This is a genomic window from Myxococcus sp. CA040A (assembly GCF_013336725.1).
Classification (GTDB): domain Bacteria; phylum Myxococcota; class Myxococcia; order Myxococcales; family Myxococcaceae; genus Myxococcus; species Myxococcus llanfairpwllgwyngyllgogerychwyrndrobwllllantysiliogogogochensis.
Genome location: NZ_JABUMR010000003.1, coordinates 402123 through 459020, shown reverse-complemented (window position 1 = coordinate 459020; position 56898 = coordinate 402123). Strand labels below are relative to the sequence as shown.

Annotated in this window: 50 protein-coding genes (1 of these 50 cut by a window edge); 27 read left to right on the top strand and 23 right to left on the bottom strand. The window is 69.7% G+C overall.

From position 1 onward, the window contains the following. The 4 genes from HUA75_RS14170 to HUA75_RS14155 all read right to left on the bottom strand — a co-directional run. Positions 1-45: the 5' portion of a cytochrome-c peroxidase gene (locus HUA75_RS14170; protein ID WP_141641363.1), read on the bottom strand. It extends 1269 nt beyond the left edge of the window; the window shows 45 of its 1314 coding nt (coding positions 1-45); the start codon lies at positions 43-45; the stop codon falls past the left edge of the window. Positions 46-239: 194 nt separating this feature from the next. Next, a complete protein-coding gene (locus tag HUA75_RS14165; RefSeq protein WP_371746109.1) occupies positions 240-1607 on the bottom strand; it encodes a phosphatidylglycerol lysyltransferase domain-containing protein in 1368 nt (455 codons plus the stop codon). A gap of 5 nt (positions 1608-1612) precedes the next feature. Then, entirely contained in the window at positions 1613-3487 is a 1875-nt protein-coding gene (locus HUA75_RS14160; protein ID WP_174486701.1) for a chloride channel protein, read from the bottom strand. Next, a complete protein-coding gene (locus HUA75_RS14155; protein ID WP_141649177.1) occupies positions 3474-3989 on the bottom strand; it encodes a MarR family winged helix-turn-helix transcriptional regulator in 516 nt (171 codons plus the stop codon). The genes HUA75_RS14160 and HUA75_RS14155 overlap by 14 nt, the downstream gene beginning before the upstream one ends. Before the next feature lie 286 nt (positions 3990-4275). Here HUA75_RS14155 and HUA75_RS14150 point away from each other — a divergent pair, with 286 nt between their 5' ends. From HUA75_RS14150 to HUA75_RS14140, 3 genes are all read left to right on the top strand, one after another. Continuing rightward, positions 4276-5007, top strand: a complete 732-nt coding sequence (locus HUA75_RS14150) for a hypothetical protein (RefSeq protein ID WP_217446071.1) — start codon at positions 4276-4278, stop codon at positions 5005-5007. Continuing rightward, entirely contained in the window at positions 5004-5591 is a 588-nt protein-coding gene (locus HUA75_RS14145) for a hypothetical protein (RefSeq protein ID WP_246137867.1), read from the top strand. Before HUA75_RS14150 ends, HUA75_RS14145 begins: the two co-directional genes overlap by 4 nt. 222 nt (positions 5592-5813) lie before the next feature. After that, a complete protein-coding gene (locus HUA75_RS14140) occupies positions 5814-7730 on the top strand; it encodes a DNRLRE domain-containing protein (RefSeq protein WP_174486700.1) in 1917 nt (638 codons plus the stop codon). A 28-nt stretch (positions 7731-7758) separates the two neighbouring features. Here HUA75_RS14140 and mtgA read toward each other — a convergent pair whose 3' ends face one another. The 3 genes from mtgA to HUA75_RS14125 form a co-directional block, all read right to left on the bottom strand. Beyond that, positions 7759-8700 (bottom strand): monofunctional biosynthetic peptidoglycan transglycosylase, encoded by a 942-nt coding sequence (gene mtgA, locus HUA75_RS14135; protein ID WP_174486699.1) that lies wholly within the window; start codon positions 8698-8700, stop codon positions 7759-7761. A gap of 69 nt (positions 8701-8769) precedes the next feature. Beyond that, the gene (locus HUA75_RS14130; protein ID WP_174460800.1) at positions 8770-9432 is read right to left on the bottom strand and encodes an NlpC/P60 family protein; all 663 of its coding nucleotides are present in this window, start codon (positions 9430-9432) and stop codon (positions 8770-8772) included. Between the two features lie 163 nt (positions 9433-9595). After that, the gene (locus HUA75_RS14125; protein ID WP_174486698.1) at positions 9596-11665 is read right to left on the bottom strand and encodes an MASE1 domain-containing protein; all 2070 of its coding nucleotides are present in this window, start codon (positions 11663-11665) and stop codon (positions 9596-9598) included. A gap of 143 nt (positions 11666-11808) precedes the next feature. Here HUA75_RS14125 and HUA75_RS14120 point away from each other — a divergent pair, with 143 nt between their 5' ends. From HUA75_RS14120 to HUA75_RS14110, 3 genes are all read left to right on the top strand, one after another. Further along, positions 11809-12348: a hypothetical protein gene (locus HUA75_RS14120; protein ID WP_141642132.1), complete on the top strand. Its 540-nt coding sequence runs from the start codon at positions 11809-11811 to the stop codon at positions 12346-12348. Positions 12349-12451: 103 nt separating this feature from the next. Next, on the top strand, positions 12452-15004 hold the full coding sequence (locus HUA75_RS14115) for a M1 family metallopeptidase (protein WP_174486697.1): 2553 nt from the start codon (positions 12452-12454) through the stop codon (positions 15002-15004). A 24-nt stretch (positions 15005-15028) separates the two neighbouring features. Further along, positions 15029-16387, top strand: coding sequence for a phosphoenolpyruvate kinase (locus HUA75_RS14110; protein WP_174486696.1), 1359 nt, complete (start codon positions 15029-15031; stop codon positions 16385-16387). Between the two features lie 32 nt (positions 16388-16419). Here HUA75_RS14110 and HUA75_RS14105 read toward each other — a convergent pair whose 3' ends face one another. Further along, on the bottom strand, positions 16420-17535 hold the full coding sequence (locus tag HUA75_RS14105) for a zinc ribbon domain-containing protein (protein WP_174486695.1): 1116 nt from the start codon (positions 17533-17535) through the stop codon (positions 16420-16422). Between the two features lie 59 nt (positions 17536-17594). Next, positions 17595-18224, bottom strand: a complete 630-nt coding sequence (locus tag HUA75_RS14100; protein ID WP_141642135.1) for a hypothetical protein — start codon at positions 18222-18224, stop codon at positions 17595-17597. A 448-nt stretch (positions 18225-18672) separates the two neighbouring features. Between HUA75_RS14100 and HUA75_RS14095 the strand changes: the two genes are divergently transcribed. Genes HUA75_RS14095 through HUA75_RS14085 form a run of 3 tightly spaced genes read left to right on the top strand, consistent with a single transcriptional unit; the run spans position 18673 to position 22948 of the window. Continuing rightward, positions 18673-20355, top strand: a complete 1683-nt coding sequence (locus tag HUA75_RS14095; RefSeq protein WP_217446070.1) for a toxin-antitoxin system YwqK family antitoxin — start codon at positions 18673-18675, stop codon at positions 20353-20355. Then, positions 20352-21659, top strand: a complete 1308-nt coding sequence (locus HUA75_RS14090; RefSeq protein WP_174486693.1) for a hypothetical protein — start codon at positions 20352-20354, stop codon at positions 21657-21659. The genes HUA75_RS14095 and HUA75_RS14090 overlap by 4 nt, the downstream gene beginning before the upstream one ends. Positions 21660-21661: 2 nt before the next feature. Then, positions 21662-22948 (top strand): pitrilysin family protein, encoded by a 1287-nt coding sequence (locus HUA75_RS14085; protein ID WP_174486692.1) that lies wholly within the window; start codon positions 21662-21664, stop codon positions 22946-22948. 3 nt (positions 22949-22951) lie between these two features. Here HUA75_RS14085 and HUA75_RS14080 read toward each other — a convergent pair whose 3' ends face one another. The 4 genes from HUA75_RS14080 to HUA75_RS14065 form a co-directional block, all read right to left on the bottom strand. Beyond that, entirely contained in the window at positions 22952-24019 is a 1068-nt protein-coding gene (locus HUA75_RS14080; RefSeq protein ID WP_174454026.1) for a DUF2804 domain-containing protein, read from the bottom strand. 95 nt (positions 24020-24114) lie between these two features. After that, a complete protein-coding gene (locus tag HUA75_RS14075) occupies positions 24115-25284 on the bottom strand; it encodes an ABC transporter permease (RefSeq protein ID WP_174486691.1) in 1170 nt (389 codons plus the stop codon). Beyond that, positions 25281-26015: an ATP-binding cassette domain-containing protein gene (locus tag HUA75_RS14070; protein ID WP_174454024.1), complete on the bottom strand. Its 735-nt coding sequence runs from the start codon at positions 26013-26015 to the stop codon at positions 25281-25283. The genes HUA75_RS14075 and HUA75_RS14070 overlap by 4 nt, the downstream gene beginning before the upstream one ends. A gap of 13 nt (positions 26016-26028) precedes the next feature. Continuing rightward, positions 26029-27474 carry an alpha/beta hydrolase gene (locus HUA75_RS14065; protein ID WP_254627567.1) on the bottom strand — a complete coding sequence of 482 codons (1446 nt, stop codon included), beginning with the start codon at positions 27472-27474 and terminating at the stop codon, positions 26029-26031. A gap of 174 nt (positions 27475-27648) precedes the next feature. On the opposite strand from HUA75_RS14065, the gene HUA75_RS14060 reads away from it, so the two are divergent. The 12 genes from HUA75_RS14060 to HUA75_RS14005 all read left to right on the top strand — a co-directional run bounded on the left by HUA75_RS14060 (position 27649) and on the right by HUA75_RS14005 (position 37866). Beyond that, complete coding sequence (locus HUA75_RS14060) at positions 27649-28491, top strand: LEA type 2 family protein (RefSeq protein WP_141642143.1); 843 nt, start codon at positions 27649-27651, stop codon at positions 28489-28491. Between the two features lie 94 nt (positions 28492-28585). Further along, the gene (panD, locus tag HUA75_RS14055; RefSeq protein WP_141642144.1) at positions 28586-28978 is read left to right on the top strand and encodes an aspartate 1-decarboxylase; all 393 of its coding nucleotides are present in this window, start codon (positions 28586-28588) and stop codon (positions 28976-28978) included. Positions 28979-29080: 102 nt separating this feature from the next. Then, complete coding sequence (locus tag HUA75_RS14050; protein WP_141642145.1) at positions 29081-29524, top strand: hypothetical protein; 444 nt, start codon at positions 29081-29083, stop codon at positions 29522-29524. A gap of 38 nt (positions 29525-29562) precedes the next feature. Then, complete coding sequence (locus HUA75_RS14045) at positions 29563-30192, top strand: EcsC family protein (RefSeq protein ID WP_174486689.1); 630 nt, start codon at positions 29563-29565, stop codon at positions 30190-30192. A gap of 188 nt (positions 30193-30380) precedes the next feature. After that, complete coding sequence (locus HUA75_RS14040; RefSeq protein ID WP_141642147.1) at positions 30381-30950, top strand: MarR family winged helix-turn-helix transcriptional regulator; 570 nt, start codon at positions 30381-30383, stop codon at positions 30948-30950. Between the two features lie 69 nt (positions 30951-31019). Continuing rightward, on the top strand, positions 31020-32471 hold the full coding sequence (locus HUA75_RS14035) for a sulfatase-like hydrolase/transferase (RefSeq protein ID WP_174486688.1): 1452 nt from the start codon (positions 31020-31022) through the stop codon (positions 32469-32471). 312 nt (positions 32472-32783) lie between these two features. Beyond that, entirely contained in the window at positions 32784-33440 is a 657-nt protein-coding gene (locus tag HUA75_RS14030; protein ID WP_174486687.1) for a hypothetical protein, read from the top strand. A 51-nt stretch (positions 33441-33491) separates the two neighbouring features. Then, positions 33492-34097 carry a hypothetical protein gene (locus HUA75_RS14025; protein WP_217446069.1) on the top strand — a complete coding sequence of 202 codons (606 nt, stop codon included), beginning with the start codon at positions 33492-33494 and terminating at the stop codon, positions 34095-34097. A 140-nt stretch (positions 34098-34237) separates the two neighbouring features. Further along, positions 34238-34882 carry a hypothetical protein gene (locus HUA75_RS14020; protein ID WP_141642150.1) on the top strand — a complete coding sequence of 215 codons (645 nt, stop codon included), beginning with the start codon at positions 34238-34240 and terminating at the stop codon, positions 34880-34882. A gap of 155 nt (positions 34883-35037) precedes the next feature. Beyond that, positions 35038-35745 (top strand): hypothetical protein, encoded by a 708-nt coding sequence (locus tag HUA75_RS14015; protein ID WP_174464578.1) that lies wholly within the window; start codon positions 35038-35040, stop codon positions 35743-35745. Between the two features lie 120 nt (positions 35746-35865). Beyond that, positions 35866-36858, top strand: a complete 993-nt coding sequence (locus HUA75_RS14010; RefSeq protein ID WP_174486686.1) for an Ig-like domain-containing protein — start codon at positions 35866-35868, stop codon at positions 36856-36858. 39 nt (positions 36859-36897) lie between these two features. Continuing rightward, positions 36898-37866: a WD40 repeat domain-containing protein gene (locus tag HUA75_RS14005; RefSeq protein ID WP_254627566.1), complete on the top strand. Its 969-nt coding sequence runs from the start codon at positions 36898-36900 to the stop codon at positions 37864-37866. Between the two features lie 14 nt (positions 37867-37880). Here the strand turns inward: HUA75_RS14005 and HUA75_RS14000 are convergent, their stop codons facing one another. Then, complete coding sequence (locus HUA75_RS14000) at positions 37881-38468, bottom strand: Crp/Fnr family transcriptional regulator (protein ID WP_141642153.1); 588 nt, start codon at positions 38466-38468, stop codon at positions 37881-37883. Positions 38469-38534: 66 nt separating this feature from the next. Here HUA75_RS14000 and HUA75_RS13995 point away from each other — a divergent pair, with 66 nt between their 5' ends. Beyond that, entirely contained in the window at positions 38535-39782 is a 1248-nt protein-coding gene (locus HUA75_RS13995; RefSeq protein WP_174486685.1) for a sterol desaturase family protein, read from the top strand. A gap of 10 nt (positions 39783-39792) precedes the next feature. On the opposite strand, the gene HUA75_RS13990 is transcribed toward HUA75_RS13995, so the two are convergent. Together HUA75_RS13990 and HUA75_RS13985 are read right to left on the bottom strand one after the other, a co-directional pair. Then, positions 39793-40632: a hypothetical protein gene (locus HUA75_RS13990; RefSeq protein ID WP_174486684.1), complete on the bottom strand. Its 840-nt coding sequence runs from the start codon at positions 40630-40632 to the stop codon at positions 39793-39795. A gap of 163 nt (positions 40633-40795) precedes the next feature. After that, entirely contained in the window at positions 40796-43342 is a 2547-nt protein-coding gene (locus HUA75_RS13985; protein ID WP_174487027.1) for a TonB family protein, read from the bottom strand. A gap of 135 nt (positions 43343-43477) precedes the next feature. On the opposite strand from HUA75_RS13985, the gene HUA75_RS13980 reads away from it, so the two are divergent. Together HUA75_RS13980 and HUA75_RS13975 are read left to right on the top strand one after the other, a co-directional pair. Next, positions 43478-44356, top strand: coding sequence for a hypothetical protein (locus HUA75_RS13980; protein WP_254627565.1), 879 nt, complete (start codon positions 43478-43480; stop codon positions 44354-44356). 66 nt (positions 44357-44422) lie between these two features. Continuing rightward, a complete protein-coding gene (locus tag HUA75_RS13975; protein ID WP_141642156.1) occupies positions 44423-45016 on the top strand; it encodes a DUF2378 family protein in 594 nt (197 codons plus the stop codon). A gap of 103 nt (positions 45017-45119) precedes the next feature. Here HUA75_RS13975 and trxA read toward each other — a convergent pair whose 3' ends face one another. The 6 genes from trxA to HUA75_RS13945 form a co-directional block, all read right to left on the bottom strand. After that, positions 45120-45500 (bottom strand): thioredoxin, encoded by a 381-nt coding sequence (trxA, locus tag HUA75_RS13970; RefSeq protein ID WP_141642157.1) that lies wholly within the window; start codon positions 45498-45500, stop codon positions 45120-45122. Between the two features lie 39 nt (positions 45501-45539). Then, on the bottom strand, positions 45540-45863 hold the full coding sequence (locus tag HUA75_RS13965; protein WP_141642158.1) for an FKBP-type peptidyl-prolyl cis-trans isomerase: 324 nt from the start codon (positions 45861-45863) through the stop codon (positions 45540-45542). Positions 45864-46009: 146 nt separating this feature from the next. Next, entirely contained in the window at positions 46010-47179 is a 1170-nt protein-coding gene (locus HUA75_RS13960) for an outer membrane protein (protein WP_174486683.1), read from the bottom strand. A 146-nt stretch (positions 47180-47325) separates the two neighbouring features. Beyond that, positions 47326-49218, bottom strand: coding sequence for an NAD(+) synthase (gene nadE, locus HUA75_RS13955; RefSeq protein ID WP_174486682.1), 1893 nt, complete (start codon positions 49216-49218; stop codon positions 47326-47328). A 95-nt stretch (positions 49219-49313) separates the two neighbouring features. Beyond that, positions 49314-49973, bottom strand: coding sequence for an LON peptidase substrate-binding domain-containing protein (locus HUA75_RS13950; protein ID WP_141642161.1), 660 nt, complete (start codon positions 49971-49973; stop codon positions 49314-49316). Between the two features lie 143 nt (positions 49974-50116). Continuing rightward, positions 50117-50758 carry a TetR/AcrR family transcriptional regulator gene (locus HUA75_RS13945; protein WP_174476090.1) on the bottom strand — a complete coding sequence of 214 codons (642 nt, stop codon included), beginning with the start codon at positions 50756-50758 and terminating at the stop codon, positions 50117-50119. Between the two features lie 75 nt (positions 50759-50833). On the opposite strand from HUA75_RS13945, the gene HUA75_RS13940 reads away from it, so the two are divergent. Beyond that, a complete protein-coding gene (locus tag HUA75_RS13940) occupies positions 50834-52120 on the top strand; it encodes a serine hydrolase (protein ID WP_174486681.1) in 1287 nt (428 codons plus the stop codon). 19 nt (positions 52121-52139) lie between these two features. Here HUA75_RS13940 and HUA75_RS13935 read toward each other — a convergent pair whose 3' ends face one another. After that, complete coding sequence (locus tag HUA75_RS13935; RefSeq protein WP_141642164.1) at positions 52140-53105, bottom strand: AraC family transcriptional regulator; 966 nt, start codon at positions 53103-53105, stop codon at positions 52140-52142. Positions 53106-53203: 98 nt separating this feature from the next. Here HUA75_RS13935 and HUA75_RS13930 point away from each other — a divergent pair, with 98 nt between their 5' ends. Together HUA75_RS13930 and HUA75_RS13925 are read left to right on the top strand one after the other, a co-directional pair. Then, positions 53204-54187, top strand: coding sequence for an NADPH:quinone oxidoreductase family protein (locus HUA75_RS13930; RefSeq protein WP_174486680.1), 984 nt, complete (start codon positions 53204-53206; stop codon positions 54185-54187). Positions 54188-54316: 129 nt separating this feature from the next. After that, on the top strand, positions 54317-56875 hold the full coding sequence (locus tag HUA75_RS13925) for a discoidin domain-containing protein (RefSeq protein WP_174486679.1): 2559 nt from the start codon (positions 54317-54319) through the stop codon (positions 56873-56875). Positions 56876-56898 lie beyond the last annotated feature (23 nt).

The following is a 56898-nucleotide window of genomic DNA, read 5'->3' as shown; positions in this document are numbered from 1 at the left end:
CAGCAACACGGCGAGCGACAGGGCAACGCCGGACGGCGTTCGCATGGTCACCCCTCCCAACCGACGACGGACGACGCCGCGAGAAAGTCACGGCGCCCGAGGCCGGAACAGCTCTTTCCAGAAAACAGCATTGCCCTCGCCTTGCGGTCCAGGAGACGCGAGGAGGAGTGTCCACCTGTGTAAACCCAGGGGGTCCACGGGACAGGTGAGATGTTGAGTCGTGGAGAAAGCGCGGTGCGTCAGCGCGCGGGCAGGCGGAAGTCGCGCGCGCGGACGAGCAGCCCGGAGGCGGTGGCGGGCGCCAGCACCGCGGCGGTGATGACGAGCCAGTCCACGGGCCCTCGCGCTCGCACCGCGTTGTAGGTGGCGGCCTGCACGAAGGTGAGGCACGCATCCGCGGCGGTGAGGCACACCAGCGCGGTGGCCAGGCCGTCTCGCCACCGGCGCACCAACGAGAAGAGCCCCGCCGCCAGCCCCACGTCGAACAACACCCAGCCCCACTGCACGCGCGCCGAGGGAAACCAGCGAGTGGTGGCGGGCAGCGCCAGGAGCGCCGTCCAGGGAAGCAGCAACACCGCCAGCCCATGCACCAGCAACCGGGGCCGCCGCAGCAACGTCGCCACGCCGAAGCGCACCAGGCTGCCGCGCGCGAAGGCGCGGAGCGCGTCATACACGGCGAAGAAACCACCGCCAGGCTCGGGGTACGCGAGGTGGAGCGGCACCCACGCGTCCGGACGGAACTTCGCCTTGAAGGCTCGCAGGCCCTCGAAGTCGAACAGCGGCTTGCCACACGCACGCGCCAGTCGCAGCCACGGCCGCACCGGGCCCGACAGCGGCGCCAGTCCCAGCGTCACGTAGCGACGGCCCTCGGCGGCGGCCGCGCGCATCGCCGCGTCCACCAGGGCCTCGGCGGTGCCGTTGGGCGACTCGGGGTCTCTCACCAGGTCCTGGAGGAACCAGCCGTCCCGCGCGTACACGGGAGACACGAGCAGGACGCCCACCAGTTCGCCCTTCACCTCCGCCGCGAAGGCACGGCGCTCCCGCGCGAATGCATCCGGACGCAGCTGCACCAGGAAGCCCATGGGCGCCATGCGACGCGACGCCAGCCAGCGCTTCCTCAGTCGATCCAACGCCTGACGCGTGGGGTGCTCGGACTCCTCCAACACCTGCGCGGGGAGCTCCCGCACCACGACGCCATGCGAGCGCGCGCGGCGCAGTTGCTCGCGCAGACTCCGACTGCCGCGCACCACCGACTCCCAACGCGACGGCTCCCACACGGGCTGCTCGCCGATGGAGAGCGACTCCATGGGCACCCACTCCGTGAAGCGCGGCTCCGTGGCGAAGAAACACACGCGCCGGCCCGCCTGTCGCGCCGCGGCCTGGAAGCCCTCCACCGCGCGCGGCAGGGACTCCGGCGCGGTGATGGGCGCGCCCGCCGCCACCCACGCGCCGCCCGTGTCCACGTACGCGACGAAGGCGTCCCCCGCCGGGTCGAACCAGTAACGGAAGCCCGGCATCAGCACCTGGAAGGACGTGGCGTTCCACCCGAACCGGCGCAGCAGCTCCAGTGCCCGCTCGCGCTCCTGTGTTCCCGCCTCGCCGTCCACGTGCTTCAGGCTCCTCGGGCCGGCAACGGCCCACCCAGTCCACGCTCCCTGCGCCGCGAGTTCTCCAGCCGCCGCCGATGCGCGCCCAGCAGGTCGCTCCGGGTGATGATGCCCACGACGCTCGAAGGAGTCTCACGCCGGACCACCGGAAGGCGACCCACGCCTTCCTCCACCATGAGGTCCGCCGCCTCGCGCAGTGAGCTGTCCTCATACGCCACCGACGGAGGACGCCTCACCACGTCCCGCACACACCGCCCCTCGGGCGCTTGCCCGTCCACCAGGTCCCTGCGCGTGACGACGCCCAGCAGGGCGCCCTCCTTCACCACCGGGAAGCCCTGGTGACGGGTGCCCGCCGCGTCCGACAGCAGCCACGCGCGGACCGACTCCAAGGATTGGTCCGCGTCCAGGGTCACCACGGGCTTGAGCCCCACCTCGCGCACCAGCACCTGCCCCAGCGCATCCACGCCGTACTCGGTGAGGACCCGCCCGCCGCGCCGCGCCAGCTTCTCCGTCATGATGGAGTGGCGCATCAACAGCGCCGACACCAGATAGGCCGCCGCGCAGCCGCCCAGCAGGGGCAACAACCCCAGGGGCTGGCGCGTCGTCTCGAAGGCGAACACCACCGACGCCAGCAGCGCACGCGAAGCCCCCGCGAAGATGGCCGCCATGCCCACCAGCGCGGCCACGCGAAGGTCCACGCCCAGCCCGGGCGCAAGCCGCATCGCCAGCAGCCCCAGCCCCGAGCCCAGTCCACCGCCCAGGGTGAACAGCGGCGCCAGCGTTCCGCCGGAGGTGCCGCTGCCCAGCGCCACGGACCAGGACACGAACTTCAGCGCGCAGAACACGAGCATGGCCGTGCCCACGAAGCGCCCGGAGAGGATGTCCTCGATGTTGGTGTAGCCCACGCCGAGCGTGCGCGGAGACCACCAGCCCACCACCCCCACCACGAGCCCTCCGAGCGCCGGCCACCACATCCAGTGCACGGGCAGCTTCTCGAACGCATCCTCGATGGCGTACACGGCGCGGGTGGCCAGCGTGGACGCCAGGCCCACCACCGCGCCCAGCACGATGTAGAACGCCAGCGCCGCGCCACCCGGCAGCGCCAGCTCCGGCATCGCGAAGGCAGGAGCGCTCCCCTCGAAGGCCAGCCGCACACCGGTGGCCGTGGCCGTGGCCAGCGCCACCGGGATGACCGAGCGCGGGCGGTACTCGAACAACAACAACTCCACCGCCAGCAGCACCGCGGAGACAGGCGCGCCGAAGGTCGCCGCCATGCCCGCCGCCGCGCCCGCGGCCAGGAGCGCCTTGCGCTCATCCGCCGTGACGCGCAGCACCTGCCCCAGCAAGGAGCCCAGCGCGCCCCCCGTGGCGATGATGGGCCCCTCAGCGCCGAACGGTCCTCCCGTGCCGATGGCCACCGCCGCCGACAGCGGCTTGAGGAACGTCATCCGAGGCGGAATCCGGCTCTGGTTGTAGAGCACCTGCTCCATCGCCTCGGGGATGCCGTGGCCCCGGATGGCCCGTGAGCCATAACGCGCCATCACCCCGACGATGAGCGAGCCCACCACCGGCACCACGATGACCCACGCGCCCAGCGAGTGATTCACCGGGGAGACCTCCGCGGTGGAGAACCGGCCGAAGAAGGCGATGTTCGTGAAGAGGTGGATGAGCGCGCCCAGCCCCTGGGCCACCAGCCCCGCCGCCACGGCCAGCACCACCGCGAGGGCGCTGATGAAGACCACCCTCCGGTCCACCACGTCCACCGTCGCGGGCGCGCGCATGCCCGCGAGCGTGGGGCCCATGGACGGCGCCACCGGCAGCCTCGCGCGAGCCTCCTCGCCCTGCCCCGCCTCCACTCGACTCGCTTCAGGCCGCTCCATGAGACTTCTCCTTCTTGTTCTTGCGGGGCGTCGTCTTCCTCGTCGCGCGGGCCCGGCCAGGCGCGGGCTCGTCCTCGAAGAAGAGCGGCGCCTCGTTTCCCTCCAGCCCCAGCTCTCTCACCAGGGCGGACAGCCCCTGGGCCAGCCCTTCGCGCGCCCCGGGCTCCAGCCGTCGAAGCCCGGTGATGAGCCGGGCCTGCGCCATCGCGGGTGTCTCGCGCAGCAAGGCGCGCCCCGCGGGTGAGAGCGCCACCTCCACCCGGCGACCGTCTTCCGCCGAGGGACGCCGCGTGGCCAGTCCTCGCTCCAGCAGCCGCGCCACCACCACCGACACGCTGCTCTGGTGCGTGAGCGTCCGCTCGGCCAGGGCGTTGATGGAGCAGGGTCCCGCCTCCGCGAGCTGCTGGAGCACGAAGAGCTGCGCTCCGCTGATGCCCACCAGTCGCTCGGAGGCCCTCGCGGAGACCCTCAGCAGCCGCACGATTCGGCGGATGCCGTCCATCACCTCGCGCACATCTTCGCCGCTGGTTCGATTTATATGGGAGCCCATTGAATTGAGCGGAACGTACGGTCCACGGCTCGCGTCCGCAATGAGAAAGGCGGGTGGACGCGCACCGGCCGACCTGGCTGCCGGAGGGTCGCCTCCTCCCGGACGAGACGAAGCTCCGGGCAGGTCGCGAATGACCGCGTGAAACATCTGTCGACAGTTCACCAACCTGGGCGACGCACGAGTCGACGCGGTGAAGCGACACGCTAGACACGGGGCCCCTTTCACAGGAGCTCCCGGCTTGAGTCCTTCCAGACGTCCCGGCGCACCAGGTGGCGCCAGGTACATCCCGCCCTGCATCCTCGCCGTCCTGCTGCTCTCCACGCCGTCCTCCGCCGAGCCGCCCCCAGGCGTGCGCACCAACACCGCGCGACTGATGGGAACGGACGCGGCCGAGGTCATCGACGCGCCGGTGCTGGGACTCCAGCGCGGCGCGCTGCCGCTCTTCGGGGGGCTGGTGGTGGACACCTCCGTCTTCGCGGACGTGATGCTCGCGCCCAACGTGGGGTTGCGCTGGGCGGTGGCGGCGGGCCCGCACCGCGTGGTGCTGGGCGCGCGCTACACGCACTTCATCGGCGGCTCCGTCTACTCGGACATCGTCGAGTCGGAGACGCCCTCCCTCCAGCGCTTCGAGCCGGAGTTGAGCGGCCCCTCCGTCTACGGCGTCTATGGCCTGGTGCTCGGTCCGCTGCTCGTGCAGGGCGAGGCCCGCTACGCGCGCTACACCTCCGACTATCTCTCCTTCACGGGCGGGGCCGCCCTCAACTTCGCGGGCCCCTGGTCCGTGGTGGGCGAGGCCGGCGTGCGCGTGAAGGGCGGCGCGACCTTCCGTGCCGCCGCGGGCATCCGCTACGGCGGAGAGAATCTCGGCTTCGGGCTCGGCGCCACCTATGTGGACCTGAGCGACCCAGCCGTTCCGGGCGAGGAGCTGCCCGTCCTTCCCGTCCTCGACCTCTCCTGGACCTTCCGATGATGACCCGCGCCCTGCTGGCTTCGTGCTTCCTGTTCCTGTCCGGCTGCTCGGCGGAAATCGCCATCGCGACAGAGCCCTTCGACGTGAGGGTGCCCGTCACCTCCGTCCTCCAACCCGTCTACGCGGAGGTGGCGTTGGACCTGCCCGAGGAGTCGGTGAACACCGAGGACCTGGACCTCGTGGTGGAGCAGGTCGCCGCCACGCTCGAGGTCGTCAATCCGTCCTCGTCGCTGACGCTGCGCACGGCCATGCGCCTGTCCTTCACCGGGCAGGCCACGCCGGAGGACCCGGTCTTCTACACGGACCTGAACCGACCGGCGTACTACGCGCAGGCGGCGGAGGTCCTCCCCTCGCGCAACTTCGCCCCCACCACCCGCACGGCGGTGCGCATCGACAGTCCCGCGCTGAAGGACGCCGTGGGACGCAGGCGCGTCTGGTTCATCGTCAGCAACACCGTGGTGCGCGGGGACCTCGGCACGCCGCAGCTCCCCGTGGAAATCCTCCTCGAGGACATCGTCTTCCAGGCCGTGCTCACCAAGCCCTTCCCGGGACTGGGCGGCGCGCTGGAGGTCGGAGGACTCTAGGAGGAACCCCGAACCACCCCGCGTGGACGTCGACACTTCCCTGAGATGGAAGCGCCCTGCCCTCGCCTCATCCCCTGGGACGAGGCGGGCGTCGTGCCGCGCACCTCGCTCGCCCGGTGAGCGCGGCACCCACGATGCACAGCGAGCCCCCCACGAGCGTTTGGCATGGGGGGATGGATGCACGGAACAAGCTGGAAGCGAGGGTGGCGGGAAGCAGGCGCATTGGCGGTCCTGGCCCTGCTCCCCCACTGCGGAGGCAACACCTCGTCCCTGGACAGGGAGCCGCTGGAGCAACACGGCGACCCCGCCGCGGGAGCAAACACCTTCATCGCCATCGCGGACGCGCAGGTCGACTCCTCGCGGCCGTCGACGAACCTGGGCGCGGAGGAGCAGCTCTGCGTGGACCGGACGCCCATCGAGTACCGGACCTTCCTCCGCTTCCAGGTGAAGGGCCTGCAAGGACGGGTGAAGCGCGCCACCCTGCGCCTGTTCGTCACGAATGGTTCGACGGACGGCCCTGTCGTCCATCGCGTCGACCCTCAATGGAAGGAGGACGTCGTCACCTTCGACCAGCAGCCTTCGCTTTTCGGCCCGGCCCTGTTCACCGCGGGGGCGCTGCGCTCCGGAAGCTGGGCGGAGCTGGACGTGACACGCGCGGTGACGGGCAACGGCGTCGTGAACCTCGGGCTCTACTCGTCGGGTGCCGACGGCGCGGACTTCAGCTCGCGCGAGGACAGCGACCCGGCCCTGCATCCACGCATCGTGGTGGAGATGGAGCCTGTCCCTCCGACGAATCCAGTGCCCGCGCCCGACTGGGTGCTTCAGCGGGGCGGCCCGGGAGACGAGCACGTCCAGGTGATGGCGACCGCGGAGAACGGCCTCGACTTCCTCGTGGCGGGCTCCTTCACCGGCAGCGGTGACTTCGGCGGCGACGTCTTCCAGGGAGAGCGCGGCCTCGTCGTGGCGCGCTATGGCGCGGATGGCGCGCATCGCTGGTCCCACGCCTATGCGGTGGGCGCGAAGGTGGAAGCGACGGGGCTCGCCGTCTCGGCCTCGGGTGAGGCGTGGCTGGTGGGTGCCTATCAAGGCGCTCCAGATTTGGGCACGGGCGCGCTGCCGTTCATCGAGGAATCACCCACGACCTCCGGCTTCTTCCTCCTCAAGCTGTCACCCGAAGGAGAGCCCCTCTGGTCCCGAGGCGTTCGCGCGGAACACCCCGCTCCGTCCTCGGGCCTCACCCGAACAGGGCTGGTTCGCGCGCAGGCGGTGGTCATCGACTCGCAAGGCAGCGTCGTCGTCACCGGCCACTTCCAGGGGGAGATGAGCCTGGGCCGAGGCAGGCTCTATGCGGACCCGGGCAACAGGACGCGAGATGACCACGTGCCCGCGCTCTTCCTCGCGAAGTTCCTCGCGGATGGCGCGAACGCCTGGTCCCTCGCGTTTCCTGGTGGCGACTCGGGCACGCGCGCGGAGGCGCTCGCCACGGATGGCGCGGGCTTCATCTACGTGGGCGGCGACACCGACTCGCAGGTGCTGGGGGCCACCGGGGTCCGAACGCCCTTCCTCGGAAAGCTCTCCGCCAACGGCACGCCCCAGTGGTTCCGCGCGCTCAATGGCGCACGGGGCAGCATCCGCGCGCTCGCGCCATTCGCCCAGGGAGACGTGGCCTTCGTCGGCGACATCAACGGCAGGTTCTCCTTCGGCGGGAAGGACATCGACGCGAGTGAGGACGTGCTGCTCGGCACCCTGCATGCGACGGCCGCGGACGGCTGGGTTCATGTCCTGGGCGGAAGGAGCGCGGGTCAGGCCCATGCCCTGGGAGTGAGCGCGGAGCGTGAGCTCATCGTCGGAGGCTGGACGGGGGACGGGCGGCTCGACCTGGGAGGCGGTGCGCTCGGGAAGGCGTCCATCCCCCAGGGTGACGTCCTCCACTTCGTGGCGCGCTATGACGCCAGGGGTGCGCACCTCGACTCGCGGGCACTGGGCATCACGGGCCCGGGCAACGCGGCGCTCCAGGTGACGTCCGGTGGACAGGCGCGGCTCTGCGTCCCGTTCGATGACGCCCTGTCACCCGATGGAGCGACCTACGCTTCACGAGGCGCGGGAGACCTGCTGTTCCTTCAGCTCACGCCCGAATGAGCCGAGCACGGCACGGAAGGGACGAGCCTCAGGCGTCATCGTCCGCGCCCTCATCCTCTCCACCACTGTCCGCGGCGGGTGTCCGACCCAGCAACCGGTCGATGTCCGCGCGGGCGGTGGTCGCCTCCGCGCCGCTGATTCGCCCCACGGACGAGAGCTGGTCGACAATCCAATGCGAGCGCTTCCACAGCGCCCGAGAGCCCGACGACGGCGAGCGCCTGCGGGGCGCTGGCAGCATCGCGGCGAGGATGGCGCCCTGGGCCACGGAGAGCTGCGCGGCGGACACGCCGAAGTGCTCTCGCGCACCGGCTTCGATGCCGTAGACGCCGTTCCCCCACTCCACGACGTTGAGGTACAGCGCGAGGATGCGCTTCTTCGTGAGCGCTTCCTCCAGGCGATGGGCCAGCACCAGCTCCTTCGCCTTGCGGAACAGGCTCCGGTCCGTGGACAGCCAGAGGTTCTTCGCCAGTTGCTGGGTGATGGTGGACGCGCCGCGACCAAGCTGACGCTTCGCCCAGGCCTCCTCCAGCGCCTTGCGCACCTCCGTCGTGTCCAGTCCCTCGTGTCCGTAGAAGCCCGCGTCCTCGGACACCAGGACCGCGGCTATCGCGTGCTTCGAGATGGACGTCAGCGACACCCACTGATGGCGGCGGCGGACCTTCTTCCCCGCCTCCCGAGCCTCCTCGGCGCGCCGGTCCATCAGGGCCGTCGACTTCGGGTTCTCCCGCACCAGCGGCTCCGCCTCGGGGAGCGTGACGTACTCGTACACCCCGAAGCCCAGCAACAACACCGTCACCCCGAGCAGGGCCTTGAGCCGCCAGGACTTGCGGCCCGGTGTCGGCGCGGGGCGAGCGACGGTGTGCGCCGGAGGAACGACAGCCACCAGCGATTCAGGCCTGGGGCCTTCCGTCACCGCCTCGGTGTGCTCCGAGGGCCCAGGCCCTTCCGGTCGTCCATCGGTGGTCGACATCAGCGCCGTGCATACCGCCTCCGGCCTCCGACGTCACGCCCCCGACGGAGCCACGAGCGCGCGCGGCCTTCAGCGGCGAGCGCGCGACACGGTGACGGGCTCCACCTTCCAGCGCTCATCGACGGAGGCGAAGCCGGCCACCAGCTCACCGGCCAGGTAGCCTCGGTTGCGCTTGTCGCGGCGGCGGAGCCAGTCATTGAGGACGCGGCCCTTCTCGTCCTTCCTCGCCTCGGGGCGCGCCAGGTTGAAGCGGCTGCGCTTCACCCCGCCGCCCGCGCGGTGGACGAACGTCACGGTGCCGTCGGTGCTCACCCGCTCGACGATGCCGATGTGCGTGAGGCCGTCGTTGAGCCGCCCATCCTTGTTGCGGTCGATGGTCTCCCGGAAGAACACCAGGTCCCCGGCGTTCGGCGCCTCGCGCAGCGCGCCCAGGGTGCCCGCCTTCCGGTAGATGGCTTTCACCCCGTTCTCACCAGGCAGGGTCAGCTCCGGCATCAGGCTGAGTCCGGGCTTGCGGTACGCCAGCTGCGTCAGGCCCGAGCAGTCGTCGTTCACCGCCGTGCTCACCGTCGACAGCGAGCCCAGCCCCACCCACGCCTTCGCGCGCCAGAGGGCCCGGTCGGACAGGGTGACCTTGGCGGCCCGCTTCGGCGGAGTGCGCCTCGCGGCCTCGGCCGTCCCGCCCCACAACACCAACCCCACCAGCGCCCCCAACCACGCTCCACGGTGCATACCCGCACACCACAGCAATGGACGTGCCTCGCCTCCAGCCCCCGCCAGACGTTGGCTCGCGAACATCCACCCCAGACGCGCCATCCCTCCCCCTGGCGAATCCCTTTCCCACCCTGTGCCGTGAAGTCGCCCCACTGGCGCCTCCGGCACCCAGCGACTCGCCTCAGGCGCCCGCGCGAGGCTGCCGCGCCGGGTCTTCGTTCAGGAGCGGAAGCGACGGCTCCACCGGCAGCTCCAGCACGAAGGAAGCGCCCGCCCCCCGGGTGCTGCTGACCTGGACGGAGCCACCATGTGCCTCCGCGATGCGGCGCGTGAGATACAGCCCCAGGCCCAGGCCTCCGTACTCCTGCGTGGAGACCGCCCGTTCGAAGGGGCCGAAGATGCGCTCCACCGCTTCGGGAGGGACGCCGATGCCCCGGTCCGTGACGACGAGCCGGGCGCGGCCTCCCACCTGACTCAGCGCCACGTCCACCTCTCCCCCCGCGCCGAACTTGATGGCGTTGGACACCAGGTTGGAGAGGGCCTGCTCCACGCGCCCCGGGTCCAACCACCCGCGCACCCGCTGGGCCGTGGCCGTCAGTCGCAGCGGTGTCCCGGCGCGCGTCGCCTCTTCCATGGAGCGCTCCAGCACGTCATCCACCAGCGCGGTGAGGTCCACCCACTCGCGCCGCAACTCCAGCCCGCCCGCCTTGAACAAGCCGACGTCCAGCACGTTCTCCACCAAGCGCGTCAACCGCCGCGACTGTCGGGCAATGGCCTCCAGTCGCTCCAGCAGGAAGCCGTTCTCGGTGCCTCCGCGCAGCAGCGCCATCAACCCCTGCACCCGCAGGGTGAGCGTGGCCAGCGGCGTGCGCAGCTCGTGCGCCGCCACGGCGATGAAGTCCTCACGCACGGCGACGGCCTCACGGGCCTCTTCCAGCAGTCGCGCGTTCTCCAGCGCCATCGCGCACCTGCGCGCCACGTCGTCCGCCAGCACATGCTCCCGTCTGCGTCGCCCTGTCCCCTCCAGGTCCATCGCCACCGCCAGCGCGCCCACCACCTGTCCGCGCACTCGCAGCGGCACCAGCACCCCTGAGCCCTCCGGGCCCGTCCATTCGCTCGCCTGCGCTGGCAACGGAGGAAACCGTCCTCGCAGCCCCACTTCGCGCGCGGGCGTCCAGCCCGCCGCCGCCACCCGCTCCACCACGCCGTCGGTGTTCTGCAACCAGATGGCGACACCTGTCGCGAGCTCGGGCACGAGCAGCCGCGCCACCCGAGGCAGCGTGACGCTCCATTCAGGGGACTCGGCGAGCACCCCGCCCACGGTGGCCAACACGCGCTGCGCCGCCTCCGCGCGCCGCCGCTCCGCCACCACGGCCGCCACCGTCAGCGCTGTCAGGCTGAGTACGGACATGAACACCTGCACGGACAGGACGCGCTCCGACGCGGACACGGACAGCGCCCCGAAGGGCCCTATGTCCAGGCGCGTGTACTCCACCGCCACCGCGCTCATCACCGCGGACGCGCTCGCCGCCCCCCGAGGCCCCAGCCGCAGCGCCGCGGCGATGACCAGGGGAAACGCCGCGTAGGGCAGCGTGGTGGAGAGCGCCGCGGACCCCGTCGTGCCCTCGACACTGAAGACCAGGACGCCGACGAGCGCCACCACCGCTATCATGAAGACGGACTCCACCAGTCGCCTCGGCGGAGAGGTCGCGCGCGCCACGGGCCACCACGTCAGCAGCAGCGGCGCGACGAGCACCGTGCCCAGCGCGTCACTGAGCCACCAGACAACCCATTCGCTCGCGAACGACGCGGAGCCCAACCACCTCGTCGCGCCGAGCGCGCCCAGCGTGGCGCTCGGCAGCGCCCCCACCACCGCCCCGAGCACCAGCAGCCCCGTGACATCTCGCACGCGATGGAAGCGGACGATTCCACCCAGCAAGCGACGCATCAGCGCCGCCCCCAGCCAGGTGCGCAGCACGTTGCCCAGCCCCCACGTCGCGGCAAGCCCCCAGGGCAGGCCCTGGGACAGCACCGAGCCCAGCTCCGCGGCGAACACGGCGGCCAGCAGGGCGGGCCACATGCGCGTGGGCGAGCGCATGAGGAACGCCAGCGTCAGCCCCGCGGGCAGCCAGAGGATGGCGCTGCTCAGGGGCGGAAACACGAAGTGGGAGCTGACGACCTTCAGGACCTCGAAGGACACCGCGAGCAGTACCGCTCGCTCCCAGGCGGCGCGCCCCAGCGTGAGTGCCATTCCGACCCCCATCGCAAGGTAAACAGCCAGGGCGGGGAAGCGCGGCCGGGCCAAAGGAGCAGGAGGGCCCCCGTCCGCCCAGGCCGGCCTGGAGTCGGAGGGCAGGCACTCACGCGCCGTGCTCGCTAGAGTGCCGCCGCCCCGTGCCCTTCGCCTACTACGAGAGCCTCAATCCCGAGCAGCGACGCACCTATCGGATGAGCGATGGAGTGACGGCCCTCCGGGTGAGGGAGCCCACCGCCCTGCATCCCCTGGTGGACGAGGTCCGGGAGGCGCTGGCCATGGGTGAACGCGGCCCGCTGGAGCGCGCCACGACGCGGCTGGGCAAGGCGCTGTGCGAGCGGCTGGATGTCCCCGGCGTCCGGGTGGAGGTGCTGGACGTGCGCCCCTCTTCCGAGGAGGGCGAGCTGCACGGCCTCTACACCTGGGAGCCGGGACGCCGGCCGCGACTCCAGGTCTGGATGCGCACCGCGAAGCAGGCGCGCGTGGTGGCCTTCCGCACGTACCTGCGCACCTTCCTCCACGAGCTGTGTCACCACCTGGACTTCCTGCTGCTGGAGCTGCCCCACTCGTTCCACACGGACGGCTTCTTCCAGCGGGAGTCCAGCCTCTTCCAGCAGCTCGTCCCGGGCCGTGGCCCTCGCGGACGGAGGGCGGGCCCGGACGGGGAGCCGGGGCGGTAAGGGTGTGGCGGACGACACCCCACCCGGCGGACGACAGGTTTCTTGCACCCGCGTGACAGAAGTGGGAACGCGCGCCGCGAGCGAGGCTAGATTCCGCCTCCCTATGGCGCATCCGACCGAAGACAAGAACTTCCGGCTCCCCACCGCCGTTCGCCCCCACCGCTACGCGGCCACGCTGACCCTGGACCTGGACGCGAAGTCCTTCTCCGGACAGCAGACCATCGAGGTGGAGCTGGCCGAGCCCACGCGCGAAATCATCCTCCACGCCATCGCCCTGAAGCTGGGCGAGGTGTCCTTCCACTCGGGCAACGCGCGGCACCAGCCCACGTCCATCCGGCCCGTGGAGGTGAGCGAGACGGTGGTGTTGAGCTTCGACGCGCCGCTGCCCAAGGGGCCCGCCACGCTGGAGCTCGGGTGGACGGGGTCCTTCACCGACGGCCTGCGCGGCCTGTACCTGGCGGGCAAGGTGGCCGCCACCCAGTTCGAGGCCGCCGACGCGCGCCGCGTCTTCCCCTGTTTCGACGAGCCCGCCTTCAAGGCGAAATGGTCGCTCAGCGTGCGCGTGCCCGAAGGGCTCGCCGTGCTGGGCAACGGCCCCATCGTCAAGGAGGAGAAGGACGGCGCGCTGACGAAGGTGACGTTCCAGGAGACGGAGGTGCTCAGCAGCTACCTCGTCGCGCTGGTGGTGGGCCCCTTGGTGGGCACGCCGGCGCAGCTGGTGGGGGGCGTGCCGGTGCGCACCTGGTCGCTGAAGGAGAAGGAGCACCTGACGCGCTTTGGCCAGGACGTGGCGCTGGCGGTGCTGCCCCTGCTCCAGGACTACTTCGGCCTGCCGTATGCCTTCACCAAGCTGGACCAGGTGGGCATCCCGGACTTCGAGGCGGGCGCGATGGAGAACGCCGGCCTGATTACCTACCGCGAGGTCACCCTGCTGTTGGACCCGGCCACCGCGCCCCTGTCGGTGCAGAAGCGCGTGGCGGAAGTCGTGACGCACGAGCTGGCGCACCAGTGGTTCGGCAACTGGGTCACCATGGTGTGGTGGGACGACCTCTGGCTCAACGAGGCGTTCGCCACGTGGATGGCCTTCAAGATTGTCGACCAGTGGCGCCCCGAGTGGCGCATGTGGCTGGACTTCGACTCGCACCGCACCAGCGCGCTGTACCTGGACGCACTCAAGTCGACGCACCCCATCCACGGCGAGGTGCGCAACGCGGGCGAGGCCGGTGAGAGCTTCGACGCGATTACGTACGAGAAGGGCGGCGCGGTGCTGCGGATGATTGAGGGCTTCCTCGGGGAAGGCCCCTTCCGCGATGGCATCCGCCTGTACATGCGCAAGCACGCGCGCGCCAACGCGGTGAAGGAAGACCTGTGGAACGCGCTGGGCGCGGCCGCGAAGCAGCCGGTGGAGGAGCTGGCCACCGCGTGGGTGGGCCAGAGCGGCTTCCCGCTGGTGACGGCGCATGTGGAGGGACGCGAGGTGGCGCTGTCGCAGCAGCGCTTCTATTCGGAGCCGGGCGTGGAGAGCGGCGAGAAGTGGCCGGTGCCCATGGTGCTGCGCTACGAGGACGCCTCCGGCGTGCGGGAGCAGCGTGTGCTGTTCCGCGACAAGCAGGCCACCGTGAAGCTGGAGGGCACGGGCGCGGTGAAGTGGCTGTGCGCCAACGCGGGCTCCACCGGCTTCTACCGCATGGCCTACGACAAGGCGTCGCTCGCGGCCCTGGCGTCGAACCTCCAGGTTCTGGCGCCCTCGGAGCGCATCGCCTTGCTGGAGGACCAGTGGGCGCTGGTGCGCTCGGGCCGGGGCTCGGTGGCGGACCTGTTGGACCTGGCGGCGCGCTTCGGGAACGAGGAGGACGACTCCGTCCTGGACGAGCTGGTGGGCAGGCTCGCGTACGTGGAGAACCGGCTGGTGGATGGCGAGGACCAGGCGCGCGTGCGTGCGTGGGTGGAGAAGCTGTTGAGCCCGGGGCTCAAGAAGCTGGGCTGGCAGGCGGCATCCGGAGAGTCGGACCGGGTGAAGCTGCGCCGCTCCGCGCTGGTGCGCGCGGTGGGAGGCCTGGCTCGCAGCCCGGAGGCGCTCGCGGAGGCCCGCCCGCGCGTGGCGCGCATGCTCCAGGGAGAGCGTGACGCGTTGGAGCCCAACCTGCTCGACGTGGCGGTGGCCATGGTGGCGCGCGCGGGAGACTCGGCCCTCTTCGACACGTTCCTCCAGAAGGTGCCGAAGGAGCCGGACCCGGCCACGCAGCGCCGCTACCTGATGGCGCTCACCGCCTTCGAGGACCCGGCGCTGGCCGAGCGCGCGCAGGGGCTGCTCTTCTCGGAGACGGTGAAGACACAGGACGTGGCCAGCTTCGTGACGGGGCTTTTGGCCAACCGCACCGGGCGCGACGCGTGGTGGGCGCAGATGCGCAAGCAGTGGAAGGACGTCGTCGCGCGCACGGGCGGCGCGCCCATGCTGGTGCGGCGCATCGTGGAATCGCTGGGCATGCTGCGCACGCGCGAGCACCTGGAGGCGGTGAAGACGCTGCTGCGAGACAACCCGGTGAGCGACGCGAACCAGGCCACCGCGCAGACGCTGGAGCGGCTGTCGCAGGACGTGGAGCTGCGCGAGCGCTGCGGCCCGGAGGTCTCCGCGTGGCTGAAGCGCCAGCCCTGACGCACCCCTCTTGAGAGGCTCCCGATGAAGACCACCCTGACGCCCGCAAGCCTCTCCAGCGCGCGCGAGTCCCTCCGGCGGGCCAACGCCGAGCTCGCGCGCGAGTACCCGGGGGAGTCCCCCCGTCGCCAGCCGGTGCACGTCGTGTACGGCGGCGCCCACCTCTTCCGCGCGGAGGCGGCGCGGAAGCTGGGGGACCTCGCCCTGGGGGCCATGAAGACCTACGCGCCGGACGCGGCGGAGCTGGCCCACGGCTTGGGCCTTCCCCAGCGCGGGCGCTTCGCCCAGCGCGTCTACGAGCGGGTGCTGGACAAGCTCGGAAGCGAGCCGGTGGAGGACTATCGCATCGACTTCGAGGACGGCTATGGCCACCGTCCCGACGAGGAGGAGGACTCGCACGCCGTCGCCGCCGCCCAGGAGATGGCGCGGGGACTGGCCCAGGGCTCGCTGCCGCCGTACGTGGGCATCCGGGTGAAGTCCTTCACCGAGGAGCTGTTCGAGCGGGCCTCTCGCACCCTGGACCTCTTCGTCACCACGCTCCTGGAGCACAGCGGCGGAAAGCTGCCGCCGTCGTTCGTCGTCACCCTGCCCAAGGTCTCCGTGCCCGAGCAGGTGGCGGCGCTCGCCCGCATCCTGGAAGTGCTGGAGACGGAGCACGGCCTGACGCGCGGCGCGCTCGGGCTGGAGCTGATGGTGGAGACGCCCCAGGCCCTCTTCAACAAAGAGGGGAGCCTGCACCTGCCCGCGTTGGTGGCCGCGGGCGAGGGGCGCTGCTCCAGCGTGCACCTGGGGCTGTATGACTACACCGCCGCGCTCAGCGTCAGCGCCCACGTGCAGAGCATGCTGCACCCCGCCTGCGACTTCCTGCGGGATTTGGTGCAGGTCTGCCTCGCGGGCACCGGCATCCAGCTGGCCGACGGCGCGACGAACGTGATGCCCGTGCCGCCGAACAAGAAGCAGGGCGACATGCCGCTGCTGCCCACGCAGCTGCGCGAGAACAGCGAGGCGGTACAGCGGGTGTGGCAGCTGTCCTATCGCCACATCCGTCACTCGCTGGAGCGCGGGTGGTATCAGGGCTGGGACTTGCACCCCGCGCAGCTGCCCGTGCGCTACGCGACCGTGTATGCCTTCTTCCTGGAGGGCCTGGACACCGCCACCCGGCGCCTCAAGGCCTTCATGGAGAAGGCGGCCCAGGCGACGCTGGTGGGGGACGTGTTCGACGACGCGGCGACGGGCCAGGGTCTGCTCAACTTCTTCCTCCGGGGCCTGAGCTGCGGCGCGCTCAGCCAGGACGAAGCGCTGGCCACCGGCCTCACGCTGGAGGAGCTGCGAAGCCGCTCCTTCCGCGCCATCGTCGAGTCACGTCGCGCCCGAGTCTCGTAGCCGGGCGAGCCCCTTTTTCCGCCGAGGGCGACTCAGCTCTCGGCGGAACCCGAGCCCGGCGGCGCATCCTCGCCTCCCGGAGGTGCGTCGCCTGCTCCGCTGCTCGCCGCGCGGTGCGCGCGCACCAGGGCCACGTCGATGGCCACCGCGCCGAGCAGGAAGAGGAGCGGGCCCGCGTGCAATCCCAGGCCGAGCAGTCCCCACAGGGTGACGACGCCGGCCAGGAGGTACGGGAGCATGGGCGGCACGGCGTCGCGGGCACGCGGCACGGCGGCCAGCAGCCCCAGGGACATGAGGGCCAGGACAACGAGCGGCGCACCGGGCCGGGCGCGTCCCGACTTCGCGAAGAAGGAGGACGTGTTGGTGAGGCCGGGCTTCCACGTGTACCTGCTGTCCGTATACGTGTGGCCCGTGGAGCGGCCGGTGTTGTCCACCTCGTACACGAGCTTGTCGTCGTAGCCGTAGCCGCCCAGGGACGTGGACGAGCGCATCCCCGTGCCCCAGGAGAACAGCAGCGACACCGCGCACACGGCGGCGCCCGCGCATACCCAGCGCTTCAGTCGCGAGGCCTCGGGTGAAGGCCGCAGCTCGGGTGCCGAGGCGGAGGACGCCTGGAACACGCGCCACTGCACGTACGCCAGCACGACGGCGGCACCCACCCAGACGAGCGGCACCAATCCGAAGCCCAGGGACAGGAACGCGAAGGTGACGGCCAGCGCGGTGAAGAGCGGCAGGAAGGCGGCGTGCGAGGCCACCTGGGCGAGCTTCTCCAGGGGCGGGGGAACGGGGCGGCCGGCGGCGCTCCACTCACGGGCACCGAGCAGGATGCTGCCCACAAGCATCGTCACGGACCACGGCAGGCCAATGCTCCCGCCGATGATGGGAAGGCCCGGCAGGAGCACGGCGGCGGCGACCAGCCCCGAGCCGAGCAGCGGCAGCGAGCCGCCCGGCAGCCGCTCACGCAGACGAGGGTCCTCCAGAATCGACTGCACGGCGCGGCCCGCGGACTCGGCGGTGCGCCGGGCGGACTCGGCGGTGTCCTCGGAGAACAGCGGCTTGTCGAAGGAAGGCTTCACGTCCCGGCCACAGTGGGGACACGCGGCGATGCGCGCTTCGGGAAGTGGCTGACCGCAGTGCGGGCAGGACATGGGCTCACTCCTGACGACAGGATGGACCCGGGCAGCCTACCTCCGGCACGCGCCCGACGTCACAGCAGCTCGACGGAGAACACCAGGTCACAGGTGGAATAGGAGTCCTTGGACCGGGAGACCTCCAGCGTCATCCGCGTGGCCTCTTCATCCGTCGCGCTCGTCATCCGCCGAGGGTCATACGTGTCGTAGATGCTCAGTCGCGAGTCCCGCCAGTTCCATCGCGGAGCACAGGTCTCCATCAGGTACGAGGAATAGAGATGGAACCGGTCCTGCAAAGGCTTGCACTCCATGTTGCCTTGCACGCAGTAGATATAATCCCCCAGCGCGCGCGTGCTGTAGACAGTGCAGCGGAAGTCCTGGATGCCCTTCCTCGACTCCCAGACGGAGACGTCTTCCGAGTAGCTCTTCAACGGCGCGCCACGCAGGGATTGGAAGCCCTGACCCGCTCCGCGCAGCACCGCCTTCACTTCCTTGCAGAAGGCCGCGCGATTGGGGAGCGCCGCGCCCTCGACGGCGCTGTCGACAGTCGTCACACCGACCTTGGAGTCACGCGGAGGCAGTTGCTTGAAGGGCACCGTGCTCCGCGGACGATATCCCGACGTGGAGTACTGCGCGTGCGCGCCCCCACTCACCACCGTGAGGACGAGAGCAAGCCACGGCGATACACCAGCAGGTCGATGAAACATGGGTCCACTCCCCCTCTGAATGACTGAAGCCTCGGCGGACGCCGCCGTATACGCGACCTGACAGGCGCGTCAATCCCATGCCAATTCACGCACCGTGGGACACACCACGATTGTCAGAGTTTGATGACAGACCAGCTCATTCGGCTAGAGTGCGCACCGCTCGCCGTCGAGGGGGGAAATGTCCTCACCATCCGCAGCAAATCCAGAAACCCTGGACATTCCCAAGCAATCCCTGACAACCCGGCTTCTCAAACCAGACTTTCTGCTGAAGTCCTTGGCTTGCGTAGGATTTGTCTTTCTCGTCGCGCGGCTGGTTCAGCTCGCGGTCCCTGGGTCATTTCCACACGCGCTCCAGGCCTGGGTCCTCTGGCCAGTGCTCTGGGACGCGCCGCTCGAGCCGTGGCGGCCCTCGACGCTGGCATCTCTGCTCCCCGCGCTGTGTTGGGGCGTGCTGCTCCTGCTGTGGCGGGAGCTGTCCTGGGTGGCGCGCGGGCAGCAGGCGTGCTCGCGACTCCAGGTGCTCGCGCTGGCCTTCGTCCCGGGCTATTCGCTCGTGGGGCTGCCGCGCTTCTTCGCCACGCTGGTGGAGCCCCGCGCCCGCAGGGCCGTCACGCCGTGGGCCATCCTGGTGGGGCTCGTCGGCCCTCACGTCCTACTCATCGGCGCGCTCGTGGCGGAGGCCTGGACCTCCACGAGCGGGTGGACGCTGGCGGTGCCCCTGTTCGATGGGGCGCTGCTGCTCGCGCAGACGGTGCTGCTGCTCGGCGCCTATCGCGTCTTGAGTCAGCGCGCGTCCACGCCGCCCGCTCCGGAACCCCGGGCCGAGGAGGAGCTCGCCCCCGAAGCCCCGCCGGAGCCTCCGCCCACCGAGGACACGGGCCTCGACTGTCCCGAGTGCGTCTGGGCCGCCCGCCTGTACCGGGCCCCCGGACGCATCGGCGCGCACTGCCTGGGCTGCGAGGGGGACCTGCTGTCGCCCATGGAGCAGGCTCGCTGGCTTCCGGAGCTGGGCGCCACGGGCACTCCCCTCGAGGAGACGGGACGGCAGGTCCGCTGTGTCTCGTGCGAGGCGTACGTCACCACCGTGATGCTGCCTGGAGGCGCGGTGTCACCCTGCACCGCGTGCGGTGTGGTGTGGATGCGCGCGGGAATGCTGCACCGGCTCACCCAGGGACAGCAGGGCCGTCCCCGGGCGCGCCGTCCGGTCCCCGCGCCCGCTCGCGAACCCTGGATGCCGCCCCTGCTCTCTCCGCTCGCCAGCGGCGTGGTGGTGGCGGTGTGCGTGTTCGGAGGCGCTGCCTTCGTGACGATGCGCGCCCGGCCTCCCGTCTGTGACCCGGGCACCACGCTCCAGCGCGAGGAGCGCGAGGACGGCTGGGTGCTTCGCCAGTGCGTGAACGAGACGGGACAGCGGGATGGCGCCGCGTGGCTGCGAGACACGCGAGGAAGACTGCGCGAGAAGACCGCGTGGACGAAGGGGCGACGCTCGGGAGCGCATCACGCCTGGGACGCGACGGGGCAGTTGCGGACCGAGGGGTTGTATCAGGACGGCCTGCCTCTCGGGGAGTGGAGCCGCTACACGGAGGAAGGGATGCGCTTCTCCCGAGCCTCCTGGTCGAAGGGCCTCCTGCATGGCGAGGTGGTGGACGTGGCCGACAGTGGCTTGCCCCACGAGCGCCGGAACTATTCGCAGGGCGTGCTCGACGGTCCCTACACGCTCTACTTCGCGGGGGGCGGTCGGAAGGTGGAGGGGACGTATGCGCGGGGCCTGCGGCATGGAAGCTGGACGCGCTACGGGACGACGGGGGCGCCCCTCGAGTCGGTGCTGTGGAACCAGGGCGAACCCACGCTGGTGCTGGAGGATGAGCCAGGCACCTCGCTCGCGTCGCGGGGCGGCGCGCGGCGGGGGCCCGACGAGCTGCTCTACGGGGGACGTTCCCTGGACTGGTGGAACCGTCGGCTGCGACAGCTGTGGCCCCGGCGCGAGGAAGCGGACCGGGCCGCGCGGTACTCGCTCACGGTGCACCGCGCGGGCCTCAACGGCCTGAAGGTGCAGGAGACGACCGCGGGGCCCAGGGTGCTGGTCGCCACGCCCGACCTGGAAACCCCTGTCTCGGTGGACACACCATGAAGTCACGTCAGCGCTGTTGGGCCCTGCTCCCCCTGCTGTGGGCGGGAATCTCCGTGGCCGCGCCCTTCGAGGTCCTCCGCTCACAAGAGTCCAGCGAGCACCCGCGGCTCGTGCTGGCTCCGCGTGAGGGCGCGAGGACGGCCACCCTCGTGGTGCTCTTCTCCACCGGACGCTTCGACGAGGGCGGCGACACCGGCCTCACGCGGCTCTCCCAGCACGCGCTGCTGGAGGCCAACCGGCGCGGCGACTACGGCAAGCTGACGCGGGAACTCTTCGGCGCGGACGCGTCTCTGGAGCTGTTCACCGGGCTGCGCCAGAGCGGCTTCGTCCTCGAGTCGAACTCCGGGGACTTCGACCGGCTCGCGCGCCAATTGCTCGAGACGCTGCTGGCCCCCAAGCTCATCCCCTCCAGACTGGAGGCGACCGCCGAGCGCACCACCCAGGACCCGGGACTGACGTCCTCGGAGGACTTCCTGGAGACGCGCCTCGCCATCGCGCTCTCGGAAGACCCTCGCTATGCGGCCGCGCCGCCTGGCAACCCCAGCAGCGCGCAGAGCATCTCCCCGGAGACGGTGGAGCGGCACCTCGCGGGCGCCTTCTCTCCACGCAACGCCACCGTCATCGCGGCGGGGACCTTCGACGCCGTCGCGCTGCGCCGCACGCTGGCGCGCTTCAAGGGGGGAATCCCCTCGCCCGTGGCGAGACTGCAGATTCAGCTCCCGGTGAAGCGGCAGCTGCCGGCGCACAGCGACGTCAACGTCCTGGCCTTTCCGGTGAAGCTCACCACCGCGTCGGAGTCAGCGGCCTTGCGCGTCGTGGGGCCCGTGCTGCGCCGGCGCATGGAGCAGCGCTTCCGCACCATGGGCGTGGGGTATGCCCAGGATGCGTCGCCCCTGCTGACACCGTGGATGGACGCGCTGGTGCTGACGCTTCCGGCGAGCGACCCTTCCGCGTTGGACCTGGGCCCCTATCTCCTCCAGGAAGTCGCGGAGGTGCGCGAGGGCCGGGTGACCGCCGACGAGTTCGCGGCGGCCCAGGGCGCGGCCCTCACGCGACTGCGCCTGGAAGACCAGCACCCGCGCGCGGTGGCCCTGACACTCGCCGGCAGCCTCCAGACGCCCGCGTGGTACTCGGCGGAGGTGGAGCACTCGCTCTCCTCGCTGTCGCCGGAGGGCCTCGCGCGACTGGTCGAACCCTGGTTGCGCGAGGACCGCCTCGTACACCTGCTCTTCAGTCCCCGGGCGCTCTCCCCTCCCCCTCGCAAGACCTTCAACAACGCGGGCACCCGCTCGCGGCGACGCTAGCCATGTCCTTCCTTCGCTCCTGGCTCCTGCTGTGCTGCGCTCTCGGGTCCACCCTGGCGCTCGCCGCCGCTCCCATCGCGCCCCTCTTCCATGCCGAGCTGCTCCAGGACGGCACGGAGCTGGTGGTGCTGTCCCGCCCCGAGTCCGCCACGGCCTCGCTGCGCCTGGTGGTGCGCTCGGGCTCGTCGAGAGACCCCAGCGGCAAGGAGGGCCTGGCGCACCTGCTCGAGCACCTCGTCTTCCAGGGCAGTCAGGACGTGCCGGGCAAGACACTGCGCGCGAGCATCGACACGGCCGGGGGCACGCTCAACGCCTTCACGTCGGCCCGGTCCACGGTGTACGCACTGGACACGCCTGGGACGGGCTTCCTTCCGCTCGCGAGGGATGTGCTGCGGATGGTGACCAGTCCCACGCTCCCCGGCGGCAAGCGGCTGGAGCGGGAGCTGGGCATCATCACCACCGAGGGCCGCTATCACTTCTCGCGGCAGAGCCTGGCAAGCCAGGTGGAGGAGGCGATGTTCCAGGACATCACCCTCGAAGGCGCCCTCATCGGCACGCCCGCCACCCGAGCGCGCATCACCCGCGAGGACCTCCAGGAGTACTACGCGCGCAACTACGTCACCTCCAACGTGTCACTCGTCTTCACCGGCGCCGTGAGCGTCGAGCAGGCACGAGCCCTCGTGGAGGAGGCCTACCGCCTGCCGCCCGCGCTCCCGGAGGAGGCCGTCGCGCCCGCCATGCAGAGCGCGCAGTACCCCGTGGTGCAGCAGACCCGGGCACACGTCACCTTCGTCACGCTGGGCTATCCCGTCCCCCACGAGGAGCGGGCCACCTGTCGCGCGGTGGCGTCCCTGCTCCAGCTCCGGCTGTTGCAGCAGGTGCATGTGGAGGAGCCCATCGTCTCCGCGATGCGCGTGCTCTGCCTCAACCTGCGCGGCAATGACCTGCTGCTCGCCTTCGCCTACACGCGCTCCATCGAGGGCTCGCGGTTGCCCTACCTCATGCAGGAGACCTTCGACGCGCTCGCCAAGAAGCCTCCCAGCGCGGCCGAGCGGAAGCTCCTGGAGAAGCGCGGCCAGCGCACCTCGGAGCGCTGGCGGGAGGCGGGGCCGGAGGTCGCGGATGCGGTCGCCTCACAGGCGGCGGAGCCCCGGCTGGAGTCCCTCACGGACCTGGGCTTCCTTCAGCCTCCGCCCATCCCCACCAGCGCCCAACTGAAGGACTTCGCGCGGCGCCACTTCGTGGAGGAGCAGGCGGTGCGCATCACCAGCTCGCCGCTGGAGGGGTGAGCTTCACCACAGCATGTCCTGGTCCTCGGTGACGCCGGGGACGTTGGAGAGCTGGAGCGTCTGGCCGCCCACCGTCACCGTGCCCTCGAAGAAGCCCACGGGCTGGGCGAAGTGGCTGATGATGAGGCGCAGGTTGCGCTCCTCGCGGTGGACGTAGAAGGGCTGGAAGCGCAGGTCCACCGCGCCGTCCACCGTCGTCAGCCGCCACGGCGCGAGCAGGTCCTTCGTGTCGTATTCGAAGCGCGCGCGGGCCAGCGGGTACAGCCGGTCTCCCAGCCACAGCGCGTTCTCATTGGCCTCGGTGTTGCTCTCGTTGAAGCCCTCGACGAGGTTGAGGCCCACGGGCGTGCCATCCGCCAGCCGGCCCGCGGCGAAGGCCCAGCGCCACGCCGTATGCCGCGCCAGGTAGCCCTGCGTGTAGTCGATGCCGCCCACGCCCCCGTCCAGCCGGAAGCGCTTGCCGCCCGCCTCCAGGCTGCCAAAGGACAACAGGCCGTTGCGCTTCATCGTGACATTCACCAGCCCGTCACCCTGCACGGGCGCAATCACCGTCAGCGCGGGAGGGCCGCCCGCGACGAGCAGTTCGCCTGCCCACTGGAAGGTGTTGAGGCTGCCGGTGCGCACGCGGCTGACGTCCACCTCCACCTGGTAGCGCTCGTCCGTCTCGCCCCGGCGGATGGCCAGCTTGCCGCCCAGCGTCCTGAAGGAAGCGGACAGTCCCGCGCCGGGCTTGTCTCCCAGCGACAACATGGGCCCCGGCGCGCCCAGGAAGCTCACGTCACACAAGGGCTTGCGCGCGGCCAGGTCGAGCGCCACCGCGAAGGCACTGGACGAGTAGCCCAGGTCCACCACCGCGAAGAGCGCGGCCACCTCCTGCGTCGCCACGAAGGTGTAGTGCCACCGCTTGCGCTTGAGCAGCCGGGTGGCGCGGGCCGGAGCCCACCGTCCCAGCAGCTTGGGCAGGTCCACTTCGGGCAGCTCACCCTGGTACGTGCCAAATCGGGGCTCACCTTGCGAGGTGGCCACGGAGGCCGGCGCCAGGGGCAGGAGGGCTTCTCTCTCGGGCGTCATCCGCGCCCATTGGAAGCCAACCGCCGGCCGAAGTCACCCAGGCTCGACGACCCGAGGCGCCAACCGACGCCTCGGCGACACTGTCGGCGGGCCTCTCAGCTCCGGCCGAAGACGATGCGCTCCTGGGAGAGCAGCCCCGTGGTGACACGCAGGGACACCAGCGTCACGGCGACACAGGAGGCCGCGGCGATGAGGAAGGGCAGCGGCCCCAGCAGCTCGCCGCGAAGGACTTCGCCCGCCAGCAGCTGCTGGCCCACCACCGGCACGGCGAACATCCACAACTTCGTCTGCATGGGCGACAGCATCAACATCATGCCCGGCAACATGGGCACCACCATCAGCATGGACTGGTACATCTGTGCTTCCTTGAAGGAGCGCGCATAGGTGGCCACCCACATCTGCAGGGCGGAGACGGCCAGCGCCAGCGGCAGGATGGCCGCGACCATGCCCAGGGTGGCGGCGGCGTCGAAGCGGGCTCTCACGCCCAGGTCCTCCAGCGGGACATGTCGCACCACCACGATAAAGCACGCCAGCGACCCCAACACGGTGACCCCCGCCATGGCGACGGTGGCGAGCCACTTGCCAGTGACCAGGGCACCGTGCGGCACGGGGTTGAGCAGCAAGGGCTCCAGCGAGCCCCGCTCGCGCTCACCCGCCATGGTGTCACTCGCCAGCTGCATGCCTCCTCCGAAGGCGGCCATCACCAGGAAGAAGGGCAGCATGTTGAGCACCATGGCGGCGGTGCGCTCCGGCGTGGACAGGTCCAGCTCCTCCACGCGCACCGGCATCGCCAGCTCCGGCGCCATGCCGCGCGCATACAACCGCTGGTCGCCCACGTGCCGCGAGTACCCCTGCAGCAGCCGCTGCGCCCGCTGCACCGACCGCTGGGCGGACTGGCGCGAGCTGTCCATGATGAGATTCACATCCGCGGTGCGCCCGGAGGAGAAGTCCCGGCCGTAGTCCTGGGGCACCAACAGCACCACGTCCAGCGAGCCCGCGCGGATGCGCTCCTCGTAGTCCTCCGGGGCGTCCTTGAGCGTCACACCCAGGCGACTCAGGAAGGCCATCAGGCTGGGGGCATGCTCGCGCCCCACCACGGGCAGCTCCAGCGGCTTGTCCTTCCTCCAGGAGGCCATCACGTTGATCAACACCAGGAAGAGGAGCGGAGCCAGCAACGCCCACAGCAGGGAGGTGGAGGCCGTCCTCCGGTCCCGCAGGTAGTCCCTCAGCTCCTTGCGAAAGACAGTGCCAATCAGGCGCCTCATTGCATCAACCCCTGCTCACTGCCGATGGTCGCGACGAAGGCCTCTTCCAGGCTGTCCTTGCCGGTGCTCGCGCGCAGGGCATCCGGCGTCCCCTCCGCCACCACGCGGCCATGCGCCACCACGACGATGCGCTCACACAGCGCGGCGACCTCCTGCATGATGTGACTGGAGAAGACGACGCAGCGCCCCTCGTCCTTCAGTCGCCGCAACAGCGTGCGCACCGCGCGGGTGCTCATGACGTCCAGGCCGTTGGTCGGCTCGTCCAGCAGCACGTTGCGAGGCCCATGCACCAGCGCACGCGCCAGCGCCACCTTCACCCGCTCGCCCTGGCTGAAGCCCTCCGCGCGCCGGTCCGCGAGTTCCTTCATGTCCAGCAGGTCCACCAGCTCGTCCACGCGCTTGTCCAACGCGGCGCCAGACAGCCCATGCAGCTCGCCGTAGTAGCGCGCGTGCTCGCGGGCGGTGAGGCGCGGATAGAGGCCCCGCGCATCCGGCAGCACCCCCAGCACACGCCGGGCGTCCTCTGGGCGGGCCGTCACGTCCACGCCGTCCACCGTCGCGGTGCCCCGGTCCGGGCGCACCAGCGTGTAGAGCATGCGCAGCGTCGTCGTCTTCCCGGCCCCGTTGGGACCCAGGAGGCCGGTAATCATCCCGTCCTCGGCGGTGAAGGACACGTCCTCCACGGCCGTCACCTTCCCGAAGCGCTTGTGCAGGTTCGTGGCTCGTATCATCGACGCTGCGTCCTCAGGGCACGGGGCCGGCGAAAGAGGTGAAGAAGGGGGGCCGCGAGAGGCTCCCGCCGCACGAGGGCTTCAGGCCCTCCCCGCTGCCCTTGGCCACGAACTCCACCATCAGCGAGCGGGCACAGTCGGCGACCAGCGCGTTGTGGCCCACCCCGGGCACCACGACGTGGAGACCGTTCTTCAACGTGCGCTTCGCCTCCTCCCCCCAGGCAGGCGGCGTCACCGGATCCAGCTCTCCGGACAACAGCAGCGTGGGCACGTCCGACACCACCGCGTCGCGGTAGCCCGAAGGCAGCGTCGCGCGGGGCCAGCCCTCGCACGCGGCCATCATCTCCAGGCCCATCAGCGCGCCGAACCAGGTGCCTTTCGCCTCGCGCTCCACATCCTCCTTGGTGAAGAAGGGCGCGTCCTCCGCGCAGATGACGGCGAACTGGAGTCCCCGGCTCATCGTCCGGTCCAGGGTGTCGCCGCCCCCCAGGCTCAGCGCGACGAAGGGCGCCCAGTCCTCCCGCGTCACCCGGTCCAACATCAGCGGCACCAGCGAGCCTCCCTCCGCGGAGTAGAGCTGCATCAGCAGCGCCCCCAGGAAGGCCTGTTGCGTCAGGACGACGTCCTCCTGCACACCGGTGCGCGGATGCGGCACCCGCACACGCACCGGGGCCTCCGCCAGCTTCGCCAGCAACGCCTCCGTGCGGGCGCGCAGCTTGGGAAAGGTCTTCTCGCAGACCGCGTCCTGCTCGCAGTGGGACAGCAGCAACTCCAGCGCGCGCTGACCGTCGCGCGGCATGTACAGGGGCAGGTACAGCCCCATGGGCGCCACGCCGTCGAGGATGGCCGTGCGCACCCGCTCCGGAAACTGGCGCATGTACACCAGCGCCGCGCGCGTCCCGTAGGAGACGCCCCAGAGGTTGAGCTTTTCGTAGCCCAGCGCCGCGCGCACCTCGTCCAGGTCCGCCATCGCGATGGGCGTGGTGTACTGGCGCACGTCCGCCTCCCACCGCTCGCGACACGCCTGGAGACGTCGCGGGACGTCGCCTTCGTCGAAGAGCGCTGACAGCCCCTCTTCCTTCTGACGGAGCTCGCAGTCGAGCGGGCTCGAGTCGCCCGTGCCCCGCTGGTCCACCAGCACGATGTCGCGGTGGCGGCGGATGCGCTCCACGGCCAACAGCATCTCCGCCGTCCGCGTGGCCGACTGCCCGGGGCCGCCCGCCAGGTACACCAGGGGGTCTGGCTGGGGCTGGGCCGCCAGGGCGGGCACCACCGCGACCCGCAGGGACAGCTTGCGGCCCGACTTCGCCTCGCGGTTCTCGAAGACCTCGTACGTCCCGCATTGGGCCTGGAGCGACAGGCCCTCCAGCCGGCAGGGCTTCAGCTCCAGCTTGCGCCCCTGGGAGGGCGAGCTTCCCTGCGAGCAGGCGGCCAACGCCACCATCGCGAACCCGAGCATCCAGGCGCGCCAGGCTCCACGCCAGACAAGGGAGGGAATGTGGGTCCAGACACCAGGCACAGGCGTCTCCATGTATGGTGCGGCGGCCCCACGCATAGCACCCGTGCTGTTCGCGGTACACCCCTCGCCAACGCCGTGAATGCCCGTCGCGAGGGGCCGTCTGGTGATACGCCCATGCCCACGATGAAACGCGCCGTCCTCGTCCTGGCCGCTCTTGCCCTCACCACGTTCAGCGGCTGCGCCTCTCTGCAGAAGACGCTGAAGGGGGTCTTCAAGAAACCCACCCTCACCTTCAAGACGGCGCGGCTCTCCAGCGCGTCGCTCTCCGACGCCACCGTCGACCTCGTCTACGAGGTGAACAACCCCAACGGCTTCGGACTGGAGCTGGCGAGCATCGACTACTCCTTCTTCGTCGAGGGCAAGCAGGTGGTGGCCGGCAAGCCCAAGAAGGGCCTAGACCTCAAGGCCAACGGCAGGAGCGAGCTGGTCTTCCCCGCCAACGTGAGGTTCGCGGACATCGCCCCCGTCGTCGAAACCTTCCTCAACAAGGACCGCGCCGCCTACAAGGCCCAGGGCAGCGTCGGCGTGCAGACGCCCATCGGCGTGCTGAACTTCCCGCTCGAGAAGGAAGGCACCTTCGACGTGCCCAAGATTCCGCAGGTGTCCTTCCAGCCGCCCCGCATCACCAACATCGGCCTCACCAGCGCCACGGTGGAGTTCCCGCTCTCCATCACCAACCGCAACAGCTTCCCCCTGCCCGTCGCCGGCATCACCGGCGCGCTCAAGGTCGCCGGGGCGGATGTGGGCACGCTGTCCACCGGCAACCTGGGCATGCTCGACGGCAGCGGGACGAAGCAGGTGACGTTGCCGCTCACCATCCACTTCGCGCGGGCGGCCTCCGCGGCCATGGCCCTGCGCTCGGGCGGCAACGCCAAGCTGAGCCTGGATGGCAAGTTGACCTCGGACGCCCAGTCCGTGCCGCTCAACCTGAGCCAGCTCGTCAACATCGTGAAATAACGCCCGTCCGGGCAGCAAGCGGGCGGGAGGCAACCTCGTGGTTGTCCCAGGGCGCCCTTGCCGTTACGGTTGGGCGCCCTTTGGGACACACGCCATGCGCCGCATCCTCTTCAAGTCCAAGATTCACCGCGCGACGGTGACGCAGGCCGACCTGGATTACGAAGGCTCGGTCACCATCGACCAGAACCTGCTCCGCGCGGCGGACATCATCGCCAACGAGAAGGTCGCCATCTGGAACGTCACCCAGGGCACGCGCCTGGAGACGTATGCCCTGGAGGGCGAGCCCGGCAGCGGAGTCATCTGCATCAACGGCGCCGCGGCCCACCTCAACAAGCCGGGGGACCTGGTCATCATCGCCACCTTCGCGGAGGTGGAGGAGTCCGAGGCCCGCGCCTGGAAGCCCACCGTCGTCTTCGTCGATGCGAAGAACCGCATCGTCCCCGGACAGACGGAAGAGATTCCGGGGCCGGCTCGCCGCCTCGCCTGAACCGGCGGTCCAGGCCCTCCGCCGGCTTTCCCCTCCGCGCGCCTTTTGCCATGCTCCGCCCACCTTTAGAGGGGGGCCCATGGCCCCGGAGGAATCACCACGATGAGGCGGATGTGGGTGGGAGCCAGCGTGCTCGCGCTGGGACTCTCCGGTTGTTCCGCAGTGGGCTCTTTCCGGCCCAACCCCAATGACGAGGATCCGCTCTACGGAGCCATCCCCGTCGTCAAGGCGCCCCTCCAGGCGCGCTGTGTGGCGCACGGGAAGTCCTCGGTGCGCTCCAGCTGCGACGAGGCGCTCTACCTGGCCACGGAGTACACCCGGCGACTGTCCGTGGGTGACGAAGTCTGCCTGGAGGGTGGCTACGGCGAGGAGCCGGGTTATGCCTGCAAGGCGCGCGCGGCCGTCATCGACACGTCCCCCAACCAGATAAAGCTCGAGGTGCGAGGAGCCAAGCCGGACTCGCGCTGGTTCAACGTGGAGATGCGGCACGCCTGGTACGAAGAAGGCGCGCTGGTGGACCTCTACCTCGCCGAGCGGGGTTATTAGAGGACGCGGGAAACCCACCCCCTGGAGGAGCGTCGACAATGGGCTTCTACGACAGCGTGGCCGAGCGGCTGGCCTTCATGAAGAAGCTGACCCCGGCGGAGCTCAAGAAGCTCGGCTCGGCTCGGCTGTCGGACATCGTCCTCCAGGAGACGAAGCGTGCCCGGGTGCGGGTGGCGGAGTTGGAGAAGCGCTACCCCCGCGCGGAAGTGAAGGAGCTGGCGCAGCGCCTCATTGACGAGAAGAAGAACCTGGCCAGCATGGTGGGCGGAGTCAGCGGCGTCTTCGGACTCATCGCCCTGCCGGCGGACCTGCTGTTCATGGCCTATCTGCAGATCATCCTGCTCACCGACCTGGCCACGCTCTACAAGGTCAACCTCAAGACGGAGCGCGCGCGCGGGGAGATGCTCGACCTGTTCGGCTACGCCAACGGATTGGGGCCCATCCAACGCTCCAGCCCCAAGGTGTTGGGGAAGCTCGCCGCGCTGATGTTGGAAAAGGGCGGCCTGCACACGCTGGGGCGCGCCATGCCGCTGGTGGCCGCGCCGATTACGGCCTACTTCAACAACCAGCACATCCAGCGCGTGGGTGAGCAGGCCGTGCGCTTCTACGAGGGCTTCGACAAGGCCCACGCCAAGGCCAAGGCCCACCGCCACCAACAGGCGGGCTGACGGCCACACGCGGTGAGGATCCACGGGGGCCTGGCGACGGGCGCCCCGATTAATTCAACGGGTCCGATATGCCCTTTTCACCCCTTCGTTCCCGTTCCCAGGCGGGGCGAAAGCCCCCATCCATGGCGGGCGACCGATGAACCCCCAAGGCCGGACGGGGGCGGCGCCCGAAAGGCGGAGGCACGAAGATGTCCGAGCTTTCGGCGGAAGTGCGTGTGCAGGTGGCGCGGTTGCGGAACCTGGTCATCGACGTGGCGCGCTGCGGCGCCCTCAGCAGCCCTCTGGGCGCCCTGCCTCACCAGGAGCTGGACCCCATGGAGGTACAGGCCATCTGGTGGCTGAAGGCGGAGAGCCTGCTGCCCGTCAACGTGCTCGCCGACCGCCTGGGTGGTATCGCCCTGCCCCGTCTGAGCCGGCTGTTGGACCGCCTGGAGGACGCCAAGCTCGTCCAGCGTGAGCGCTCGGTGCGGCATGATCGCCGCCGCGTGCGCGTGCGCCTCACCGAGCAGGGCCGCGCCCTGGCGGAGCGCGCGGACACGGTGGTGCAGGAGCGCATGGCGCGCCTCCTGATGCCGCTGGGTGGGGAGCAGCGCAGCGCGCTGATGGACCTGCTCGAGGGCTGGGTGGAAGCGCTGGGCTGCTGGAACCGCGCGGAGGAGATTGCCGCCGAGGAGACCGACGCGGACGGCACGCGCGCCACGCCTCACCCCCGGCTCACCGCCGTGGAGGACGTAGGCGTCACCGCCAACGCGGCCTGACGGTTCTCATCCCGGCGTGGAGGAACATCGCGGAGTACGCTGGAGGCCCTCGTCGTCCTGGAGTGGCCCATGCGACTCGGCAACGCCTCCACGCCGCCCAACCTGCTCATCATCCTGACGGACCAGCAGCGCCAGTTCCGTCACTGGCCCAAGGGCTGGGCGGAGCAGCACCTGCCCTCGTTCCAGCGCCTCGCGAGCACCGGGCTGAGCTTCGAGCGGGCCTTCACCAACACCTGCATGTGTTCGCCCAGTCGGGCGACGCTGTGGACGAGCCTCTTCCCCGCGCAAACCGGCGTCGTCGACACGGGTGAGCAGTCCCTGCCTCCCGACATCACCACCCTGGCCCAGGTGATGGCGAAGGCGGGCTACCAGGTGGGCTACCGGGGCAAGTGGCACCTGGGCAATCCTCCTCCGACGCACGGCTTCGGGCCCTGGGATGGACCGGACGCGGGCACATCCCTGCAAGCCGGGAGCACGCAGGGCGCGGGCGGCTACAACAACGACGCGCGCTACCTGGGCACCGTCACCGGCGCCTCGGAGAATCCTCCGGGCACTCCACTCGACGGGCCCAGCATGCTCGACTTCCTGGAGCGCGTGGACCCGAGCGTGCCGTTCTGCCTCGTCGCCTCGTTCGTCAATCCGCATGACGTCTACGTCGCGCCCTTCAACTACGAGGCCGCGGGCTACAACCCCACCGACTGGGAGTCACTGCCCCAGCAGCCCCCGGCGTCGTGGAACGAGGACCTGTCCACGAAGCCCTCGGTGCAGTCCTGGTTCCAGTCGAGCGGGAAGAACTGGAACGTCCCCACCTGGAGCGACGCCGAACGGACGAGCTACGCGCGCTTCTATGCGTACCTCCAGACGCTCGTCGACCAGGACATCACGACGCTGCTCCAGGCGCTGGAGCGCCGCGGCCTCACCGACAACACCCTCGTCGTCCGACTCGCCGACCACGGGGAGATGGGGCTGTCCCATGGGCTCGTCGAGAAGACCTTCAACGCCTACGACGAAACCATCAACGTCCCGCTCATCATCTCCAACCCCGTGCTGTTCCCCTCGGGCGTGGTGACCAGGGAGCTGGTCAGCCACATCGACCTGCTGCCCACGCTGGCCTCGGTGGCCGGCGTGCTGGGGGACTTCCAGGGCCAGTTCAAGGGCATCGACCTGTCGCCGCTGTTCACCGCGCCCACGACATCCCTCCAGGACTCCATCCACTTCACCTTCGATGACACGGCGCTGGCCCAGGGCATGCCCGCGACGACGCCCGGCCACATTCGCGCGCTGCGCACGAAGCAGTGGTTGTACGCCGCGTACTTCACGCAGGACGGCTCCGCCTTCGAGTACGAGCTGTATGACCTGGACGCGGACCCCGATGAGCTGACGAACCTCGCCAACCCTCGGAACATCACCCCGGACAGCAAGCGCGAGCTCCTGAAGCTGAATGCGCACCTCATCCGGGTGATGAAGACGAACGGCACCACGCCTGCCGGCTTCACCTGGCCCAAGCAGCCCGTCGTCTGACACGGAAGTGATGCGACTCCGGGCTTCGGATAAGCCCGTCGAGTCGACTCCGGACCGAGCGCTCTTCCTCCGCGGAGAGCGCCCTCCGCCACGCCATCCGCTGTGAGGCCGACGCCGCGACGTGCGCCCGGCCCCCGGACGCACCGCACCGTCCCCATGGGCGCACCCGACCTCGTGGAGGCGCGAGGACCGACCAGCAAATGCAACTTGATTACTTTTAGATATCAGTTGCATATTTGCAGGGCTCGACGACGAACCGGGGTCGGGCGCGACATCGAGTTACCCGTCAGCCACCGAGCAGGAGCGGCATTCATGAACAGATTCATCTGGAGCGTGGGCGTGACGGGACTCGCGCTCGCGGGCCTCACGTCCGTGCTCCTTCGCCGCCCCGTGGAGCCCTCCTTCACGGAGGCAGCCACCGCGCCGGCACCGCTCCGTTCCGAAGCAGGCCCGCCTCTGAGCCCCATGCATGCGGCGGAGCCCACGGAAATCCCCGACGCCGACCCGCCTTCCACACTCGCGGCATCCGGGATGGCGGAGCCCCGCGTCCCCTCGCCTCCTGTCCGAGCGCGTCGGCCAACTTCGGAGTCACGCCTTCGCCTCGTCCAGGCACTGCGCGGTGCGCCCTCCGAACCGGGCGCGCGCCGCGAGGCCGTGCTCGCCTCGCTGGTCGCCTCGGGAGAGAGCCAGGCGCCCTGGACGCATCAGGCTCGCGAGGCCCTGGACCTCTGGCGCCAGCAGGTGACGACGAGCGTGCTGCCCGTCCAGGCCCAGGCGGCGCGCTGCTTCGTCGCGGGCTGCGTGACGCGCGTCACCTTCCCAGACGCCGCCTCCTTCGACGTGGCCTTTAGCCTCACACCCGAGCTGCGGCTCCCTGGTGGAAGCGCGCACCTCCAACTCCCCGCCGAACACCTCGCCTCGGGCGAGGTCTCCGCCGCCTGGGTCGTCCTCCCTCCAGACGCCCCCTGAACCCCTTCGCCACGGATTCACCCCAGCAGTCCCACAAGGAGAAGTCCCTCGATGAAGCCCCAGTCCCTGTTCCAGAAGTCCCTGCTCGCCACCAGTGTCGCGCTCCTTCTCACCGGCTGCGGAACCACCGCCGCCGAGGAGGAGGTCATCCAGTCCGAGCTGTCCACCGACGAGTCCGCGCTGCTCGGCCTGCTGCCCTCCTGCGAGGAGCCCGAGGAGCTGGCCGAGGTCGTCGAGCACGCCTGCATCCACGCGGAGCTGGGCCCCTTCGAGCCCGTCACCGCCGCCGCCCTGGGCGCGCCCGTGCTGGTGGACGTCAGCACGCCCCACACCGCGTACAACATCACCCTCCCGTCGAGCGCCACCTCGTGGGGCTGGGCGGGCCGCGTGTCCTTCCTCCCCGACGAGTCCGGTGAGTTCGCCTTCCTGCTGTCACGCCATCGCGGCCTGCGCATCTACGACGCGGCGACGGGCCTCGAGGTCGCACGCGAGTGCCGCTACCAGGTTCCCACCGAAGTATGCGGCGCGCTGAAGACGGCCATCGTCGCGGACCTCGAAGCCGACACCGAGTACCACCTGGAGTTCCGCTCCATCCTGAGCCGCAACGCCGCCTTCTCGCTCGTCATCGAGGAGGCCGCGCACCACCCCGAGGAATAGCGCTCCTCGTCTCTCCACCCACGCGGGTGCCCGGAAACGCTCCGGGCATTCCGCCCCACGCCGCGTCGTCCACGCCACTCCTGGCACACCCATGTCTCTCAATGACGTCCTCCCCTCGCCTCCCCATGGAGCGCTCCCGCATGCGATTGAACCTCCGTGCCCTTCTGGCCTCGTGCGCCGTGGCGGCTTCCGCCTGCGGTGGTGGCGAGACGCCCCCGAGCGTCGAGCCCGAACCTCACGCCGAAGACCCGTGCGCTCCCAATGGCCACATCCACCGTGAGGCCGAAGGCGACTGGTGCCACTGCAACAAGGGCCACGTCGCCGCGCCCCAGGGCCTCGCCTGTGAAGTGGACCCCGACTACGTCCCCAGCGAGGGCTTCGACTTCGGCGACGACGGGGAACATGCGTGCTGGCACGTCGCGCACGGCCCCTATGTCACCGTGACGGCCACCACCAGCCGCAACCCTCGCGTGGACGACTTCCACACGCACTACACCGTGAAGCTCCGCGAGGAGAACGGCCAGTACACGGGCACCTTCAGCTACAAGGCCTTCGCCAGCGGCGACTTCGTCGTCTACCTCAGCACCCCCGACGTGCCCGTCACCCTGGTGGAGACCGCCATCCAGACGCAGCTCACGCCGGCGGGAACGAAGCCCACGGGCGACTTCTGCTCGGGCCTTCGACACATGGTCGGCTACGAGCTGACAGACCGCGTCCAGTACACCCTCACGCTCGGCCCCACCTCGCTCCCCGAGGTCGGCATGGTCATCGAACACCTCCAATAGCCATGCACGCCATGCCACACCCGTCCGTGGAAAACGTCCGCCCCGTTATTGCAACTCAATTACATTTACGTCATGAGTAACCGCGCCGTGGAGTGGCGGTGGAAGCCCGCTTCGGTGCCCGCGCGTCGCGCCCGGCGTTTGAAAGGAACCCCACAATGAAGATGCTGAAGCAGACCCTTTGCGGTGCGTTGCTCGGGCTGTCCCTGGCGGCCTGCGGCCCCATGGACGAGGCGGAGCTGGAGTCGGTGGGCCAGTTGGAGGCGCCGCTGGAGGCTGGGTGCGTGTCGGTGGACGACACGCTGATGACGACCCATGCCTGCACCCACGCGAGCAACAGCGCGGACAACGTGACAGTGACGACGAGCGCCACGCGCATCGCCACCGCGCCGGACATCAGCGCGCGGCACAAGCACTACACGCTGAATCTGCCGCCCGGAGCCGAGGGCTCGGTGACGTTCACCCCCGTCGCCGTGACGTCGGGCACCTCCACGGTGGAGTCCATCTCGTTCTACCTGTCGCAGAACGTGGCCTTCACGGTGGTGGACACCACCACCAGCGCCACCGTGTCGGCGCTCATCAGCGAGGCCGTGTCGGAAGTCGCCTGCTCGCTGACGCAGGCCCGTGTGTATGACCTCGTCGTGGGCCGCGAGTACATCCTCGCCACGGGCCCCGCGACGGGGAACCAGGTCGGCCTCGTCCCCGAGTATCTCTATGACAACCGGGACCGCTTCTACCGGGACCAGGATGGCGACGGGTACGGCACCAACACGCCCGTGTACCGCTACGCCTGCGAGGCGCCCGCCGGCTACGTGAAGCAGCGGTTCGACTGCGACGACACGAACCCCGCCATCTTCAACTGCTGAGCCTCACCCCACCGTAGCCCCAGGCCCACCGTGGCCCCTTGGGCGGGGCGTCCTCTGTGTTCGAGGGCGCCCCGCGCTTCACCCGTTCGCCCCGCTCACTTCGCAAGGAAACACCCGAACATGCGTCTGACCCACGTCGCCGCCCTGCTCACCACCTGCGCTGTCCTGACCCTGACGGGCTGTGACAACGATGACCCCATCACCCCGAGCTCCGATGCGGGCACTCCGACGGATGCGGGCCCGGACGCGGGGCCTCCACCAGACGCGGGGCCTTCACCGGATGCCGGCCCCGACGCGGGAGGTGACACCACGAAGCCCCACGTCACCGCGTCCAGCCCCGAGGAAGGCGCGACGAACGTGCTGCCCGTGCAGACCTACAAGGTGGACACGACGAACACGAGCCTGCGGCGGCTTGTCACCGTCTCCTTCAGCGAGCCCATGGACTCCACCGCCGCGCAGGTGACGTTGTTGGACGTGAGCACGCCCGCCAACGCCCCGCGAGTCCTCACCGGCACCTGGTCCGAGGACGCGCTGACCCTGTCGCTCTCCATTCCGCGTCCAGAGTCGGACCTTCCCCCGCTGGAAGAGGACAACCGATACTCGCTGGACCTCACTTCGCTGCGGGATGTCGCGGGCAACGCGCTGGACACGGCGCACGCGGGACTCGGCGATGGTCGGCTGGACTTCACCACGGGCGAGCGGGACCGCGTCACGGAGCACGCTTGCGGGCACGCGCTGCTGGAGGCCCCCGTGGCCGTAAGGGCGGGTGCGTCTCCGACGACGATGTATCCCGCGACGGACTCGCCCCACGAGTTCTACGAGCTGACGCTGCCGACGAACGGGACGTCATTCCTCGGCTACTCGGAGGTCGTCTCCGCGGAGCGCGACGAGCCGGTCATCATGTACCTGAGCCACGAGGTCCCCGTGGTGGTGCACGACGTGACGGAAGGCGAGACGGTGATTGCCTCCACGGTGACGCCGGCACCCGCCGTGTGCCTCCCCGCGATTTCCCACACGCTGAAGTTCACCGCGCCCGCCGGAGACCGCTTCCTTCGCCTCACCTACGGCCCGACGCCCCTGGAGAAGTTCACCTTCGTCTTCGAGCGATACTGAGCAGGTTCATCTCCGCGGCGAACGCCCTATGCTGCGGAGATGTTGCGCCGTTTCCGCCAGAGGCCCGACCCGGACGACGCTCCCGACTTCGAGCCTCATCAGCCGCTCGGCGCGCCGATGCCCTGGCCCGACGGTCGTCACGTCGCCGCCAACGCCGGCAAGCACATCTTCCTCTGGGACCTCGCGACTGGAGAGTGCTCGCGGGTGCTCGAAACCAGCGCCATCCACCAGCCACCGATGTTCCGTCTGGCGTGCGAGCCGGTGCTCGGGCGCGTGCTCGGAAGCCACAAGCTTCGAGAGTTCGCGCTGTGGGACTCGACAGACTGGCGCCGCCTCCAGGTTTTCACGGGGCACGGTGAGCCGGTACGGGCCGCCGAGGTCATCGCTGAAGACCGGGTGCTCTCCATCAGTGGCGATGGCTTCGCGCTGCTGTGGGATGCGTGGACGGGTGAACTCCTGCGCAGGTTCGAGACTTCGCCGCTCTACGCGCTCGCCCAGAGCCCTGCGCACGGCCTCGTCGCCGTCGGTGGTGGCAAAGGTGCCATCACCTTGCTCGACGGCCCCACGCTCGAGGTCCGCGCCAGCTTCCAGTTGCCCATGGCAACCGCGCGACACGCGCCGCTCAGCGAAGAGCGCCAGCGTCAGCTTGGAATCGTGTGGAACCGCCCGTCCAACACCATCGAGGCATTGACCTGGCATCCCGATGGCGAGCACCTGATTTGTGGAAGCTGGGACTTCATCGCCAGGATGGTGCACAGCCACACCGGACACGTCGTGCGCGAGTGGCACGGCCATGCGCACTGGGTCGACTCCGTCGCCGTCGACCCGCGACGCGGACTCTTGTGCACGGGCAGCTCCGACGGCACCGTGCGTGTCTGGTCGCTCGACTCGACCGAGTGCCTCGCGGTCCATGACGTCGGGCACGCCGACCTCGGTGGCCTGTGCCTGATTGGGGACTCCCTCTACGTGACGGTGCGCAGCGAGCTCGTGGTGATTCCCCTGCCGTGACCGCCCGCTGAAGCTCACTCCGTGCGCTTGCGCCTGCGCGACATGATGCGACTCAAGGCCACCTCGGTGATGCCGAGGTAGGCCGCCACGTCGCGCTGCGGTACCCGCCCTCGCAGATGCGGGTGCTCCGCCCAGAAGGTGTCCAGCCGCTCCTCGGCGGACAGCTCCAGGAACTCCTGCTCCCTTCGCTCCTTGAGCAGGAAGTGCCGCTCGGCGACGCGGCGCGCCACGCGCACCCAGCACCCATGGCCCTCTTCCAACGTCTGGAAGTCCTGCGTCCGGAACACCAACACCCGTGCGGGCTCCAGCGCTTCGATGGCCGTCATTGACGGCATGCGTTGGAGCATCTCCGCGTACGCGCCCAGCAGTTCACCCTCGGCGCGAAACGCCTTCACTGACTCGCCGCCTCGCGCCGACACGCGCACCAGCCGGAACACCCCTTGAAGCACGACCGCGAAGCGGTCCGCCGCGTCTCCGGGGCGCAGGAAGTGGGCCTTGCGCTCGACCGACTGCTCCCTCGCGAGCGACTCGGCCCTCTCCCACTCACTCTCGGGAATGGGACCGAGCGGGGACAGCTGCTCGTAGAGCTTCGGGAATCTCACGGGGACGAGGACGGAGGTTAACCCAGGTTAAGGCGGCAATCGAGCCGGGCGCCGTACACCGGGGACATGTCCATCAACGTCTACGCGATTGCCACACCCTTCGTCATCGCCCTGGCGCTGGGCGAGTTCGTCTACTGCGTGGCGAAGCGCAACGGGTACTACAGCTTCCAGGACTCCATCGCGAGCGTGGGCACCGCCGTCCTCAACCAGTGCGTCAACGTGGCGGTGGCGCTGCTGATGCTGCCCCTCTTCACGCTGTTGGGTCAGCTCGCGCCCTGGAAGATTGACGTCGCGTCACCCTGGGCGCTGCTCGGCCTCTTCCTGGGGGTCGACTTCCTCTTCTACTGGTTCCACCGCTTCGGGCATCGCACCAACATCGGCTGGGCGGCGCACTCGCCACACCACTCCACCGAGGAGCTGAACTACGCGGTGGCCCTGCGGGCCAGCGTCACGCAGCGCATCTTCTCGTTCCTCTTCTACTGGCCGCTCGTCGTCGTCGGCTTCTCGCCCGAGGCCGTGCTGGCCATGGTGGCCTTCCACCTGGTGCTCCAGTTCATCCCCCACACGCGCGTCATCCCCAAGCTGCCCCGGTGGATTGAGTCGTGGCTCAACACGCCCTCACACCACCGCGTGCACCACGCGCGCAATGACCTCTACATCGACAAGAACTACGCGGGCTTCCTCATCATCTGGGACAAGATGTTCGGCACCTACGCCGACGAGACGGAGGAGTGCTCCTACGGCGTCACCTCTCCGCCGAACACCTGGGACCCCACCGTCATCAACTTCCAGTTCTGGGGGAAGCTCTTCAGTGACGCGGTGAAGACTCGCAGTGGGTGGGACCGGCTGCGCCTGTGGGTCATGCCCACCGGCTGGCGCCCCTCGGACCTGCCGGCACGCGAGTCGACCCCGTGGAAGCGAGATGGCGTGGAGGTGAAGTTCCAGTCCACCGAGCTGCCCAACATCCGCGGCTACCTCGTCTTCCAGATGATTGCGTCGATGCCCTTCATGCTCCTGGTCAGCCACCACGCCTCGCCGCTCGTGGGCTGGCAGAAGCTGATGCTCAGCGTCCTCTTCTGGGGCATGGCGACCGCGTGGGGCGGGATGATGGAGTCCAAGCGCTGGGGCCTCCCGCTGGAGATGGCTCGCGTGTTCGCCATGGGCGGCGCCGTGACGCTGTGGCTCGTCCAGGCGGGCGCTCCGCTGTCGTGGCGGGCGCTCACCGTGGGCTGGCTCGCCGTCACCCTCGTGTGGATCAGCGTCGCGCGCGCGAGCAGCCGGAGTCCCTCGCCCGTGGCACGCGGCATGAGCTGAGCCGCGCTGCTCACCCGGCCTTCTCGGGTTCCCATGCACCCGAGAAGGCCGTGAAGCGCCGCACGTTGACGGACAGCGCTCGGTGCACCTGCGTCTCCGGTGTGATGTCCACCGGACTTCCGTCGGCGGGCAGCGTCAGCCGGTCGAAGTGCGCGCCCTCGAACCATTGATGCGGCCGGGCCTCCACGACGAAGAGTCCGTCGTCGTCCAGGTCCGCATCTATCGGCACGAAGTCCACGCGCTGGAGCTCCACGGGCGGCGGGAAGTCGAGCGCCACCCGGAAGGGCACCCACGCTTCTCCCCGGAAGGCCGTACCCGCCAGGAGCATCGAGTGTCCCTGGAGGGACGCCGCTTCCTCTCCGAGTGCCCGTGAAGGGGGCTGGAGCAGCAGCGAGAAGGACCTGGCCCGACCCGCGATGCCCGGTGAGCGCCCCAGGACCTGGGCCTCACCGCCGGCGAGCAGGTCGAACACCACCTCGCGGTCCCACTCCCCGAGCACCGTCCCTCCCGAGAAGAAATCCCCATCATGCGCCTGCGCCGTGGGCACGAGCGCGTTCAGCAGCGACTTGAAGACGCCGCGCGTCCGCGCCTGGAGCGGCGAGGGATTCTCGAAGAGGTAGATGGGCCCGAGCACCATCCGCGCGGAGGTGAGCCTCACGCTCCAACCGGTATCGGTGGTGAGCTCGCCCACCTGAGCCGCTCCGGGCGCGAGCGCGGTGCGCAGACCCATGCGGAACACGATGCCTCGCCCGCCGGTGCCGGACAGTCCACACGCCGAGCCACCACCGACGAGCGCGGTGCCCATGAACAACATGAAGGCGCGACGGGAGCGATGAAGGGCACGTGTCATAGGGCCTTCTCCCGCAGGCACCGACACAACGAGGTGTCGTGTCGTGGACGGGAGAGCGCGGTGTGCTGGGGTCCCTCCGCGAGCCCTCGGCTCAGTACGGCGGTGTGTCGCGCCAGGACTGCCCGCGACGAAGCGGGCCTCTCGGGCGACTGGGACAGGTGCCTCATGGAGCGTCCTCCTCGAAGTCCAGGTACAGCGTGAAGGTGCCTCGGAAGGTGCGCGGTGCTCCCGCGGAGAAGTGGCGCGTGGCCAGCAGTGATGCGGGGGCATCGGGTCCCCGGAAATTGGAGACGTAGTTCAGCTCCGTCTCGCGCCAGCGCGCGTCCAGCACGTTCTCCACGGACACGCCCAATTCCATCCAGTCCCAGCGCGCGCGCGTGCCCACGTCGAAGAGGAACACGGGGTCGCTGTAGCGATTCAGCGGCAGCGGCCTGGGTCCCACCGCGCTGTGCCCCAGGGCCACGTTCCATCCGAGCCGCTCGCCCGCCACGGTGACATGTCCTCTCACCGAGGCATCCACCCGCCCCAGCAGCGCCGGGATGTAGGGCATCACCGCGCCATCCCACAGCTTCCACGCGGACGCACCGGGCGTCGGCAGCGTCGCGCGAGCCCAGGCGACGGAGGCCTGCGTGTCGAGCCAGTCTTCCCATTGCAGTCGACCCGTGGCGAAGGCCCCCAGTCGCTGCGAGGCGCCGATGGGCTGGTTGCGTCCCAGTCGCTCGTCGAAGACGAAGTCCTGGGACACACGCGTGGCGAAGACGGCGCCGCGTGCTTCCAGCGAATACGGCCGTGACGCGCCCTCCAGCCTACAACCCAATCCCGTCTCACCCGAGGCGACGCGGGCATACGGCGCCAGCTCCGCGTCTGACAGCGCGGCGGCGTCGCTGGAGCGCGCGCCCAGTCCCGCGCTGGTCAGCCACGTGAGTCGAGGTGACAGCTTCACCTCGGCGCTGGCCCGGGGGCTGGCGAAGAAGCCATAGGCATCCAGGGACTCCTCCGGGATGCGCGGCCCATCGCGGTCCACGGCGGGACGGTTCAGGTCCTCCACGCCGAACAGGAACGTATCCAGCCGCACACCGACACGCAGGGCCAGCCAGTCGAGCGGCTGCACTCGCAGGGACGCGTATCCGCCCAGGTTGGTGGTGCGCACCTGATTGTCGAACAGGGTGGAGTATGGCGCGCCACCGCTGTCCCTCAGCCGACGTGAGCGCGTGCGGACGTCGTCGTAGCGGGCCACATAGCCCAGCTCCAGCGGGCGCGACTGCCCCAGCAGGGTGAGTCCTGGCGTGTAGCGCCCGCGCAGGCCCAGGGTGCTTCCCCGGTAGTAGCCCTCCGTTCCGTCACCGCGCTGCGCGTCCTCGCCGGGAGGCGTGTCCTGGATGAAGCCGGTGAAGTTGTCGCGGATGCGCGTCTGGCGCAGCACCACGTAACCCTGCTGCACCAGCCGTCCGCCGCGCTTGAGCCGAGACTGGAGCTCCGCGGAGACGAGATGGCGTTGGCTCGCGCCTCCCTGGTTCTCGTCATAGAAACAGAAGAACTGCGAGTCCGCGTCCGCCGCGCACGGCAACCGGGCGTCCACCACGTCCGTCTCCCGTACCACGCCCGCCGAGGCGAACCGCGCGCCGTAGCTGGCACCGAGCAGTCGCAGTCGCGTGTCATCTCCCAGTCGCAGCTCCACCTGCGCCATGGCGGTCGCATTGGCGAAGGAGCGATTCGGTCCGAAGCCCTCGCCCTGTCGCAACAACAGCCCCACGAAGGTGGCCTCGCTGGACTCGGGTGGGCCCCACACCAGCGCGAGCCGACGTGAGGCGAAGCTGCCGTAGCTGGCCGAAGCGGTGAGCCCTCGACGCGCGAGGCCGAGCTGGTATTCCACCGTCCCCGCCACGCCGAAGTCACCTTGCGAGGCGTCATAGGGCCCCTCGGTGACTCGCAGTGAGTCCACCAACTCCGGGATGATGAAGTACGTGTCCGCGTAACCGTGGCCGTGGGCATGGGAGACTTCGTTGAGGGGCACGCCGTTGAGGCGCATTTCCACGTCCTTGCCCTCGCCCGCGTCGAAGCCTCGGATGAACACCGTCTCCGCGTGGCCCTCGCCTCCGTGGTTGGCGAGCATCACTCCGGGCGCGAGCAACATCAGGTCGGAGGCCGAGTTGCGCGGGACGTCCGCGAGCTGTCCCACCTCGATGTGAAAGTCTCCGACGGCCACGGGCGGTGGTGCCTCGGCCACACCTCGGACCGTGGTGGAGAAGCCCGGCGACGAAGACCTGGAGGCCGCCTTCGCCTCCTCGGATGAGGCGCCCGACAACGACGACGAATCGTCCACGGCGAGTTCCGTCATCACGGGTGGCGCCGGTGTTGTCCCCGTAGCCCCGTGCGGCGTCTCCGCGACGGCCTCGCGCGCCCGCATAGGAGCGAAGTGGACCGGGACGTCCACCTGCACCTCGAGCGGCACTCCGCTCCGACGCGCCGGCTCGAACTTCCAGCGCACCGCCGCGCCCATCGCGGCCCTGTCAAACACGGCTCCCGCCGACTCGCGCACCTCCACCCGCGACACCGCGCCCACCTCATCAATCGTGAGGCGCACCACCACCGTCGCCGTGTCCTCCAACACCGGCGCGTCACCGGGCGTCACCGGCGCCGCCACCTCCACCGGAACCGGCGGCGAAATGGGCGCCTCCTCCAGCGCCCCCACCGCACACAACACCAGCATCGCAATCCACACGGCGAGGACCTCACTCCTGGCTTCGGCGGCACCCGGGACACCTCGCCACCGGAACGTCGACCGCCCGGAGATACAACACGGACCTCTTGAATTGCAACTTGGTTACATATACATCCGCGAAACATGAATTCGAAATCGAGCGGACCTGGCCTCCTCGCGGTGCTCGCGCTGATACTGGTGCTCCCGGCCTGCGACTCCGTGCCGCCCGGAGACGTGCGCGTGACGATGAGCGGCGGTGACGGCACCCAGCGGGGTCTTCCGGACACGCTCTTCCAGGACGGTTGGTCCGTGCAGTTCACCAAGTACCTCGTCTCGCTCGGAGACTTCACCCTGACCTCCGCGTCGGGCCAGGCGCGTGAGAGCCGCCGCCACGTGCTGGTGGACGTGCAGAAAGGAGACATCCCGCTGACAGAGCTGACGGGCCTGCCGGCGGGCCGCTGGGACGTGGGCTTCCGAGTCAGCCCCCCCCGCGACGACACGGAGCTGGCGGACGGCCAGGTCTCCGCCGAGGACCTCGCGATGATGCGCGAGCGCGGCTTCAGCTACTGGGTGGAGGGCCGCGCGGTGAAGGCGGGCGTGGGCATCTTCGACTTCCGGATGGGCTTCCCCGTCGACGCACGCATGGTGGACTGCATCAACGGGGTGGATGGCACCCAGGGCATCATCGTCCCGGAGGGCTCCCGGGCGGACGTGGAGGTCACCATCCACGCCGAACACATGTTCTACGACAGGCTCGGCACCCACAGAGGCGTGCAGTTGCGCTTCGACGCCATCGCCGCGACGGCCACCTCGGACCACCTCATCACCCCGGAGGGGCTTGCCTCACAGCAACTCACCGACTTGAAGGATGCCCAAGGTCGGGAGCTTCGCGACGCAGCGGGTCAGCCCGTGGTGTACCTGCCCGGAGCGCATGATGTGCGCACGCTCCAGCAATTCGTCACCCAGAGCATTGTCGATCAGGCCCACCTCAACGGTGGAGGTGTTTGCACGGTCGCCAAATGACAGGTGGACCCGCGGGCACCCCACCCCCGCTGGACTTGGCCCGCCCCGCGCCGCTAGGAAAGTCACATGGACTCTCCTCTGCACCTGCAAGCCCGCATGGCCCTCTGCCGTCCCGAGCACATGGTGCTCGATTTGTTCGTGCAGAGCCTCCGCGAGAGCATCGCCCAGCGGATGGGTCGGAACCTGGCCCGGGCCGCCGGAGCGCCCATCGCCAGCGTCCCCGTACGAGGCGCCCCCTCACACCGCTCCGCCCGCGAGTACCTGGAGTTGCTCCACGAGGGCGCGAGCACCGTGGAGCAAACCCTGGGAGAGGACTACTCCCACGCCGTGGAGCAGCTGTCCTTCACCGCCGCGAGCCACGTCTTCTCCGCGCCCGTGGGCGCCATGGTGATGGCCATCACCGGCGAGGACCCGCACCGCGGCCTGTCCGTGGGCTCGGGGCTCGCGGGCGCCACCAGCACCTTCGGCGAGCGGGAGTACGAGCGCGTCTCCGACACCACCGCGCGCGTGCGCTTCAAGGACGAGTTCTTCGGCCCCGCGTGGTGCAGCGGCCTGGTCCGCAGCGGCCTGCTCCAGACGAACCCGGAGCGGCGCTTCCGCGTGGAACTGGAGACCGGCGAGCCGCCCTTCAAGGACTTCTCGCTGCTCATCCACTGGTAGCCCCCCGCTCCGCGAGGGGACCGCCAACCGGCCGGAAGCACCGTGAGACGCTTCCGGCCAGCGGCGCGGACAGGCACGAAGCCCGCCCGACAGGCGCACCGACTCAGGCCTTGGGGGCTTCCTTGCTCCGGCGCTCCTCGACTTCCTTCTTCACCTGCTCCATGTCGAGCGCGCGCACCTGGCGGACCAAATCCTCCAGCGCGGCGGCGGGAAGCGCACCAGCCTGCTCGAAGAGCAGGATGCCGTCACGAAACACCATCAGCGTGGGGATGGAGCGAATCTCGAACGCTCCGGACAGCTCCGACTGCGCCTCGGTATCAATCTTTCCGAAGACGATGTCCGCGTGCTTGCCGGACGCCGCCTCGAAAGTGGGCGCGAAGATGCGGCACGGACCGCACCACGACGCCCACCAGTCCAGGATGACGATGCCGTTCTTGCCGACCGTATCCTTGAAGTTGTCCTTGGTGATTTCCACCGTCGCCATGACGGCCCTCGTTTCTCCCCGCCTGCGCGGAGCGTGACTTCAGCGGACTTCCAACAGCTCCACCTCGAACAGCAGGGTGGCGTTGGGGGGGATGACACCACCGGCGCCGCGCGCGCCGTAGCCCAGGTCGGGAGGAATGGTGAGCTTGCGCACGCCGCCAATCTTCATCCCGGCGACGCCGTCGTCCCAACCCTTGATGACCTGACCCGCACCCAGACGGAAGGTGAAGCCCTCGCCCCGGTCCCGGCTGCTGTCGAACTTCTTGCCGCTCGTCAGCGTCCCCACGTAGTGCACGGTGACCGTCTTGCCGGCGGTGGCCTCCGTGCCAGTGCCGACCTTCACGTCTTCGATACCCAGGCTCATTCCCTCTCCTGTTGCAGTGGAAGGTTCCACCTTAACTCGCCAACCCCGCTGGCGCCGCACTGGAAAGCACAGTGGCGCGGGCCCGTTGGCTACCGGGCACCGCGCCACCGACTCACGCCGTGCGTGAAGACTTCAAGACGCCCGCGTCAGAACGTACCACCCACGCTGACGACGCCCTGGTAGCTACCCCCGTTGTCGAAGTCGCCGCCGCCGGACTCGATGCCGGGGGCGAACTCCTTGTCGAAGAGGAAGTTGTAGTTGGCGCGCGCGTCCACCGTGAAGTGACCCACGTGGCCCCGCAGGCCCACGCCCGCCGGGACACTGCCCACGGTGTCATCCCGGTAGCCCAGCGACTGGCCGCCCCGGAAGTTGTAATCGTTGATACCAATGCCGCCCAGCACGTACGGCTGCCACGCGGAGGGGAACAGACCCAGCGTCGCCACGGCCGTGCCACCGTTGCGCACGAGGTCAGGACCGTCCACGGTCACCTCGCCACGCTTGGAATCGATGTCGTTGATGGCGCCGGTATAGCCCAGCTCGATGCCGAACACCTTGGACGGCCGGATGGCCGCCGTCACGCCCGCGGTGGGGCCCGGGTTGAGCTGCGGTGCCAACGCGCCGGTGTAACCCTCCACACCGCCGCCCAGCATCACGCTCAGACCCTTCATGTCGTTCTTGTCCTTCTTCTTCACCTCGAGCGGCTCGACAGGCTCCGCGGCTTCAGCCGAGGGACGAAAGTCCGAGGGCGGAGGCGCGGTGATGCCGCTGCCACCCGTGGCGTCGTCCTGGGGCAGCGCCGGGTATGACTCGGAGCGGGGCTCCGCCGCGGGCGCGGCCTCGGGACGAGGCTGGGGCGAGGACTGCGGCGGCGGGGCCTGCAGGCCCTGGATGTCGTCCTGCTGTCCGCTGGAGCCACTGCCACCGGTCCCCTGCTGCTGCTGGGAGTCCTGGTTCGACGGCTCGCAGCGCAGCGGCATGTTCAGGTACACCTCACCCTGCGCGGGTGGAGCGGCCTGGCTGCCTCCGATGGCGGACGAGCTCGAGGACGAGGAGTCATCCTGCCCGCTCTGTCCACTGCCGCCGACTCCCGAGTCGTCCTCCGTCCCCATGGAATCGGGCACGGGCTCCGTCTCGATGATGATGTCTTCCTCCTGAAGCGAGTCACCAGAAGAGGTGTCCTGCGATTGAGCCAGCAGCACTCCCTGTCCCGGGTTCCCCGCGCTCGCCCGTGGTGGTGGGCAATCGCCGTCCGAGGCCAGTGCCGAGGTGCCGTAAAGGAGCGCCCCGATGGCGCCTGCCAGAATTTTCGCTTTCATCCAACCCTCCGTCGTCGAGTGGCTGACATGAAGGTTGTTTGCGAAGACACATCCGGCAAGGCGCACCTGGGTAGCGTTTCCCGCGTGGCTGGCCGCTGAGCAGCCAGCCAGGCGTGGAGCCCGGGCAACACGGTTGCACGAGCAGGCTACGTTTCGCGCATCCACTCCGAGCCGGTGACGACGGGCAGTTGCAGGGCGCGCTCGCGGTCCAGGTCCAGGTTGCCGACGTGCAGCGACAGGGGCGACTGCACCCACTTGTAGATGGACTGCGTGAAGAGGCGGACGAACTTGTCCACGTAACCGCCGAGCCGTGCCGCCTCCACCTCCGGGAACATGGGCGTCAGCGCCTGGAGCATCTCCGAGGGCGTGAGCTTCTCGCTCGCGAACAGGTAGAAGCACGCATCGAGGATGGGGAAGGGCATCAGCTCCTCCTCACCCACCTGGTTGTGCGCCAGCTCCGGGCCCGCGGGCTTGGCGAGCACCTTGCGGATGCCCTCGTAGCCCGTCACCTCCTGGAGGTAGTCCAAGAGGTACATCACCACCGTCTTGGGCAGGTTGGAGATGACGGCGAGCGCGCCCATCAGGTCTCCACCGATGGTGGTGTAGCCCACGGACTTCTCGCTCATGTTGCCCGTCTGGAGGAACAGGCCGCCGCAGGAGTTGCTCCAGTTCCACATGCGCTGGGCGCGCAGGCGGGCCTGGATGTTCTGCTCGGTAATCGGCGTGACGGGGACACCGCCCAGCATCCGCGCGGCCACGTCGCGCTCGCGCTCGAAGGCCTCGTCGATGGAGACCACCTGGAAGGCCACGCCCAGCTCGCGGGCAATCGTCTCCGCCGCGTCGCGGGTGGAGTCGCTGGAGAAGCGACTGGGCATGTAGAACGCCTGGATGAGCGAGCCGGGGTTCTCCGGCCGCGCGCGCTTCGCGTAGCGGTGGGCGATGAGCAGCGTCAACAGCGAGTCACGGCCGCCGGACAGGGCGATGCCCAGCACCTTGAAGGCGCGCGTCTTCTCGAAGTAGTCGCCCACGCCCAGCGACAGCGCGTCGAGGATGTCCTCGCACAGCGCCTCGCGCGCGGGCCGGCGCTTGTCCGGGGTCGGCAGGAAGAAGCTGCGGTGCGCGGGCACGGGGTACGTCAGGGACTCGCGCCGGGTGCGCACCGCGTCGGTGCAGTCCAGCACCGCGGTGCCCTGGCCGCCGGTGGTCAGCCACGCCTCGCGGTCCACGCGCCACGTGGTGGCCTCGCCGCGCAGGCGCAGGGTGCGGTCCAGGTCCACGACGGCGGAGGCGAAGCCCTCCTGGAAGCGCGGCGTCTCCATGACGTGGCGGCCGTTCTGGTTGAGGAAGCCGCCGCCGTCGAAGATGAGGCCGTCGTTGCTGCCCACCGCGTTGCAGTAGGCGATGGTGCACTGGTGGTCGGCGGCGCGGGTGGCGATGAGCTCGCGGCGCGTCTCCACGAAGCCCAGCCGGAAGGGCGAGGCGGAGATGTTCACCACCAGCTCCGCGCCGGAGTACGTGCGCCGGCGCATGGGGCCGTCCGCGCTCCAGATGTCCTCGCAGACCTCCGGCGCGACGAGGCCGAAGTCGAACTGGAAGAGGTAGTCGCCCAGCGGCACGCCCCGGTAGCGCTCCTTCATGCCGGGCTGGCCGCGGCCGAACGTCCGCGCCTCATAGAAGACGCTGTAGGTCGGCAGCTTCTCCTTGGGGACGAGGCCCAGCACGCGGCCTCCGGCGACCACCGCCGCGCAGTTGAGGCGCTGTCCCTGGAGGGCCACGCCCACGCCGACGACGAAGACGGTGGAAAGCGCGGCCGTCTCGCGCGCGAAGCGCTCCAGCTCCGGCCACTGTCGGTCGATGAAGCCCTGCCACTGGACCATGTCCTCGGCGGGGTAGCCGGCGAGGAGCTGCTCCTGGAAGACGCCCACGGTGACGCCGTCCTCGGACATCCGCTTCGCCAGGACGAGGGCCCGGTCCGTGTTGCGAACGAAGGCTCCGACGGTGGTGTTGACGCTGGCGATGCCGACTTTCACGAGCCGCATGATTCTCCCGCTCCCCTTTCGCTTCCGACGCGGGGCTCAGCAATGCTCGGAGCGACGCACAAGGCAAGCCCCAAGCCCCGGGGCGCACGGGGGGGTCAGTTCAGCGGGCCCAGGGGCCGCACGGGCTGGAGCCGGGCGATGAGCTCGCCCACGTCCTCCAGCACCGCCTCCAGCCTGCGCTTCACGTCCAGCTCCGCGAGGAGCTGTTGGCGCCGCTCGGCCTCCGGGCTGATGGCGGAGGCCACCACGTCCGCGAGCTTTCCGCCCGCCGCACGGGCCGTCACGGGCAGCAGGTTCTCCGCGAACGTCGGCGGCACGCGCCCGGCCAGTTCGAAGACGGCCTGACGCAGCCGCTCCTCCTCCGGCCCCTGATACGGGAGGTCCGGCAGCGACAGCGCCTGCACCTCTCGGTACGCCTTGTCCGTGGTCAGCTCGGTGACCATGCGGATGCGGCTGACGCCTTGGAGGAGGATGTTGTAGCGCCCCTCCTCCACCTCTTCGTCCCAGACGATGACGCCGGCGCACATGATGGACTGCATCGGCGGCCGGCCCTCGTACTTGCCCTCCCAGCCGTCCTCCAACTGGGCCAGCGCCACCACGCGGTCCGTCGCGAGCGCGTCCTTCACCATGGCCCGGTAGCGCGGCTCGAAGATGTGAAGGGGGATGACGGTATGGGGGAAGAGCACCGCCGACGGCAGCGGGAAGACCTTCAGCGCACTGGCGGCGGCGCGCTCGACGCGTTCTTGGGCGGTCATGTCGGGCATCCTTACCCGTGTTGATAAGCCTCTCGGGCGCCCGTCGCACCGCAAACCCGCGTCCCACCGCGGCCCGCACCGGAGGGGCCGGGCACAACCCACTGGATTCGCAGGGACTTTCCGTCGGGACGCCCCTTCGACGACTACCGTGCGCGCGGGCGGCCAGCCCCTCCATTCCAGGCCCGCATCGCCACCTCCACCAGGCCGAGCAGCTCCGCCTCGCTCGCGCCGTCCTGCGCCTGGATGGACATGCCCTGGACGACGGCGCCGAAATACCGCGCGAGGGCCCCCGCGTCCGTCTCCGGGGGCAGCTCCCCGGCGGCGATTCCCCGGGCAATGCGCTCGCGAACCAGCTTCACCGCGTTCGAGCGGAGGCCCGCGACGAGGTCGGCGACGGGCTGGTGGGCCTCCGCGCACCGGAGGACACCCGTCGAAATCATGCACCCGGGCGGCTGCTTGCGGCGGGTGAAGGCCCGGGCCGACTCCCGGAGCACCCGCTCGATGGCGCCCCGCGCGGTCGGCTCCTCGGTGAGCGCCAGCCACGTGTGGGCCCCGGGGCCCTGCTGGTAGCGCTCCAGCACGCGCCGGTAGAGGCCCTCCTTGGAGCCGAAGGCCGCGTAGAGGCTGGGCGCGGTGATGCCCATGGCGCCGGTGAGGTCCGCCACCGACGCGCCCTCGTAACCCAGCCGCCAGAACACCTCCACGGCCAGGTCCAGGGCCTTCGTCTCATCGAACTCGCGGGGCCTTCCGCGCGGCCGGGGCCGAGGGGCGATGTCGCTTTTCATAACGCTCACTATTGAAATCAGGGAATGGGCTTCCTATTTATAAAACACTCGCTACATAAATAGGAGTTCCGCCCAATGCATTCCGCCATCGCCACCTTCCTGGTGGCCGCAGGTCTTGGTGTCTCTCCCGCAACGTCCGTGAAGCCGGAGCCGCGCGCCGCCGAGGCGACCGCCCGACCGGGCGCTGTCGTCGTGAGTCCTGAATCGAGCGCCCTCGCGGCGAGCCTGGACCCGGTCATCGACAAGGCGCTCGCGGACCAGCGCATCGTCGGGGCCGTCGTCATCGTCGCGAAGGACGGAGAGGTCATCTACCGGCGCGCCGCGGGCTTCGAGGACCGCGAGGCGAAGAAGGCCCTGCGAGAGGACGCGGTGTTCCGACTGGCGTCCATGACGAAGCCGCTCGTCTCCGTCGCGGCGCTCGCCCTCATCGACCAGGGCAAGCTGTCCCTGGAGGACCCCGTCACGAAGTGGCTGCCCACGTTCCGTCCCAGGCTTCCGGATGGACGTGAGCCCGTCATCACCGTGCGGCACCTACTCACGCACACGGCGGGACTGACCTATGGCTTCAACCAGCCAGCGCAGGGGGCCTATCAAAAGGCCCAGGTCTCCGACGGGCTCGACAACCCTCCCGGGCTCACGCTGGAGGAGAACCTGCGTCGCCTCGCCACCGCCCCACTGGCCTCGGAGCCTGGGGAGAAGTGGGCCTACTCGTTGGCCACGGACGTCCTGGGCGCCGTCGTCGCGAGCGCGGGAGGCGCGCCGCTGCCCCAGGTCGTCTCACGGCTCGTCACGCAGCCGCTCGGATTGAAGGACACGGGCTTCCGCGTCAGTGACGTCTCGCGGCTCGCGACGCCGTACGCGGACGGAAAGCCTGTCCCCGTGCGCATGGGCAAGACCTTCGACATCCCCTTTGGCGCGGGCGTGGTCCACTACACCCCGAGCCGGGCCCTGGACACGCGTGCCTTCCCTTCCGGGGGCGCGGGCATGGTGGGGACGGCGAGCGACTACGTGAAGTTCCTGGAGGCCCTGCGCAAGGGCGGGGCGCCGGTGTTGAAGCAGACCACCGTCGAGCAACTGGGCTCCATCCACGTGGGCCCGGAGTCGCAACCGCAGGGACCGGGCTGGGGCTGGGGACTCGCCTCGGCGGTGCTCATCGACCCGGCCCCGACCCACAGCCCCCAGTCGGCGGGGACGTGGCAGTGGGGTGGCGCGTACGGACACAACTGGTTCGTGGACCCGCAGCGGGGACTCACCGTGGTGGCGCTGACCAACACCGCGCTGGAGGGCATGTCGGGCGGGTTCCCCGGCGCCGTTCGTGATGCGGTGTACGCAGCCGACAAGGCTCCCGCGAAGAAGCCCTGAATTGGGGACGGACGCTCCTTCAGGCCTGTCGGCGAAACGCGCCCGGTGTCATGCCCACCCAGCGTCGGAACGCCTTGCCGAAGGAGCTCTCCGTCTCGTAGCCCACGGCACGAGCCACCTCCGCCATCGCGACGTCCCGGCCGCGCATCAGCACCATGGCCCGGTGCATGCGCCACCGGCCGATGTACGCCAGCGGCGCTTCACCCACGAGCGACTTGAAGCGCTCCGCGAACACCGAGCGCGACATGCCAGCGAGCCGGGCGAGCCCCTCCAGCGTCCACGGGGCCTCGGGATTCTCGTGGACGCGCTGGAGCACCGCGCCGATGCGCGGGTCGACGAGCGCTCGCAGCCAGCCGCCCTCCCCAGAGGACGACTCCAGGTGCGCGCGCAAGGCCTGCACGAAGAGGACATCCGCGAGGCGGCTCACCACCGTCTCATGTCCAGGCTGCCTGGCCTCGATTTCGGAGGCCACGAAGCGCAGCGTCGACTCCAGCCACCTCGGGGACTTGGGGTCATCCGCCCGGACGTGGAGCAGCGTCGGCAGGTGCCTTACCAACGGGCTGAGTGTCTCGCCCTCGAAGGTGAAGGAGCCCACCACCAGCGTCACCGCCTCGCCACCTCCGCCGTAGTGCAACAGGCCTCCGCAGCGAATGGGCGTTCGCGTCGCATAGACCTCCGCGATGGGCAGCACGCGCGTGCCACGGCGGTCCTTCAAGGTGAACTTCACGTTGGCGGGGACGAAGACGAAGTCTCCGCCCGCGAGTGACAGCTCCCGCTCGTCCGTGGACAGCAGGCAACTGCCGCGCATCACCGCGTAGAAGAGCGGGAGCGGAGAGCCGTCGATGCGCATGCCCCACGGAGCCGTCAGCTCGTAGCGCGCGTGCACACGGCTGCGCAGGTGCACGCCCTGGAGCACGTCCGCGAGGACATCGAGCCCGGGCTTTTCGCCGGACGGTTGGACGAGAGAAACGGACTTCTGGCGCATGTTCGTCCTTTCACCCAGGACTATAGGTCCACTCACGCGGCGGGCGGGGAAGCGCGAGCCTCCCTACCCCACGGCCCGCCGTCCAGGAGACAGACCTCATGAGAGCCATTCGCCTGCACAAGTTCGGCGGACCCGAGGAGTTGCGCCTCGACGACGTGCCCACCCCCACCCCCGGAGAGGGCGAGGTGCGCATCCGCGTGCACGCCGCGGGACTCAACTTCACCGACATGGGCCAGCGGGAGGGCCGCATGCCCGGCACGCCGCCGCTGCCCTTCGTCCCGGGCCTGGAGGCCGCTGGAGTCGTGGATGCCGTGGGACCTGGCGTCCAGGGCCTCACGAAAGGAACGCGCGTCGTCGCGGTCCTCCCCAATCAAGGCGCCTTCGCGGGATACGCCATCGCGCCGACGGCGACCGTGCTCGCCCTTCCCGACGCGGTCTCCTTCGAACAGGCGGTCTGCCTGCCCGCGCAGGCCCCCACCGCGCTGCTCGGACTGAGGGAGGGTGCGCGACTGCGTGAGGGCGAATCCGTCTACATCCCGTCCGCCGCGGGAGGAGTGGGGACGTTCCTCGTGCAGTTCGCGAAGCGGATGGGAGCGGCGCGCGTCATCGGTGGCGTGAGCCAGGACGCCAAGCGGGACGTCGTCCTGCGCCTGGGCGCCGATGCCGTCGTGGACACGTCCCAGCCGGACTGGCCCGCCCGGGTCCGCGAGGCCACGGGTGGACTCGGCGCGGACATCGTCTTCGTGGCGGGCGGCGGAGAGCTTCCCGGCAGGAGCCTTCAGGCCCTCGCCTTCCGGGGACGGCTGGTGCTGTTCGGCGCGGAGAGCATGTTCGACACGCAGTGGAGCCGGGAGCAGATGACCGGAATGCTGGCCCAGAACCAGGCCATCATCGGCTTCGCCACCTTCACCCTGCCCTTCGAACTTCGGCAGGCGGCGCTCCGTGAAGCGCTCTCGCTCGTCGAGCGAGGTCAGCTCCAGGCGGTCATCGGACAGACCTTCCCGCTCGAAGCAGTCGCCCAGGCACATCGGGCGATGGCGGAGCGGAGCACCACCGGCAAGGTCGTCATCCGCATCGACTGAGCGTCCAGGCCCGCACCAGGGCCCAACTCAATACGGTATCACAGAAACTAGAACATCGCGGCTGCCAGTGTACCCCGCACTCACTCCTGGATTAAACAGGATTTGTATTCCTGTCTGGGAGGTCTCACCTTGAACAAGAAGTTCATCATGTGGGGGAGCTGTGTCGGCGCCCTGGTGCTGTCGGCTTGCGGCGAAGCACCGGGTGGGGCCGAGGTGTCCTCGAGGGCCTCGGCGCTGGACGATGGGCTCGTCAATGTCACCTTGAACAAGCCCGCGACGGCGTCCCATACCCAGTTGGACCCTCAGCATTTCCTTCCACAGTACGCGGTGGATGGAAACATCACGTCGGACGACTCGCGGTGGTGCACGGGTGAGTACATCTACGCGCCGCGATATCTCGACATCGACCTGCAGGGGACGTTCGACCTGCACCGCGCGGAGGTCTACACGGGCTACCAGAGCACGAAGCCCATCGCGAACTTCGACCTGCTCTACCATGACGGGACGTCCTGGCAGCCCATCCCTGGCGCGGCCAGGACGGGCAACACCAGCGTGGCGGTCTCCACGACGTTCACCCAGGTGGTGCGCGGTCAGAAGGTCCGCTTCCTCTGCAACGAGCCCGGCACCTCGAACTGCCGCGTGAAGGAGGTCTGGGTCTTCGGTGCGCCCGCCACCCCTGGCGCCAATCAAGCGCCCGTGGCCAACGCGGGCGCGGACCGGAGCCTGGTGCTTCCCACCTCCAGCCTCACCCTCACGGGCTCGGGCACGGACTCGGATGGGACCATCACCACGTACGCCTGGACGCAGGTCAGTGGCGCCACCGCGACCGTGAGCGGCGCGAACACCTCCACGCTGGCCGTCAACGGCCTCGCTGCTGGAACCTTCGTCTTCCGCCACACCGTCACCGATGACGACGGCGCCACCCACTCGGACGACATGACGGTGACAGTGACCACGGCGCCCGTGGCCAACGCGGGCGCGGACCGGAGCCTGGTGCTTCCCACGTCCAGCCTCACGCTCACCGGAACCGGTACGGATGCGGATGGCACCATCGCTTCCTACGCGTGGACCCAGGTCAGCGGCACCACCGCGACCCTGAGCGGCGCGAGCACCGCCACGCTGGCCATCAGTGGGCTTTCGGCGGGGGCCTTCGTCTTCCGCCTCACCGTCACCGACGACGACGGAGCAACCCACTCCGACGACGTGACGGTGACCGTCACCAATGCCCCACCGAATCAGGCGCCCGTGGCCAACGCGGGTACGGACCGCACCGTGGTGCTGCCCAACGCGGGCATCACCCTCACGGGCTCGGGCACGGACTCGGATGGCAACATCGCGTCCTATTCGTGGACCCAGGTGAGCGGCCCCACGGCCTCATTGAGTGGCGCGAACACCCCGTCACTCTCCGTCAGCGGGCTCGCCGTCGGCACGCTGGTCTTCCGCCTCACCGTCACCGATGACGATGGCGCGACTCACGCGGACACCGCGACGGTGACCGTCACGAACGCCAGCACCCTCACCAACGTGGCGCGACTCAAGCCGGCTGTCGCCATGCACACCAGCGGCTCGAACGTCGCGGCGCGCGCCACCGATGACAACCTCTCCACCCGCTGGGAGTCCGTCTACGCCAACAAGCCAGGCACCTATCTCGACGTCGACCTCCAGGGTGCCTACGAAATCCACAGCGCGGAGGTGCATCTGTCCTTCTCCACGGACTCCTCCGCCGCGATGACGAACTTCGACCTCCAGGCATGGGACGGTGGCTGCTGGAAGACCATTCCCGGCTCCTCCGTGCGGAACAATCCGGGGGCCACCACCCTCAAGAACGTGACCTTCACCGCACCCGTCATCGCCAGCAAGGTTCGCCTGCTCTGCCTGGACAGCGATGGGGACGAAAACGAGCCCTGCCTCGTGCGGGAACTGAAGGTCATGGGCAAGCCCGCCACCACGTCTACGGGCCCCCTCGCCTGCACCGCCGGAGAGCAGATCGCCGTGCGCGACTCGCGCTACTCGTACGCGCTGTTCCTCCCCTCTGGCTACAACGCGGACCGGAACGCTCGCTGGCCCCTCATCATTTCGCTCCCTGGGACCGGCGGCGTGATGCTCACGAATGACCACCTGTCGGTGTCCAGCAACGCGGAGGGTCTCGCCTGGAATCTGAACTCCAGCACCTATCGCGCGAGCTTCGGCGCCATCGCCGTGTCCCTCCACTACTGGAAGGCCGGCCGCAGTGGGGATGCCTACTTCACCGTGAGCACCGTCATGGCGATGCTCGAGGACCTGAAGCGGGACTACCTGGTGGACACGGACCGCGTGTACTTCACCGGCTTCAGCGGCGGCGCCAACGTCCTCTACGACTCCGCCGGCCTTCCCGTCTACATGTCGAAGGTCGCCGCCTTCGTCCCCATCGCCGTCACGAGCACGCCCACGAACGTCGCCAACATCTGCAACCTGCGCACCCTGCCCACCTGGCCCTTCCATGGGGGCTCGGACTCCCAGGGTGGAGCGGACAAGTCGACGGGCCTGAAGACGATGCTGGAGACGCAGTGCGGAGGCACCACCAGCGCGATGCTCAGCCCCACCGTCTATCCCGGCGTGGGCCACTCGAACACGCTGTGGCAGAACGCCTACGCGACGCCCGCCCTCTGGACCTGGCTCTTCCAGCAGCGCATCAGCAACCGGCAGTAACCGCTTCCGCCGGGTGGCGCCGC

Bases quoted from the DNA above. Each gene is read 5' to 3' on its own strand.
- HUA75_RS14050 (WP_141642145.1), top strand. From the start codon at position 29,081: ATGAGGCGGATGTGGGTGGGAGCCAGCGTGCTCGCGCTGGGACTCTCC.
- HUA75_RS13930 (WP_174486680.1), top strand. From the start codon at position 53,204: ATGAGAGCCATTCGCCTGCACAAGTTCGGCGGACCCGAGGAGTTGCGC.
- HUA75_RS14085 (WP_174486692.1), top strand. From the start codon at position 21,662: ATGTCCTTCCTTCGCTCCTGGCTCCTGCTGTGCTGCGCTCTCGGGTCC.
- HUA75_RS14130 (WP_174460800.1), bottom strand. From the start codon at position 9,432: ATGCACCGTGGAGCGTGGTTGGGGGCGCTGGTGGGGTTGGTGTTGTGG.
- HUA75_RS14115 (WP_174486697.1), top strand. From the start codon at position 12,452: ATGGCGCATCCGACCGAAGACAAGAACTTCCGGCTCCCCACCGCCGTT.
- HUA75_RS14065 (WP_254627567.1), bottom strand. From the start codon at position 27,474: ATGCTCGGGTTCGCGATGGTGGCGTTGGCCGCCTGCTCGCAGGGAAGC.
- HUA75_RS13950 (WP_141642161.1), bottom strand. From the start codon at position 49,973: ATGACCGCCCAAGAACGCGTCGAGCGCGCCGCCGCCAGTGCGCTGAAG.
- HUA75_RS14020 (WP_141642150.1), top strand. From the start codon at position 34,238: ATGCGATTGAACCTCCGTGCCCTTCTGGCCTCGTGCGCCGTGGCGGCT.
- HUA75_RS14075 (WP_174486691.1), bottom strand. From the start codon at position 25,284: ATGAGGCGCCTGATTGGCACTGTCTTTCGCAAGGAGCTGAGGGACTAC.
- HUA75_RS14010 (WP_174486686.1), top strand. From the start codon at position 35,866: ATGCGTCTGACCCACGTCGCCGCCCTGCTCACCACCTGCGCTGTCCTG.
- HUA75_RS14155 (WP_141649177.1), bottom strand. From the start codon at position 3,989: ATGGACGGCATCCGCCGAATCGTGCGGCTGCTGAGGGTCTCCGCGAGG.
- HUA75_RS13960 (WP_174486683.1), bottom strand. From the start codon at position 47,179: ATGAAAGCGAAAATTCTGGCAGGCGCCATCGGGGCGCTCCTTTACGGC.
- HUA75_RS13990 (WP_174486684.1), bottom strand. From the start codon at position 40,632: ATGACACGTGCCCTTCATCGCTCCCGTCGCGCCTTCATGTTGTTCATG.
- mtgA (WP_174486699.1), bottom strand. From the start codon at position 8,700: ATGTCGACCACCGATGGACGACCGGAAGGGCCTGGGCCCTCGGAGCAC.
- HUA75_RS14070 (WP_174454024.1), bottom strand. From the start codon at position 26,015: ATGATACGAGCCACGAACCTGCACAAGCGCTTCGGGAAGGTGACGGCC.
- HUA75_RS14045 (WP_174486689.1), top strand. From the start codon at position 29,563: ATGGGCTTCTACGACAGCGTGGCCGAGCGGCTGGCCTTCATGAAGAAG.
- HUA75_RS13985 (WP_174487027.1), bottom strand. From the start codon at position 43,342: ATGCTGGTGTTGTGTGCGGTGGGGGCGCTGGAGGAGGCGCCCATTTCG.
- HUA75_RS13940 (WP_174486681.1), top strand. From the start codon at position 50,834: ATGCATTCCGCCATCGCCACCTTCCTGGTGGCCGCAGGTCTTGGTGTC.
- HUA75_RS14040 (WP_141642147.1), top strand. From the start codon at position 30,381: ATGTCCGAGCTTTCGGCGGAAGTGCGTGTGCAGGTGGCGCGGTTGCGG.
- HUA75_RS14015 (WP_174464578.1), top strand. From the start codon at position 35,038: ATGAAGATGCTGAAGCAGACCCTTTGCGGTGCGTTGCTCGGGCTGTCC.
- HUA75_RS13945 (WP_174476090.1), bottom strand. From the start codon at position 50,758: ATGAAAAGCGACATCGCCCCTCGGCCCCGGCCGCGCGGAAGGCCCCGC.
- HUA75_RS14090 (WP_174486693.1), top strand. From the start codon at position 20,352: ATGAAGTCACGTCAGCGCTGTTGGGCCCTGCTCCCCCTGCTGTGGGCG.
- HUA75_RS14100 (WP_141642135.1), bottom strand. From the start codon at position 18,224: ATGTTTCATCGACCTGCTGGTGTATCGCCGTGGCTTGCTCTCGTCCTC.
- HUA75_RS14145 (WP_246137867.1), top strand. From the start codon at position 5,004: ATGATGACCCGCGCCCTGCTGGCTTCGTGCTTCCTGTTCCTGTCCGGC.
- nadE (WP_174486682.1), bottom strand. From the start codon at position 49,218: ATGCGGCTCGTGAAAGTCGGCATCGCCAGCGTCAACACCACCGTCGGA.
- trxA (WP_141642157.1), bottom strand. From the start codon at position 45,500: ATGGCGACGGTGGAAATCACCAAGGACAACTTCAAGGATACGGTCGGC.
- HUA75_RS14080 (WP_174454026.1), bottom strand. From the start codon at position 24,019: ATGACGCCCGAGAGAGAAGCCCTCCTGCCCCTGGCGCCGGCCTCCGTG.
- HUA75_RS14025 (WP_217446069.1), top strand. From the start codon at position 33,492: ATGAAGCCCCAGTCCCTGTTCCAGAAGTCCCTGCTCGCCACCAGTGTC.
- HUA75_RS14060 (WP_141642143.1), top strand. From the start codon at position 27,649: ATGCCCACGATGAAACGCGCCGTCCTCGTCCTGGCCGCTCTTGCCCTC.
- HUA75_RS14005 (WP_254627566.1), top strand. From the start codon at position 36,898: ATGTTGCGCCGTTTCCGCCAGAGGCCCGACCCGGACGACGCTCCCGAC.
- HUA75_RS14030 (WP_174486687.1), top strand. From the start codon at position 32,784: ATGAACAGATTCATCTGGAGCGTGGGCGTGACGGGACTCGCGCTCGCG.
- HUA75_RS13935 (WP_141642164.1), bottom strand. From the start codon at position 53,105: ATGCGCCAGAAGTCCGTTTCTCTCGTCCAACCGTCCGGCGAAAAGCCC.
- HUA75_RS13995 (WP_174486685.1), top strand. From the start codon at position 38,535: ATGTCCATCAACGTCTACGCGATTGCCACACCCTTCGTCATCGCCCTG.
- HUA75_RS13965 (WP_141642158.1), bottom strand. From the start codon at position 45,863: ATGAGCCTGGGTATCGAAGACGTGAAGGTCGGCACTGGCACGGAGGCC.
- HUA75_RS14110 (WP_174486696.1), top strand. From the start codon at position 15,029: ATGAAGACCACCCTGACGCCCGCAAGCCTCTCCAGCGCGCGCGAGTCC.
- HUA75_RS14125 (WP_174486698.1), bottom strand. From the start codon at position 11,665: ATGGCACTCACGCTGGGGCGCGCCGCCTGGGAGCGAGCGGTACTGCTC.
- HUA75_RS14105 (WP_174486695.1), bottom strand. From the start codon at position 17,535: ATGTCCTGCCCGCACTGCGGTCAGCCACTTCCCGAAGCGCGCATCGCC.
- HUA75_RS14160 (WP_174486701.1), bottom strand. From the start codon at position 3,487: ATGGAGCGGCCTGAAGCGAGTCGAGTGGAGGCGGGGCAGGGCGAGGAG.
- panD (WP_141642144.1), top strand. From the start codon at position 28,586: ATGCGCCGCATCCTCTTCAAGTCCAAGATTCACCGCGCGACGGTGACG.
- HUA75_RS13980 (WP_254627565.1), top strand. From the start codon at position 43,478: ATGAATTCGAAATCGAGCGGACCTGGCCTCCTCGCGGTGCTCGCGCTG.
- HUA75_RS14035 (WP_174486688.1), top strand. From the start codon at position 31,020: ATGCGACTCGGCAACGCCTCCACGCCGCCCAACCTGCTCATCATCCTG.
- HUA75_RS13975 (WP_141642156.1), top strand. From the start codon at position 44,423: ATGGACTCTCCTCTGCACCTGCAAGCCCGCATGGCCCTCTGCCGTCCC.